Source organism: Alteromonas sp. KS69 (assembly GCF_003989595.1).
GTDB classification, from domain to species: domain Bacteria; phylum Pseudomonadota; class Gammaproteobacteria; order Enterobacterales; family Alteromonadaceae; genus Alteromonas; species Alteromonas naphthalenivorans.
This window is the reverse complement of sequence record NZ_PYHU01000048.1, coordinates 61,465-119,135: the sequence shown is the minus strand read 5'-3', so window position 1 is coordinate 119,135 and position 57,671 is coordinate 61,465. Positions and strand designations below refer to the sequence as shown.

At 43.8% G+C, this 57,671-nt stretch carries 44 protein-coding genes (1 of these 44 running past the window's edge); 25 read left to right on the top strand and 19 right to left on the bottom strand.

Features of this window, described 5'->3' with window-relative positions; translation table 11 throughout:
- A protein-coding gene (rluB, locus tag C7Y69_RS19810) for a 23S rRNA pseudouridine(2605) synthase RluB (RefSeq protein WP_013784776.1) crosses the window boundary here: on the top strand, positions 1 to 689 show its 3' portion. The gene continues 208 nt to the left of window position 1, outside the view; the window shows 689 of its 897 coding nt (coding positions 209-897); its start codon lies off the left edge, out of view; the stop codon is at positions 687 to 689.
- A 113-nt stretch (positions 690 to 802) separates the two neighbouring features.
- On the opposite strand, the gene C7Y69_RS19805 is transcribed toward rluB, so the two are convergent.
- A complete protein-coding gene (locus tag C7Y69_RS19805) occupies positions 803 to 1,471 on the bottom strand; it encodes a hypothetical protein (protein ID WP_126873931.1) in 669 nt (222 codons plus the stop codon).
- Between the two features lie 324 nt (positions 1,472 to 1,795).
- Between C7Y69_RS19805 and dkgB the strand changes: the two genes are divergently transcribed.
- Positions 1,796 to 2,599: a 2,5-didehydrogluconate reductase DkgB gene (dkgB, locus tag C7Y69_RS19800; RefSeq protein WP_126873930.1), complete on the top strand. Its 804-nt coding sequence runs from the start codon at positions 1,796 to 1,798 to the stop codon at positions 2,597 to 2,599.
- Positions 2,600 to 2,847: 248 nt separating this feature from the next.
- Entirely contained in the window at positions 2,848 to 3,609 is a 762-nt protein-coding gene (locus C7Y69_RS19795) for a hypothetical protein (protein ID WP_013784773.1), read from the top strand.
- 62 nt (positions 3,610 to 3,671) lie between these two features.
- Here the strand turns inward: C7Y69_RS19795 and C7Y69_RS19790 are convergent, their stop codons facing one another.
- Both C7Y69_RS19790 and C7Y69_RS19785 read right to left on the bottom strand, forming a co-directional pair.
- A complete protein-coding gene (locus tag C7Y69_RS19790; protein ID WP_126873929.1) occupies positions 3,672 to 4,250 on the bottom strand; it encodes a sugar O-acetyltransferase in 579 nt (192 codons plus the stop codon).
- A 31-nt stretch (positions 4,251 to 4,281) separates the two neighbouring features.
- A complete protein-coding gene (locus tag C7Y69_RS19785) occupies positions 4,282 to 4,953 on the bottom strand; it encodes a hypothetical protein (protein WP_126873928.1) in 672 nt (223 codons plus the stop codon).
- Between the two features lie 436 nt (positions 4,954 to 5,389).
- Between C7Y69_RS19785 and arsC the strand changes: the two genes are divergently transcribed.
- Entirely contained in the window at positions 5,390 to 5,806 is a 417-nt protein-coding gene (gene arsC, locus C7Y69_RS19780; protein WP_013784770.1) for an arsenate reductase (glutaredoxin), read from the top strand.
- 3 nt (positions 5,807 to 5,809) lie between these two features.
- Positions 5,810 to 7,105 (top strand): DUF445 domain-containing protein, encoded by a 1,296-nt coding sequence (locus tag C7Y69_RS19775; RefSeq protein WP_013784769.1) that lies wholly within the window; start codon positions 5,810 to 5,812, stop codon positions 7,103 to 7,105.
- Between the two features lie 83 nt (positions 7,106 to 7,188).
- Here C7Y69_RS19775 and tmpT read toward each other — a convergent pair whose 3' ends face one another.
- From tmpT to C7Y69_RS19735, 8 genes are all read right to left on the bottom strand, one after another.
- On the bottom strand, positions 7,189 to 7,827 hold the full coding sequence (tmpT, locus tag C7Y69_RS19770; RefSeq protein ID WP_126873927.1) for a thiopurine S-methyltransferase: 639 nt from the start codon (positions 7,825 to 7,827) through the stop codon (positions 7,189 to 7,191).
- A 151-nt stretch (positions 7,828 to 7,978) separates the two neighbouring features.
- A complete protein-coding gene (locus C7Y69_RS19765) occupies positions 7,979 to 8,335 on the bottom strand; it encodes an outer membrane protein assembly factor BamE (protein ID WP_013784767.1) in 357 nt (118 codons plus the stop codon).
- Positions 8,336 to 8,454: 119 nt separating this feature from the next.
- Positions 8,455 to 10,140, bottom strand: a complete 1,686-nt coding sequence (gene recN, locus C7Y69_RS19760) for a DNA repair protein RecN (RefSeq protein ID WP_013784766.1) — start codon at positions 10,138 to 10,140, stop codon at positions 8,455 to 8,457.
- A 96-nt stretch (positions 10,141 to 10,236) separates the two neighbouring features.
- A complete protein-coding gene (gene nadK, locus C7Y69_RS19755; RefSeq protein WP_013784764.1) occupies positions 10,237 to 11,112 on the bottom strand; it encodes an NAD(+) kinase in 876 nt (291 codons plus the stop codon).
- A gap of 79 nt (positions 11,113 to 11,191) precedes the next feature.
- Positions 11,192 to 11,959, bottom strand: a complete 768-nt coding sequence (locus C7Y69_RS19750; RefSeq protein WP_126873926.1) for a 3-hydroxybutyrate dehydrogenase — start codon at positions 11,957 to 11,959, stop codon at positions 11,192 to 11,194.
- On the bottom strand, positions 11,952 to 13,010 hold the full coding sequence (locus C7Y69_RS19745; RefSeq protein ID WP_126873925.1) for a PHB depolymerase family esterase: 1,059 nt from the start codon (positions 13,008 to 13,010) through the stop codon (positions 11,952 to 11,954). The genes C7Y69_RS19750 and C7Y69_RS19745 overlap by 8 nt, the downstream gene beginning before the upstream one ends.
- A 72-nt stretch (positions 13,011 to 13,082) precedes the next feature.
- Positions 13,083 to 14,408 carry a homoserine O-acetyltransferase gene (locus C7Y69_RS19740; protein WP_126873924.1) on the bottom strand — a complete coding sequence of 442 codons (1,326 nt, stop codon included), beginning with the start codon at positions 14,406 to 14,408 and terminating at the stop codon, positions 13,083 to 13,085.
- A 12-nt stretch (positions 14,409 to 14,420) separates the two neighbouring features.
- Positions 14,421 to 15,716: a GntP family permease gene (locus C7Y69_RS19735; RefSeq protein ID WP_126873990.1), complete on the bottom strand. Its 1,296-nt coding sequence runs from the start codon at positions 15,714 to 15,716 to the stop codon at positions 14,421 to 14,423.
- 273 nt (positions 15,717 to 15,989) lie between these two features.
- Between C7Y69_RS19735 and C7Y69_RS19730 the strand changes: the two genes are divergently transcribed.
- Together C7Y69_RS19730 and C7Y69_RS19725 are read left to right on the top strand one after the other, a co-directional pair.
- Positions 15,990 to 18,284 (top strand): TonB-dependent receptor, encoded by a 2,295-nt coding sequence (locus C7Y69_RS19730; RefSeq protein WP_126873923.1) that lies wholly within the window; start codon positions 15,990 to 15,992, stop codon positions 18,282 to 18,284.
- Between the two features lie 227 nt (positions 18,285 to 18,511).
- Positions 18,512 to 19,156, top strand: a complete 645-nt coding sequence (locus C7Y69_RS19725; RefSeq protein WP_126873922.1) for a response regulator — start codon at positions 18,512 to 18,514, stop codon at positions 19,154 to 19,156.
- 150 nt (positions 19,157 to 19,306) lie between these two features.
- Here C7Y69_RS19725 and C7Y69_RS19720 read toward each other — a convergent pair whose 3' ends face one another.
- Positions 19,307 to 22,786 (bottom strand): sodium:solute symporter family transporter, encoded by a 3,480-nt coding sequence (locus C7Y69_RS19720; RefSeq protein WP_126873921.1) that lies wholly within the window; start codon positions 22,784 to 22,786, stop codon positions 19,307 to 19,309.
- Positions 22,787 to 23,025: 239 nt separating this feature from the next.
- Here C7Y69_RS19720 and grpE point away from each other — a divergent pair, with 239 nt between their 5' ends.
- The 6 genes from grpE to C7Y69_RS19690 all read left to right on the top strand — a co-directional run bounded on the left by grpE (position 23,026) and on the right by C7Y69_RS19690 (position 32,629).
- Positions 23,026 to 23,646 carry a nucleotide exchange factor GrpE gene (grpE, locus tag C7Y69_RS19715; RefSeq protein WP_126873920.1) on the top strand — a complete coding sequence of 207 codons (621 nt, stop codon included), beginning with the start codon at positions 23,026 to 23,028 and terminating at the stop codon, positions 23,644 to 23,646.
- Between the two features lie 117 nt (positions 23,647 to 23,763).
- A complete protein-coding gene (gene dnaK / locus C7Y69_RS19710; protein WP_126873919.1) occupies positions 23,764 to 25,698 on the top strand; it encodes a molecular chaperone DnaK in 1,935 nt (644 codons plus the stop codon).
- A gap of 177 nt (positions 25,699 to 25,875) precedes the next feature.
- Positions 25,876 to 27,012 carry a molecular chaperone DnaJ gene (gene dnaJ, locus C7Y69_RS19705; protein WP_126873918.1) on the top strand — a complete coding sequence of 379 codons (1,137 nt, stop codon included), beginning with the start codon at positions 25,876 to 25,878 and terminating at the stop codon, positions 27,010 to 27,012.
- 155 nt (positions 27,013 to 27,167) lie between these two features.
- Positions 27,168 to 27,668: a c-type cytochrome gene (locus tag C7Y69_RS19700; RefSeq protein ID WP_082604943.1), complete on the top strand. Its 501-nt coding sequence runs from the start codon at positions 27,168 to 27,170 to the stop codon at positions 27,666 to 27,668.
- 312 nt (positions 27,669 to 27,980) lie between these two features.
- Positions 27,981 to 30,536, top strand: coding sequence for a bifunctional diguanylate cyclase/phosphodiesterase (locus C7Y69_RS19695; protein ID WP_185864209.1), 2,556 nt, complete (start codon positions 27,981 to 27,983; stop codon positions 30,534 to 30,536).
- A gap of 200 nt (positions 30,537 to 30,736) precedes the next feature.
- Positions 30,737 to 32,629, top strand: a complete 1,893-nt coding sequence (locus tag C7Y69_RS19690; RefSeq protein WP_126873916.1) for a propionyl-CoA synthetase — start codon at positions 30,737 to 30,739, stop codon at positions 32,627 to 32,629.
- 27 nt (positions 32,630 to 32,656) lie between these two features.
- Here the strand turns inward: C7Y69_RS19690 and C7Y69_RS19685 are convergent, their stop codons facing one another.
- The gene (locus tag C7Y69_RS19685; RefSeq protein ID WP_126873915.1) at positions 32,657 to 33,337 is read right to left on the bottom strand and encodes a cytochrome b/b6 domain-containing protein; all 681 of its coding nucleotides are present in this window, start codon (positions 33,335 to 33,337) and stop codon (positions 32,657 to 32,659) included.
- 243 nt (positions 33,338 to 33,580) lie between these two features.
- Here C7Y69_RS19685 and dapB point away from each other — a divergent pair, with 243 nt between their 5' ends.
- The 8 genes from dapB (at position 33,581) to C7Y69_RS19645 (ending at position 45,545) form a co-directional block, all read left to right on the top strand.
- On the top strand, positions 33,581 to 34,381 hold the full coding sequence (gene dapB / locus C7Y69_RS19680; protein WP_126873914.1) for a 4-hydroxy-tetrahydrodipicolinate reductase: 801 nt from the start codon (positions 33,581 to 33,583) through the stop codon (positions 34,379 to 34,381).
- Positions 34,382 to 34,723: 342 nt separating this feature from the next.
- Positions 34,724 to 35,854, top strand: a complete 1,131-nt coding sequence (gene carA / locus C7Y69_RS19675; protein WP_126873913.1) for a glutamine-hydrolyzing carbamoyl-phosphate synthase small subunit — start codon at positions 34,724 to 34,726, stop codon at positions 35,852 to 35,854.
- 13 nt (positions 35,855 to 35,867) lie between these two features.
- Entirely contained in the window at positions 35,868 to 39,083 is a 3,216-nt protein-coding gene (gene carB / locus C7Y69_RS19670; protein ID WP_013784746.1) for a carbamoyl-phosphate synthase large subunit, read from the top strand.
- Positions 39,084 to 39,209: 126 nt separating this feature from the next.
- Positions 39,210 to 39,686 carry a transcription elongation factor GreA gene (greA, locus tag C7Y69_RS19665; RefSeq protein WP_013784745.1) on the top strand — a complete coding sequence of 159 codons (477 nt, stop codon included), beginning with the start codon at positions 39,210 to 39,212 and terminating at the stop codon, positions 39,684 to 39,686.
- A 300-nt stretch (positions 39,687 to 39,986) separates the two neighbouring features.
- Positions 39,987 to 41,975: a methyl-accepting chemotaxis protein gene (locus C7Y69_RS19660; RefSeq protein WP_126873912.1), complete on the top strand. Its 1,989-nt coding sequence runs from the start codon at positions 39,987 to 39,989 to the stop codon at positions 41,973 to 41,975.
- Positions 41,976 to 42,223: 248 nt separating this feature from the next.
- Positions 42,224 to 44,089: a hypothetical protein gene (locus C7Y69_RS19655; RefSeq protein ID WP_126873911.1), complete on the top strand. Its 1,866-nt coding sequence runs from the start codon at positions 42,224 to 42,226 to the stop codon at positions 44,087 to 44,089.
- 417 nt (positions 44,090 to 44,506) lie between these two features.
- The gene (locus C7Y69_RS19650) at positions 44,507 to 45,052 is read left to right on the top strand and encodes an NUDIX domain-containing protein (protein ID WP_013784741.1); all 546 of its coding nucleotides are present in this window, start codon (positions 44,507 to 44,509) and stop codon (positions 45,050 to 45,052) included.
- Between the two features lie 103 nt (positions 45,053 to 45,155).
- Positions 45,156 to 45,545: a DUF3224 domain-containing protein gene (locus tag C7Y69_RS19645; protein WP_013784740.1), complete on the top strand. Its 390-nt coding sequence runs from the start codon at positions 45,156 to 45,158 to the stop codon at positions 45,543 to 45,545.
- Between the two features lie 99 nt (positions 45,546 to 45,644).
- Here C7Y69_RS19645 and C7Y69_RS19640 read toward each other — a convergent pair whose 3' ends face one another.
- Positions 45,645 to 46,088, bottom strand: coding sequence for an Hsp20 family protein (locus C7Y69_RS19640; RefSeq protein WP_013784739.1), 444 nt, complete (start codon positions 46,086 to 46,088; stop codon positions 45,645 to 45,647).
- A gap of 520 nt (positions 46,089 to 46,608) precedes the next feature.
- On the opposite strand from C7Y69_RS19640, the gene C7Y69_RS19635 reads away from it, so the two are divergent.
- Positions 46,609 to 47,790, top strand: coding sequence for an acetate kinase (locus tag C7Y69_RS19635; protein WP_126873910.1), 1,182 nt, complete (start codon positions 46,609 to 46,611; stop codon positions 47,788 to 47,790).
- Between the two features lie 38 nt (positions 47,791 to 47,828).
- On the top strand, positions 47,829 to 49,964 hold the full coding sequence (pta, locus tag C7Y69_RS19630) for a phosphate acetyltransferase (RefSeq protein ID WP_126873909.1): 2,136 nt from the start codon (positions 47,829 to 47,831) through the stop codon (positions 49,962 to 49,964).
- Positions 49,965 to 50,195: 231 nt separating this feature from the next.
- Here the strand turns inward: pta and lnt are convergent, their stop codons facing one another.
- The 5 genes from lnt to miaB all read right to left on the bottom strand — a co-directional run bounded on the left by lnt (position 50,196) and on the right by miaB (position 55,731).
- Positions 50,196 to 51,704, bottom strand: coding sequence for an apolipoprotein N-acyltransferase (gene lnt, locus C7Y69_RS19625; RefSeq protein ID WP_260563882.1), 1,509 nt, complete (start codon positions 51,702 to 51,704; stop codon positions 50,196 to 50,198).
- A 5-nt stretch (positions 51,705 to 51,709) separates the two neighbouring features.
- A complete protein-coding gene (locus C7Y69_RS19620; RefSeq protein WP_013784735.1) occupies positions 51,710 to 52,567 on the bottom strand; it encodes an HlyC/CorC family transporter in 858 nt (285 codons plus the stop codon).
- Between the two features lie 127 nt (positions 52,568 to 52,694).
- Positions 52,695 to 53,162 (bottom strand): rRNA maturation RNase YbeY, encoded by a 468-nt coding sequence (gene ybeY, locus C7Y69_RS19615; RefSeq protein WP_126873908.1) that lies wholly within the window; start codon positions 53,160 to 53,162, stop codon positions 52,695 to 52,697.
- Entirely contained in the window at positions 53,159 to 54,271 is a 1,113-nt protein-coding gene (locus C7Y69_RS19610) for a PhoH family protein (protein ID WP_126873907.1), read from the bottom strand. Before C7Y69_RS19610 ends, ybeY begins: the two co-directional genes overlap by 4 nt.
- Before the next feature lie 26 nt (positions 54,272 to 54,297).
- Positions 54,298 to 55,731, bottom strand: coding sequence for a tRNA (N6-isopentenyl adenosine(37)-C2)-methylthiotransferase MiaB (gene miaB, locus C7Y69_RS19605; RefSeq protein ID WP_126873906.1), 1,434 nt, complete (start codon positions 55,729 to 55,731; stop codon positions 54,298 to 54,300).
- A 352-nt stretch (positions 55,732 to 56,083) separates the two neighbouring features.
- On the opposite strand from miaB, the gene C7Y69_RS19600 reads away from it, so the two are divergent.
- Both C7Y69_RS19600 and C7Y69_RS21650 read left to right on the top strand, forming a co-directional pair.
- Positions 56,084 to 57,340, top strand: coding sequence for an FAD-dependent monooxygenase (locus tag C7Y69_RS19600; protein WP_126873905.1), 1,257 nt, complete (start codon positions 56,084 to 56,086; stop codon positions 57,338 to 57,340).
- Positions 57,328 to 57,504: a hypothetical protein gene (locus C7Y69_RS21650; RefSeq protein ID WP_013784730.1), complete on the top strand. Its 177-nt coding sequence runs from the start codon at positions 57,328 to 57,330 to the stop codon at positions 57,502 to 57,504. The genes C7Y69_RS19600 and C7Y69_RS21650 overlap by 13 nt, the downstream gene beginning before the upstream one ends.
- Positions 57,505 to 57,671 lie beyond the last annotated feature (167 nt).

Genomic DNA, 57,671 nt, shown 5'->3' with positions numbered 1-57,671 from the left:
ACAAGCCTGAGGGCGAATTATGTAGCCGCCACGATCCTGAAGGGCGTGATACGGTGTTTGACCGTTTACCTGCTATTCGCATGGGCCGCTGGATTGCGGTAGGGCGTTTAGATATGAACACAAGCGGCCTATTGTTGTTTACCAACGATGGTGAGCTTGCAAACCGTTTGATGCACCCTAAGTGTGAAGTAGAGCGCGAATATGCTGTTCGTGTATTTGGTGATGTAACGCATCAAACGTTAAATACCTTGAAAAAAGGTGTTCAACTTGAAGATGGCGAAGCTAAGTTTTTAAGTATCTCTGGTAAAGTCGCTCCTCCAGGCTCAGAAGAAGAGAGCATGAACCGTTGGTTCAACGTTACGCTTAAAGAAGGGCGCAACCGAGAAGTACGTCGTTTGTGGGAATCACAAGGTGTACAGGTAAGCCGATTAATCCGTGTTAAATACGGTCCAATGGACTTACAAAAGCGTTTACCTCAGGGAGCTTGGGTAGAGCTGGGTTTAGAAGACGTAAACTCACTACGGGACATTGTGCAACTACCTGAAGAAACGCAAACCATGGTGGATGTACGCCAAGGCAAGTTAGATCATGCACGTTTAAGCCGTATGCGTCGCTCTGTGAAAAAACACAAGGTACGTAAAGAGAATGGCGGTGTTAAAAAGCGGGTAGCAAGAACGCCTAAGCGTTAATAATAGTGTGAAATAGCAGATTCGAAAAAAACGGGCATTGCCCGTTTTTTTTTGCAGAATTATTTTGTATACACCTGTCTTAGCAATCGAACTTGCGCTCAACAGACATTACTTTAATGCAATGAGTCGCAATTAGTCCCGGCAGCAATACCATACTTTTGCGCTTTAGCATCTATTGATTCGCGGTTTTCAATAACATAGCGATTAAGTTTAGCGAGTACTTCTGGCTGTGACTGAGTAGAGATACGATACTTTACGCCGTCAGCAGGGACATTTTTTGCTACTGCTACTAATTCTTCAGACAGGCCCTGCGATACCAATTCACTTTTAATCGTCGCAATATTTAAATCAATAGCATCCACTAACCCTTTCAAAAGCATGCGAGTAAGAATACGAACCGAACGCTCATTGGCGATAGTCAGCGTGCCGTCTGAACGCTTTTCTTGCCATTTTTCGGCAGGGGTAAAGCCGTATAACAATCCAAGTTTAGTAACCTCATCCATTGGCATGTCACTGTTTTCAGTTAGCACAACCGAGGTATCACATACGGTTATTAGCGCTTCACCGTAAATCAGGCCTGGGGTACCACTTTGGGTCCATCTAGGGTTATCAGGTAAGCGAAAATCAATGGCATTGTCTTCAAACCAGTGATTGAAACGTTGTAAGGGAAGGGGAATGAATTCAAACGAGATATTATGGCTATTGCCAAAGTCCGTCATGATATCGCTTAATAATCCGCGATGTTGCGGTGTGGTAAAGTCCATTACGGGGTAATAATTCATAGCTTCAACACCAACTCGTAGGTGCTTAATTTCAGAGGATATAGCTAAGTTGCTGATAGGAAATAATAAAAGTATCAGCAAAATAAAACGGTTAAGCATGAGGACTACAAGGCATATATTTAATGCTGAGCAGGATACGATTAAGTGGCGTCATTTTCCACTTATTTTGTCATTTTCGATGCAGATGGGCGAATTTTTGTGAAGATACAAACGGTCCAAAAATATAGATTAACTTTTTGCAGTGAATTCGATCTCCTCAAGGTTTGAGTGCGTAGGAACAACACATCAATGATTTGATAAACGTGCACACAAAAGGAGACTGATATGAAAGATATGCCTCAGTTAGGAATGGGAACATTCCGCTTGGAAGGTGATACTGCACTCAATGCCGTAACCGATGCACTAGATGTAGGTTTCAGGCATGTAGATACCGCACAAATATACAAAAATGAGGAGCTCGTTGGCGATGCGATTAAAACCAGCGGCATTACACGCTCCGATTTATTCATTACCACCAAGGTGTGGTACGAGTCTTTAAGTGAAGATAAGTTTATTCCTAGTGTTCACGAGAGCTTGTCGAAGCTAAAAGTTGAGTATGTTGATTTACTGCTTATTCACTGGCCTTACCCAGGTAATGACATTTCTTTAGAAGATTACTTGATGCGCTTGAAACAAGCTAAAGAGCTTGGTCTTACGCGCCATATAGGGGTGTCTAACTTCACGATAGATCAGATTAAACAGGCTGAGAAAATTTTAGGTAAGGGAGAGATTTACACCAACCAAATAGAGCTGCACCCGTTTATGCAGAACCGTCAAGTTGTACAAGCCTGTAAAGAGCGCGGTATCGGCGTAACGGCTTATATGCCATTTGCCGTCGGTGATGTAATGAAGGATGACACATTAAACGCTATAGCCGATGCGCATGACTCCAGTCCTGCTCAGGTGGTATTGGCATGGTTAGATAAAAAAGGGATTAACACCATTCCTTCTTCAACCAGCAAAGAGCACTTGGCGCAAAACTTCTCTTACACCGATATCTCACTCACAGATGATGATATTACCCGCATCGATGAACTAGATAACGGAGAGCGTATTGTTAATCCAGACTTTGCGCCTAAGTGGGATTAATGGTTAGGTGGAATAAGCCAAACCTAAATTTTAAGAGTAATTAAAAAGCGCGATAAAACGATTTCCCTTACTTCAAAAGATAGAGGGAAGTCGTTGTTTTTAATTTTTTATGGGCGTTGACGTTAAAAAAGCGTAAAAAGCCGGCATCTGTAAGAAGCTATCTTCTTCAGAAAGTAAAGTGAAAATTTACTAAGACTCACTACCAATAGTTTGATACCTTGGCTTGTAATAAAGCACGAGGAAACACAATGACTTTATATAAATTATCATGGATGATTTTTCTACTACTCGCAAACCATTCTGTATTAGCTCAAGAAACCTATTTCAAACATCAGTCCCTAGTAAATACAGAGCAAACGCCATCAATTGTTTCTTCTTCTCACGTAGCCACCGACTCATTTGTCGGTTGTATTGATTACAAAATAACTTATAGCGGCGTGAATGCACTTGATGAAGAAGCTCAAAGCAAAATCGCATTTTTAATAGAAAACAATACCGAAAATTTGGGCGTTAATAAGTCCTACTGCTTCAATGAGTTCGGGGATAAGTTGGAAATAAATTACAATGCCAACGTCGCGGATAAAACATGGTACTTTGCTGACACTAACGAGGAATACACATTATTTAAAAGCGGTATCATGAAATTTGGCGTAAATAATGTGGCAGAACCTGAGGGCTTTGAAGGTCTAGCGATTAAAAAACTTGAGGTTTTAGGACCTCAAAAAGAAATCTTGGGTTATCAAACTAATCAGGTATTGCTGGTAAGAGAGTCAGGAATAAAAACGGAATTCTGGGTTAGCGATAAGCTACTCCGTCATCCACTATCATACCAAAACAATAAATTTGGTTACGCCGACGAAATCTATGACGCAATAAAGGGAGTCCATCTTTATCAACGCAAAGTGATAGGCGATTTATTCATAATAGAAGAAGAGGCTACTGCCATCCACGCTGGTTCGCCGGATAAAGAGCTATTCATATTACCCAATGTGGATCTGTATCATTGGTAGGGTAATAAATACCTTATATCAGGGGCGGCTATTGTGTTTACTAACTACAATAATGAAGGGCTTCAACTGAGCCCATCGTCATTTGTAACCACAGTATGCTTGATGATTTTCGCCGGATTACCGCCAATAACAACGTTGTCACCAAAGCTTTTGGTGACAACGGCCCCTGAAGCTACCACCACATTATTGCCTAAGGTAACACCTGGATTTATTACCGCCATACCGCCAATCCAACAATTGTGACCGAGAGTAATTGGCTTTGCGAACTCGATACCGGTTTGTCTAGATGTTGGATCGATAGGGTGTGTGGCAGTGTAAATACCTACTTGCGGTGCAATCATACAATTGTCACCAATAGTGACTTTAGCGGCATCCAATATGACGCAATTAAAATTAGCGTAAAAGTTTTCACCCACATGGATGTTTTCGCCATAGTCACACTTGAAAGACGACTCTATGTATAGGCGTTTGCCCGTAGTGCCAAAAAGCGCCTTTAATTGACGAGTGCGGGCTTTGTGTTCTGTTTGACAGGTAGCATTAAGCTCGTCCAATTTTATCCTGCAGGCCTTGCGTAATCCGGTTAACTCACGATCGCTAGGGTAGTAGAGTTCACCGGATAACATTTTCTGTTTTTCGTTCATGCCAATCTACATTTGGAATAATACCAAGACCTTACTTGCTAGATGAATAACTGACAATCACTTTTTCTTGTAGAGCGGCGTTAGCAATATCCATATTTACAGGGCGTTCAAGAATTATTGAGCCGCCGATAGAAACATCATCGTCGATGGTGAGCTTAGGTTTTGTGCTATTTCTTTCCAGCCAGCCTTCATCACGCATCTTATATATAATGTCGCCCTTAACTAAGGTATCGCCTTTAAGGGTGATGTCTCCATTCATACTTTCAATATTGTTCTCAACTACGCTGTCTACAATTTTAATATCACCATTAACCGTTTCTACGCTGCCTTGAATTGTACTTTGCTTTTCAATGTTTATATCACCGTTAACGGTTTCAATACTGTTAGTTACATGCAGATTCGATCCCGCATCAAGGTCGCCATTCACGATGTTGATGTCGTCAATGCGTACATGAGAACCTATCTCTACACCGCCGTTCACAACGCTAATATCTTCCGCTTGTGCATAATCTTCAATCGATACATTGCCATTGACCGAAGAAAGATCGCCTACCGAGCGATGTTCTGCTACATCTACACTACCAAACACGCTACTTATATCCTCTCCCTCTTGGGCACTGGCATTACCAACATGAATTACGCAGCCCGAAAGCATTGTTGTCGCTGCAAAGCATAAAGTGCTGGCAATAAGTGTTTTTTTCATCGTGAAGCCTTCTCAGTGTTGTTTAACGTTCTAAATTACTCATTAATGTACGCTTATCTATCACAGAGCATGCCAAGATAAAAATAGTATAATTATCAATGTTTTAATGGTTTCTGTGTCATTTCTCAATCATAGTTTTTTATGACTTCACTAGATAATAGCGAAATACACCAATTGTTCGGCATTCAAGTTATTTCTATATGAACAGCCAAGCGCCTTAAAAGGTTGTTAATAAAGGTAGATTTGGTAACTAATCAAAAACTATGAGAATTGGACACACACTCGGATATGTAGGACAGAATATGTAGGACACACACTTAAATGAGCAGCAATTGAGTTGGACACACACTCAAATGATAATAAATATGAAATATCATATGTGTTAAGCTGTTATTATCTTAATTCAGTAAGTCACTTTTCCTACAAGGTCTAAATTATGATTGTTATTCACCACAACCCCGCCTGCGGCACATCTCGTAACGTGCTTAAAATTATTGAAGATGCTGGGTACTCGCCAATTGTTGTAGATTATTTGAACGAAGGTTGGACCCGTTCTCAGTTACTTGGTTTATTTGCAGCTGCGAACTTAACCCCTAGGCAAGCACTCAGGACAACAAAGTCACCGGCAGAAGAGTTAGGGTTACTGGATGAGTCTGTATCAGACGATGCTTTGCTTGATGCTATGTTGGTACACCCAGTTTTGGTAAATAGGCCTATAGTTTGCACAGAAAAAGGCGTAGGGCTTTGTCGGCCTAGTGAAAAAGTACTCGACTTGCTACCTTCATGGCCATCAGGCCCTTATTTTAAAGAAGATGGTGAGCAAATATTAGATGAACTTGGTAAAAGGATGTAATTTATGCACGACAAACATTCGCAGTTAAAGCGAGCGAAGCAAAATGCATTAATTTGCTTATTGATAGCCGCGGGTGTTTTCGTGATTGCCATTGTCACACAGGTGTATGTTCCCAGCTTGGCTAGTGCTAAATGGTTGGGGCTGATAAAAATGGCTAGTGAAGCTGCATTAGTCGGAGGGCTCGCCGACTGGTTTGCGGTAACAGCGCTTTTTAAACCGATACCTGCTCGGTATCCCATTCCTCATACCAATATTGTCGCGAGCAATAAAAGAGTGATAGCGCAAAACTTGTCACTATTTGTTAAAGAAAAATTCTTTCATGCTAGTGCCATTGAAAGCTTAATTGCATCTAGTCAACCTGCCAAAGGGGCAGGGCGATGGTTAGAAGACCCTCAACATGCGAAAAAATTAAGCCGATTTTTATGTGATGCACTTGCCGGCATTCTTCGTTTAGTGGATGACAAGCCAGTTAAAGCCTTTATCGGTAAAACAGCTGAAAAAGGAATTAATCAACTCGACTTACAACAGCTTATAGCCACTGTGTTGAGCAGTATTACCCGAGAGCGGCATCATCAGCTTGTATTAGATAAGCTGCTCGGAAACGTTGCTAAATTGATGGGTGAGCCTGAAACGCAAGAATATATTGCTGCCACACTCATAGATTGGCTTAAAACAGAGCATAACCGATTAGAAAAACTACTTCCTTCAACTTGGTTGAGTGAGCGGGGAGCACTTATTGCGGTAAAAGCGGTTTCTCGCGTACTTGATGACGTGTACGCCGATGATAATCACCCTTTGAGGCATGCGTTTGACGAGCAGGTAAATGACTTTTTACATGAAGTGCAAACCAGTGACTCGATGGCTCAACGTATCAACAATTATAAAGAGCAACTGGTTCATGATCCCGCCCTTAAAGCTTTTTTAAATAAAAGCTGGGTAGCGTTACATGGCCGGATGCTTGAATCTTTGAGTACTGAAAGCGGTAAAGCAGAAACGAAAGTGACACATTGGCTAAATGAATTAGGCCGTTCTTTAACCACCGATGAGCGCTTATCGAGCGCATTCGACCGGCATATTGGTGAAGCTGGAAAGTACATGGCACCAGAGTTGGCAGACTTTTTAACCAAGCATATTGAAGATACCATAAATAGCTGGGATGAAAATGAGATGGCTGAGCAAATTGAGCTAAATATTGGGCGCGATCTTCAAAAGGTACGAATTAACGGCACCTTGGTGGGAGGCTTAATTGGCGCATTGTTATTTGGTTTAGAGCAAGTTATCGCACTTACGTCGCAATAGAGAATGTTGGGTTATGCGATGTTTTAGGCAATTACTGAAGAGGGAGCGCGTTCTAAAGCCTGTGCTACTGCGCTTTAAACTTACTATTTATGCTTCAGATTGAAGACTAGTGAGTCTGCCGCTACTTTACCCTTAAGGCCACCTTCCAGTGGTTCACGTTCAAGCAGAGTAATAGAATAACTAGCGTTGTATAGCCGAGCTACCTCTGTTTCGTCAACGCAAAATGGAGGGCCAGGAATAACGCTTTGGTCATAATTGAAGCTTATCAAAAGGATGGGGGCGCATTCGGTGATATCACAAATATGCGCTGCATATTTCTCGCGAAGCTCGGTAGGCAACGCAACTAATGCGGCTCTATCGTAAATACCGGTTATGCCACCCAGTGTTTCGTTGGTTAGCTCAAAAATATCACCAACAAAAATACTTAGTGGTCCATTTTTAAATAGTTTAAGACTACCTAAGGTCGTGATCTCTGGCTCAATGTCCAACTCGGCAAATAGCTGCGTGATCGCAATTTCACTTAATTCCGCACCTACTACTTCGCAGCCGTTAGCAAGCAACCAATGAATATCCTTAGTTTTACCGCACAAGGGTACGAATACTCGCGGTGAGGTAGAAGCTAATAAGGTATCAGCATACTTAACTAAAAGTGCATTGCCCTCAGGTTCATGGAAGCCAATTTCATTTTTATGCCACTTGCTGTGCCAAAAATCATGTTCCATCAATATATTCCTTAACGTGTGAGGGCTACAGATAAATCGAGGGGATAAACTTGTTTAAAGCAACTTGTGTAAACCTCTAACAAGCAAGGAGCAATCTGTTAATAAACAAACGCTCCTTCGCCATATATGTGTTAGTACTTACGGTTGCTATTTAACTGTCTAGCGGCGTATTGAATTCTTCAGACAGCTCAAAGTCACCTTCTACTGACGTTACTTTGCCGTCTTCAAATGTAATAACCATTTGCTTTTGGAAATCTTCACCGCGTTTTTTCATGCCGCGTTTCATATCGTAAACGTAGTACCAGGTATCATCATCGAAAGAATCTTGTACTACTGGGTTACCAAGTACGTAGATAACCTGTTCTTTAGTCATGCCGATGCGTAGTTTAGAAACGTCTCTTTGATCGAGAAAGTTACCTTGAGGCACATCAATACGATAAATCCAATTAGAACAAGCGCTTGATGTAAGGGTAAAACCTAAAATTATTAATAAATGTTGCAACTTCATGCGTAAATCAGTCCAGTATTGCTTTTTCTTCGTTACCCAACAGCATACAAGCGGGTGGGGTGCGTTAATGTAAGCACGAAGGCATGCTACATCGACAAGTATGACCAATCAACTGCATTTTAGTTCGATTGCGCGCTTTTCAATAACTCTTTTGCGTTAGCAAGGGCCGACTTGGTTACTTTGTCGCCAGCTAACAAGCGTGCTAATTCATCCACTCTATCTTGTTTCGTTAACGCCAACATTTGTGTTTCAGTACTTTCACCGTCGGTAAGCTTAGTAACAAAGAGTTGGTTATGCGCTTGCGCAGCAACCTGAGGTAAATGGGTAACGCACATGACTTGTACCTGTTTGCCTAAACGGCGAAGCAACCCACCCACAATCGACGCGGTAGGCCCGCTAATGCCCGTATCTACTTCATCAAAAATCATAGTAGGCGTGGCATGGTTATCGCTGGCAATAACTTGAATGGCTAAGCCAATTCTTGAAAGTTCACCACCAGATACAACTTTATCTAGTTTGTCAGCTGCTTGGCCGGGGTTAGTAGAAACTTTAATTTCTACCGAGTCTTGGCCTAAAGCTGATGGCTTTTTAAACTCATCGTAATTAACTTCAATGGCTACCTTAGCGTGAGGCATGTTCATTTGATGAATTTGGGTTTCAATTTCACTAGCCAAATAATTTGCCGCTTTTAATCTACATTCAGACAATACTTTCGTTTCACTTAGATATTGGGCTTTAAGTACATCGACTTCATCTTCTAGTGTGGTTAACAAAGACTCTTGATCGCCTAGCGAAGCAAACTCAGTCGCTAGGGTTTGGTGATGCGCAAATAAATCTTCGGGCATAACGCTGTGCTTGCGTGCTAATTCCATCGCTTTTGCGTACCGAGCTTCTACCTGCTGTAAACGAAGAGGGTCTATTTCTAGGTCATCGCAATAATGGCGCAATTCCCCGGCCGCTTCTTCAACCTGAATGGCCGCTTCATTTAACAACACAAGAATAGGGCTTAAACTGGCATCGTGAGATTCAAGTTCGCCCAAACGGTCTATGCTATTTTGTAATATAGACAGTGCATTGCCTTCGTCACTTTCGTACAAGTGATAAAAACTAGTTTGTGCTTGCTCTAGCAAACTTTGCCCATTGCTTAAACGCTTATGTTCAGTTTCGAGTTCTAAAAACTCACCGTCTTCTAAGGCAAATTCGTCTAGCTCTCTAACTTGATAAGTAAGCAATTGCAATCTGTCTTCACGCTGCTGAGCTTGCGCTTGTAGCTCGCTAAGCATTTTTTGCTTTTCACGCCATAGGGCAAAGTGTTGTTTTACATTTGAAAGGCTGTCTTTGTGGTTGCCCACAGTATCAACAAGCTGGCGTTGATAATCTTCTTTCAAAAGTTGAAGGTGAGTATTCTGACCATGTATAGCAAGCAAGTGTTGGCCTAAGCCTTTCAATTGCTGAAGTGAAGCGGGAATACCGTTAATAAAAGCTTTTGAGCGGCCTTCTTTCGATATAACTCTGCGGATAAAACAGCTGTTTTCATCCTCGTCTGAGGTGAGTTCATGCTCATCGAGATAACGCTTTGCATTCGCATTTGTGGCCAATGCAAAATGAGCAATAATTTCTGCTTTAGACGCGGTGCTTCTTACGGCGTTGGCATCAGCTCGCTCGCCTAAGCACAAGCTTAAAGCGTCAATGGCAATAGACTTACCGGCACCGGTTTCCCCAGTGATGGCAGTAAGCCCTTTTTCAAGATTAACTGACAGTTGCTTAACCACTGCAAAGTTACTAATAGAAAGATGCGCTAACATAACTATACTCGATGTTTATACAGTATGTGTAAATATATACAGTATTTTGCGCATGTAAAGAGGCGGGCTAAAATTAATTTATTTCTTCCGCTTTACTTAATAAAGCTTGCTACCCCAGCCTAACTTTTTACGAAGCACATTAAAGTAGCTGTAACCCTTTGGATGCACTAAATAAAGTTTATCTTCACTTTTGTTAATGCGTATTTCATCGCCTGGAAGTACAGGGAGTACAATGTGGCTGTCACAACTTATTTGCAGTGAGTCGCTGTTTACCTTCGATACTTTCATCGACACTTGGCTATCGGCGTCTACCACAATCGGTCTGCTGCTTAATGTATGCGGAAACATAGGCACTAAGGTTAACGCATCGAGCTTAGGCATGATGATAGGGCCACCTGCCGATAATGAGTAGGCGGTAGAACCGGTAGGCGTAGCAACAATTAGTCCATCGGAGCGTTGGCTGAATACAAATTGGTCATCTATATAAATTTCAAATTCCATCATGTGCGCCACTTTTCCGTGGTGAAGCACCACTTCGTTCACTGCGGAATTGCTACTTTTTAGTTTCTCATGACGATACACACCCACATCTAATAAAAAGCGTTTTTCAACTACGCATTCACCTTCAAAAATAAGATCAAGTTGCTGAACAATTTCATCAGGGTGGATATCGGTTAAAAAACCCAAGTTGCCTCGGTTTACGCCTACTACATGGATATCAAAGCGTGCCAATACCCTTGCTGCACCTAGCATACTGCCATCACCGCCTACTACTACGGCAAGGTCGGCTTCTTTACCAATAGTCACTAAGTTGCATGCGCGATGGTTATCACTTTCTAATTCTTTTGAGATGCTCTCTTCAACCAATAATTCACAGCCTTTTGCGGTGAGGTATTGAGCCAATAGATTTAAGCTGTCGTGCGTAGCAGCGTGTTGAGGTTTGCCAATTAAAGCAACGGTTTGATAGGGCATGTGGTGCTAATGTGTTTTCCTTACTGATGTCAGGACATTAGCACAGATATTTTACGAATGGAAAGGCTTAGCGTAACGTTTATCGGGCTGTCCAGCCGCCATCCAGTACCATGGTTTGGCCGGTAATATTGCGTGCACTATCCGACATTAAAAATGCCGCTGTGTCGGACAACTCATCTACGCGAATAAACTGCTTTTTAGGCATGGGCTCAAGCATTATTTTGTTGATCACTTCTTCTTCTGTAAGGTTGTTTTCTTTAGCCTGAGAGGCAATCTGCTTTTCGACCAACGGTGTTTTTACATAAGCAGGGCATAGGGTGTTGATGGTTACATCACAGTCGCCGGTTTCAAGAGCGATAGTTTTAGCAAACCCCAGCAGGCCATGTTTCGCTGCCACATAAGCTGATTTATAAGGGGATGCCACCAGTGAGTGAATTGAACCGACGTTGATAATTCGCCCAAAGTTTTGCTCGCGCATGTTAGGTAAAAACGCTTGGGTCAAAAGCGCGGGGCCAACCAGCATAATATTAATTAGTTGCTGCCATTTTTCAGGCGGGAAGTCTTCAATGCGCGAGACGTGCTGAATACCGGCATTGTTAATTAACACATCTACTTTTTGTCCTTTGAGCAAGTCAGGTAAAGCGGCTACTTGCTGTGCATTGCAAACATCAACTTCAATAGCGCTGGCACTGCCACCTTCTTTCAGAATATCGTTCGCAGCGCTTTGTGCTGCTTGTTCGTTAATATCGGCAATAATCACATGATGTCCCGCTTTCGACATTGCTTGTGCTATACCAAAGCCAATACCGCTTGCGCCACCAGTTATAAATACGGTTCGCTTAGTCATTATTTACAGCTCCTGTATTGGTCGTTGCTTTATTGATAGTGCCTGTGTTAATGCCTTTAATCATATTGGCCACAGCAGAAATTTGAGCGCCTTTTCGATTTGCATAATCATCTGAAGTGTATCCCCACCAATCCCAGCAACCTTGGGGGTTTAATGGCATAAATAACGATTTTTTAGTTTGCGGGTACAACACAACGATATTGTTATCATCGGCCCATCGGTTGATACCTGTTTTGGTTACATAGCTATTGCCAACTACTTCGGCATATTGATTACAGCCATGAAAACTAATATGTAAGCTGCACGATTCACCTGATGCACAGTTTTCGGGTACAAAAACAAACCCTTTTTCCGCCAAGGTTTCGCCATCGCTGCCCGCAAGTTTTTGCTGAGAAATAGTGTAAACCTTGCCTGAAACCGAATCATCGGGTGCGGTTAAGTAGGGCAACAGGTGGTTCAACATATTACCCGCAGTGTCGTAATTACAGTTACCAATAAAAGGGCTTTCTGAAACGCTGCAATTACTGCCTTCATTCAAGGTAGGGAAGTGGTGTGCTGCGCTTTGGTCATTCACGTATACAATATTTTGAGTGTCTGTCCAACTTTGGTATTGGCGGTACAGTAAATCGCTGGCTTGCGCCGTTACACGCACGTCGTTTGTGCCGTGAAATAACCATACTTTGGCATCTTTAAGGCCCGCTAAAGGCGCAATACTGCCTTCGTTTGCATAATCTATGGCAACGCTTGAAAGTGCATCTAGATTAATTGGTGTATCTACCTTATTCACGCACTGGTTTAATGCAGTGGTGATATCATTTTGCGCACAATAATAAGGCCCCGCAGCAATGATGCCTGCGCCTTTTACCCAATCACTGTGTGCAATATGAAATTGCGTCGCCATATATCCGCCAGAAGAAAGGCCAGATACCGTAACTTGCTCTACATCAAGACTTAGCGGGGGTAGTCCATTGCCTGAATTAGCAGCGTTAGATAACGCTACGCCACTGTATAACGCACAAAAGCTGGCCAATATTTTATAAGTTGTTTTCATATCAGGTTCCTACAGTTAAATGCTTAGTTTGCCGCTAAGCATTGCACTTATTTAAACGGTTCTTTTTAGTCTTTATAAAGCGCTGGAAAGAAACGCGGCAATCCGCTCGCCTTCGGCTTTTACATTCACTATGCCTTCAAGGTGTCCGAAGGGGCCATTCAGTGTTTCCAGTTCGCTGTTTTTTCCCAAGTGGTTGAGTTGATAGTCTGCCGATTCGGCTAAATAAGGCATGAGTAACAAGTCGGTGGATGCCGGCAAGAACAAGGTTTTGGCTTGAATGTGCTTAAGTCCTTCTTCTAAGTTATTCCCATGGCCTGCTACAAATAATTGGCAGGCGCGAACTAAATAAAGAAGATGATTTGCATCCATTTTTTTAGCGCGCTGACGAGCACGGCTTTCTAACCATTTCACAATAGAGTGCTGAGCATTAATGTTCTCTAATGGCGCTTGCTCCACCGCTTGATAGCCTAGCGTTTTACCTTGCTGGTTAAAGTACGTAGGGTACAAGGCATCTTGGGTGATCAACATCAAAGAAGCCACTAACCCTTCAGTGGGTTGGTTATGTCGAGCGTAACTACCTTGTTTCCAGTTAGCATCTAATCGAATAGGCGTTGCCCAGTGCGAAAGGGCAGCGGTTGTCCACGCATCGCTTTCACCCGTGCCAATAACCGATATCATTCTTGGCACCCAGTCGGGGTAAGCACTAGCCCAGTCGATAGCCTGCATCGACCCCATAGAAGGGCCAACCACAGCATGCAGTCTCTGTATGCCTAAGCTTTCAAGTAACGCCTTTTGCACATTCACGAAGTCACGGATTGTCACCACGGGGAAATCTAGCCCCCACGGTTTATTGGTTTCTGGGTTGATAGTAGCAGGGCCGGTAGTAATAACGTGCTCATCGTAGGCGTTTAAATTCACTAAACTGTCTACACTTATAACATAATAGATATCGGTATCGATGGCTTTGCCAGGGCCAATTAACGCATCCCAGTAGCCTATATTAGGGCTTGCAATACCCTGAGAGCTTTCATATACACCAGCGGCATGCGATGTGCCCGAAAAGTGGTGTGTAACAAGAATAACGTTGCTTTTGTCTGCATTTAATTGCCCGTAGGCTTCCCAACCCACTCTTACGTTATTAATGGTTTTGCCACCAAATGTGGTGAAGCTTTCTATTGAGAACGCTTCTTTCTTCGTAATAAGCGTTGGCTTATTGTTTTCTGGAGCATTTGCATCAGCAGTATTGGCGGTGTTGACAGACTTCGCGGTGAGATCTGAAGCTGAATTAGCCACATTAGCCACATTAGCCACATTAGCCACATTAGCACTGCGCGCTGTTGTAGTAACTAATGAAAAAGCCAGCAAAGCACAATATAAAAAAGCTATTTTTAGTTTCATGGAAATCCTTGTCTAAAACACGCTGAATAGGCCAATGGCAAGGGCGAGGCCTATAACCGGTACGACTACCGTCAATGCTGCAACGGCACCATAGGCTGCCTTATGGGTTTCATGACATATGGCGCGAATTGTGGTGACAACATACCCGTTATGAGGCAGTGAATCTAGCGCACCTGAAGAGATAGAAACAATACGATGTAATTGTTCTGGCTGTACGCCTTGGTCAAGATAATGCGGTGCAAGTAGTGGCAGTGCGATAGCTTGGCCTCCTGAAGCCGAGCCGGTTAAGCCTGCTATTACGCTAATCGCTATTGCTGCGCCAATTAACTCGTTACCAGGGATTTGCGTCATTAAAGCTACCGTTTGCTGAAATGCCTCGGTGTTTTTAGCTATAGCGCCAAACCCTACGACTGCCGCAGTATTGCCAATAGCGACCAGTGCCCCTGTGGTGCCGGTGTTTATCGCCGCTTGTAAATTGTGAAAGTGGGCGCGGTTTATAATAAGCAAAGTAAGTACGCCTCCCCCTAAGGCTACAATAAGCGCAAGTTGCGCTAGTGCTTCGTGTAAAAAGAAGGAAATACACAGCACTACTAGCAATGGAATAATACCGGTGAGCGGGTGAGGGTAATCTCGTTCGCGTATTTCAGGGTCGGTAATACGCGCTTCAAACTCCTCGCCATTAGCTATCGCTTTGCGGATCATTTTCGCTAGCCACCAGTAACCAAGCACTGCCATGAAAATAGCAACCACTAAGCTTACTTCCCATGCAGCAAAAGGTGAGGTGCCCAAATACTTAATAGGGATCCAGTTTTGGATTTCTGGTGAGCCGGCAGAGGTCATCGTAAAGGTGACTGAACCAAATGCCATGGCTGCGGGAATAAAACGGCGAGGCAAGTTCGCATCTTTAAATAAGCTTACCGCCATAGGGTAAACCGAGAAGGCGACAACAAAAACGCTCACGCCCCCGTAAGTTAAAATAGCGCAAGCAAGCACCACTGCTAACACGGCCTGTTTGTAACCAATGCGTTGTATTATCCAACGAGAGACTGAATCAGCAGCGCCACTGTCTTCCATGAATTTGCCAAATAAAGCACCAAGCAAAAACATAAAAAACCATGCGGCGATAAAACCTGAAAACCCACTCATGTAGGTTTCCACAAAATTTATTTCACCAATAAAAACAGACATACCGTTGGTTAACGCCACCACCAGTGCACACAAGGGGGCTGCAATGAAAAGATTCATTCCCCGAATGGTTAACACAATTAATAACACTAGTCCGCCTACCAGACCCATCATACTTAACATCATTGTTTTTCCTTAAAAATCTGTGACCGCAGATTCTCCAGAACAGTTAAGTTTATGTTTATATTGCGTTTATATAGATTTTAGTCATGGCTTTTCACTTCAATAAACAATTGGTGAAGTCATGTCCTAGGGCTAAAGTGTGGCGGTAGTGGCGCTAAATTCCCATAGTACGATGGTACTACATACGGCGAGGGCAAAATTACCTAGAGTAAAGTTCGACCGCAGGCATTACATCCGACAGTAACGATAATTTAGAACTAAAAAGGACACATTATGTCACTCACTTCACACATGCAGCGTTACCCTCGCTCTATCTGTGCAGCTGCTGTTGCGAGCGCACTGTTAATTTCACCCACTACGTTCGCTCAAGACGCAGATGCTGACGATAAAGGTAAACTGGAGCGTATTGAAGTTACCGCACGAAAAACCGTTGAGTCATTGCAGGAAACCCCCGTGGCCATCACCTCAATTGGTGCGGTTGAATTAGCCGAAAAGGGCATTAGCGTACTTACTGAAGTACAGCAGTTTTCGCCGAACACTACATTGCAAACCAGCCGTGGCACTAACTCTACGTTAACCGCTTTTATTCGTGGTTTAGGTCAACAAGACCCGCTTTGGGGATACGAGCCTGGCGTAGGTATTTACGTTGATGATGTGTACATTGCTCGCCCACAAGGTGCGGTGCTCGATTTGTTAGATGTACAGCGCATTGAAGTACTACGTGGGCCGCAGGGTACGCTTTATGGTAAGAACACTATTGGTGGGGCTGTAAAATATGTCACCAAAGAAATGTCAGGGGAAACCCAATTAAACGTGCAAGCTACCCTTGGTAGTTATAGCCAGCGGGATCTCAAGGTCACAGGGCAAATCCCATTAATAGAAGATACGGTGTATTTGGGTGTAGGTTACGCTAATTTAAACCGCGACGGCTTTGGCGAATACTTAGTCAGCGCATTAGACGGCCAAGATAAAGAAAACTATAACAAAGATTTATGGGCTGCCCGTCTTACCTTAGAAGTACACGCTAGTGATGATTTGTTTTTCCGTTTCGGCTGGGATAAAACCGAAGATACCTCAAACGCAAAAGGTGGCTATCGTCTTATCCCCAGTATTCTAACCGACGCACCCGTGCCTGATTCAAAGTTCGATTCGTACACCAGCCTACCTACTTGGAATAAAGTAGAACTTGAAGGGTATAACTGGCTAGCCCGATACAACGTAAGCGATAATTTAGAGCTTAAATACATAGGCTCTCATCGCGAGAGCTATTCTCCTACAAATATTGATTTTGATAATACGGCATTGCCAATTTTCGATGTGCCTGCCGAGTATGACGACAGCAATGACACCCATGAATTGCAGCTAAATTATACGGGAAATAGCTACTCGCTCGTATCTGGCTTATATCTTTATGATGGTGAGTCATGCGGAAACTTCGACGCAGTATTAGGTGTGTTAGGTGTGGCGCTAGGCGCACCGGGTTTGACCCGAGAAGTGAGCGGCTGTAACAACTCAGAAAGCTGGGCTGCTTATGCGCAATTCAATTACGACATCAACGACAAACTTTCTCTCTCACTCGGCGCCCGCTTCACTGATGAAGAAAAATCGGCAACGGTAAATAACGGCTTAATCTTCGCCAACGTATACCCTTATACCGATTGGATTGATGGCTATGTGCGTCCTGATGGTGACTTAGTGCCTCAAGTGCTGGGTACTGACAGCAACGGTGATGGGGTTTTTGAAGGACCTGCGGTAGAAAGCTGGTCACGCTTTACGCCGCGAGTTGGCGTGGAATACCAAATGAGCCGAGATACCCTATTTTTTGCGAGTTATTCGCAAGGCTTTAAATCGGGCACCTTTAATCCACGCGCTACGGTAAACGAGCCAGGGGTTGAACCTGAAGTCGTTGATAGCTACGAAGTGGGCATGAAAAGTGACGTAAACGATGCATTGCGATTAAATGTAACCTTGTTTTCGTATGACCATTCAGACCGACAATACATAGGAATCGAAGGTGATTTAAGCGACCCAACTGCACTTGATCAAAGGTTACGCAACGCGGCAGAAACGGCTGCAAAAGGTGCAGAAGTAGAAATGACATGGGTAGCCTCTGATAACTTACAATTTGACGTGGCTTACGGGTATATCGACTTTGAAATTAAGAAAAACAATGCGATACCCCCTCTCATTGGTTTGGCTAGCACACCTGAAAATACACTGAATATTGGTGCAAATTATCTGCTAGAAACAGGTTTTGGTGATATTTCATTTAATGCTAACTATTACTATCGTGGTGATTATTTATTGTTTGAAACCAGCGATCTAATTGAACAAGATGCCTATGGTATGGTGAATTTAAGTGCGCGTTGGGAGAGTGTAGAAGGCGATTGGTATGCAGGCCTTCATGTGAAAAACCTAACCGACGAAGAATACTTGGTGGGTGGATATGACTTTGTTACTCGAGACGAAGACGGTAACTTTGGGCCAGGCTTAGGCGGGGATACTACGTTAATTGGCTATTATGGTGACCCACGTACAGTTCACGTTACGCTAGGGTATCGTTTTTAAACGCGGTGAGTCGCACAATTGTTAATGCAATAGTTAAATGTACAAATAATATAAAATAGCGATACAAAGAAAGCCGGAATGTGAGTTCCGGCTTTCTTATTTGTTTTTAACTTCTTCTTGCAACTGTATTTACACACATCAAAAGTGACTATTAATACTGGGCATTTGTAACTATCATGTTATTATTGATTTAACAATTTTGTTACAACGTTGCGGCAGATAATAAGATGAAAATACGCGTACTTATTGCAGATGATCACCCCTTATTTCGAGCGGCAATGTGCCAAGCCCTTGGTGACATTGTAGGGCCTCATATACTGCAAGCATCTACACTGGATGAAACCCTAAGTCAGCTTGAAGCAAACCCAGATATCGATTTGGTATTTTTGGATGTGAAAATGCCGGGTAACGAGGGTTTGATAGGGTTGTCTGAAGTGCGGGCACGGTTCCCTGACGTATTGGTGGTCATGGTGACAGCCTTAGAAGAGGCTAACCTTATTCGCAAGGCGCTTGCTTTAGGTGCGTGCGGTTTTATTCCTAAATCGGCATCTATAGAGTGTATAGCCGAGGCGGTTGAACGTGTGTTAGATGGCGAGCAGTGGCTTCCTGAATCGGTAGCGAATCTTACTGATGAAGCGTCTGAGACCGAAACTGACGATTTTAGCGTTAAACTAGCCATGTTAACGCCTCACCAATTGAAAGTACTTCGGATGGTGGCAGACGGGCTGTTAAATAAGCAAATAGCTTACGAACTGGATATTTCCGAATCTACAGTAAAGCAGCACGTTTCAGCAGTATTGAGAAAGTTGAAGGTTATTAATCGCACGAAAGCAGGTATTGCGTTTAAACATGCTATGGCTGTGCATGAGTAGGCCTAAGCGATTATCTAACCAAGTCGATTTGAACTAACGCATTAAGCAAAATAACCTATCGAGCAAATTGACGGGTTAATAAGCTATCCCTGATAACAACATTTAACCACTTATATTGTTCATCTGCCAACCACTAATTTGAACACTAAGCTAGTCAGCAAGTTTCAATTCATTTTTGAGCAAGCGCTTAAGGGCTAAAGGTTTAACAGGTTTGGGTAAGTAGTACAGCCCTAAGTCACTAGCAGCGTCCCTAATACCCTCCCTTCTGTTTGCCGTAATTAGCACCCCGGGTACCTTGCGTCCCCACTTTTCCTGTAATTGAGAGGCCGCTTGCGTTCCTGTTTCACTGGCATCTAAATGATAGTCAACAAGAAGCAAATCTGGCGGGTTAGGGCACGCTTGCATCGATTCAGCAATATTTGTGGCAACTAGCACTACCGCGCCCCAATCTGAGAGCAATACTTCCATGGCTTGGGCTATTTGTGCATCATTTTCTATCAGTAGTATTCGTCTGCCAGATAAAAATGGCTTACTTGGCATTGCGCGTGGTGTCTGTGCACTCGGCGCTATTGCGCCATTGGTTGTTTTAGTTCTAGTTTCTGCCGTTTCTGTATGTGCAAGGTCGGCGCTTTTTATGTTTGAGTTGCTGTTGCTATAGGAAGTTTCAACGCAAGGCACAGACACACTAAACTTGCTGCCCTTGTTTACTGTGGATACCAGCGAAATAGGGTGGTGTAGTAATCGGCCCATACGCTCTACAATGGTTAACCCTAACCCCAAACCTTGAGCGTTTTGTGTTTCATCTAATTGGTGAAATTCGTTAAAGATTTCACTTTGCTGGTGGTTGGGAATACCAGCCCCTGTATCGTACACACAAATATCAATTAGCGGTGTGGTTGATTTTAATGGGCGCTGGTGGCCTGATTTTGAGTACTTGCGCCTTATACCAACCAGTACCTTGCCTACTGTGGTATAGCGTATCGCATTCGATAATAAGTTTTGCACGATACGGCGTAACAAATTTTTATCGGAATGAATAACAAGTTGGGTGGGGACATAACGCAAGGTTAAGCCTTTAGATGCTGCTATTACACTGAACTCTTGAACGAGTGGCGCTAACATATCATCTAATGCAAAACTGCTTGTTTGAGGAGCCAACTTGCCCGACTCCAACTTGGTCATATCTAGTAGCATGGTTAGCAGGCTTTCTGCACTATTAAGTGAGCTAACCACCCCTTCTGAAAGCGTGGCCAGTTCACCGCCTTTGGTTTTTTGGGCCAGCATGGCGGCAAATAAGGTAGCGGCATTAAAGGGTTGCATGAGATCGTGTCCCGCTGCAGCTAAAAACTTCGTTTTACTTTCGTTTGCCTTGTCGGCTTCAAGTTTTGCATGCTGCAGCTCTTCAGTGCGAGCAACTACGCGGCCTTCTAATTCAGATTTGGCGCGCTCAAGGGCTTCTTGAATGGCAATGTATTCAGTTATGTCACTGTAGGTCGTTACATATCCACCCCCAGGTAATGGCGAGCCATTTAGCTCAATCACTTTTCCATCGGGCTGTTTTCGTACATATTTGTACCGGCTGCCTTCTTTCATATAAACAATACGTTTATTAATTTCATCGTTGGTTAGCGTGGCGTTGCCGAATAGCCCTCTTTCGGCGTTGTAAGCAAGAATACTTTCAATCGACATACCGGTTTTAAGGAATGACCGTGGGTAGTTAAACATTTCAATATAGCGCTCATTCCACGCTAATAACTGCAGCTTTTCATCTAATACGCTAATACCTTGCTCAATATTTTGTACCGAGGATTGCAGTACTTCATGATTAAACTGAAAAGATTGCGACGCTTCTTCTACCCAATCTACCAATTCAGGCAAGGTATCATTTTTAGTTTCAGTAATAGCGCCTAGCAAAATGCGCGCACTTGGGGTGCCTACTTGAGCGCTGAGCAATTTTTCTGTGCGCTGCAAAAGTGTGTGGTTTGCGTAACCCGAATTAGCATCGGAAATATTAACTGATAACTGATTTACTAGGGCTTCATGAACTGCTGGGTCGAGAACTCGCTGTGTTAGTGCAGTTAAATCTTTAATACGAATGGCAAAGGTTGGTGAAGCTAGCGTTTCGCTTTCAATGCCATGAAGCGGGCGCTTAAACGTAATATAAGAAACCACAATGAAGGTGACGCAGTTCGCAAACAATGAATAAGCGAACCCTATTCCTAGCTCGGCATCAGAAGGTGGGCTATTAAAGTAGTAGCTCGACATTATGCTGGGGTACAGCAAGTACACTACCCAAAAACTAAAGCCGGCGAACAGCGCACATACGGCAGCCGCTTTGGTACTTCGTTGCCAATAAATGCCGAACATAAGCACAGGAAAGCACTGGCCTAGTAAGGCAATGGCAATAATACCGCTTTTTACTAGGGGAGCCGATTGGCTAACATTTAAGTGATACCAAAGGGCTACCGACAACACTACTAATACGGTAAGGCGACGGATAGTCAAAATTTTACTGGGCTGCATAGTGTGATTAGGTTCAGCGCGCAAACGTAGTTTCAACCACAACGGAGTAACTAAGTTGTTGGCTATCATGATGCCAAGGGCAAGTGTTGCCACAATCACCATGCTGGTGGTAGCCGATAGGCCACCAACAAAAGCAACGATAGAAACAGACATATTTTCTGCGTACAGAGGAAGGGCTAAAACATACGCATCAGAATTGACGCTTTGCGGCAGCAACACTTTACCTGCCAATGCCAAGGGAATAAGAAACACCGTCATACCCAAAAGATAAAGAGGAAACAACCAGCGAGCGGTGCGCAGCTCACCTTCGCCGTTTAGCTCAACGAAGTTCATGTGAAATTGGCGCGGTAATACAAACATAGAGCACACACCTAAAAGCACGTGGGATAAATACACCCATGGTGCCCTATCGGCATAAATGACACTGCGCGCAGCGTCGCTACTGGCGGCTTGCGTAACTAAATCAAGCACGCCATCAAACAAGTAAAAACAAACAAATATGCCCACCACCCAAAGTGCAACAAGCTTCACCACGGACTCAAAGGCAATACTAAGCAATAAACCTGGATGCTTGTCAGTAAGGTTGAGCGTACGTGTACCAAATACAATGGCAAAAATAGCCATTAGCCCCGCTACATATAAACTTACGTTTTGGGTTGAATGCTGGGTATCGGGCGTAATGAGATTAATGCTTTTTGTGATGGCATCAAGCTGCAAGGCAATGTAAGGAATTACACCAATAAAGCACAATATAGTGATTAATGCGGCGATAAGGTGAGAGTGCTGATATTTTAGGCCAATTAAATCAGCTAGTGAGCTGATATTGTGCTGCTGACACAATCGGCTTATGTGTAATACCACAGGAAAGGCGAATGCCATGGTAAGAATAATACCCATATAGGTAGGTATCACCGCCCAGCCATATTCAGCGGCTTGCGATGTCGTGCCAAAGAACGCCCAGGAGGTGCAGTGAACCCCTAACCCCAAGCTATATAAAATTGGGTGTTGTTGATTATCACGTAGCCGTTTATCGCCCCAGAAGGCAATGGCAAATAATGCGAGCAAATAAAGGGCTACTACCGTTCCTACGGTCCAAATACTGAGCATCAAGATTCCCTTATACAATACCTGTCAAAGTTAACATGTTTTTTACAATGAGTGGGTGTGTAGCTCGCATTTATTGATCTATTAAAAAAAACTTAAAAACAAACCATAAAAATAGTGTGGTTACCCTTGAAGGCGGTTAAAGCAGCCCCATAATTAATCCCAACATAGACATTGCCTATGATTGAGTACGAGTCACTCATGGGTTTATGCAGTATAGACATTAACGTTTGGAGGAAAGCATGAGCGATAACCGCGACGTGCAGGCAGAGCAAGAAGTTTCTGGCGTAGACGAAACCGTACAAGATGCTGAAGTGATACAAGAAGAGCAATCTTCACCAGAAGCTGAATCAGATGCAACACAGCGCATCTATGAGCTAGAAACAGCACTTTCAGAAGCACAGGCAACCATTAAAGAACAGCAAGACAGCGTATTACGTGCCCGTGCTGATGTGGAAAACGCCCGTCGCCGCGCTGAAATGGAAGTAGAAAAAGCACGTAAGTTCGCATTAGAGCGTTTTGCGGGTGAGCTTCTTCCTGTTGTTGACAACCTAGAGCGCGCTATCGAATTAACTGATGGCGAAAACGAAACGGTTAAGCCGTTGCTTGAAGGTGTGGAAATGACACACAAAAGTTTCTTAAGCACTATTGAGAAATTTGGATTGAGCCTTATTGATCCGCAGGGTGAAACCTTTAACCCTGACTTGCACCAAGCTATGTCTATGCAAGAAAGTGCAGACCACGCACCGAATACGGTTATGGCGGTTATGCAAAAAGGGTATCAAATTAATGGCCGTTTGTTGCGCCCAGCCATGGTTATGGTTTCGAGAGCGCCTAGCGGTGGTGTAGATACGCAAGCGTAAATACGTATTGCGGCTTAAATTACACAAAAATGTCAGTTTTTTTACTGACAACTATTGAAAATAGTGCGGAATAACCCCACTAAAATTGTAGATTAAATAAATTTTTGGAGACACGTAATGGGTAGAATCATTGGTATCGATTTAGGTACAACGAATTCATGTGTCGCAGTGCTAGACGGCGACAAACCTCGCGTACTTGAAAACGCGGAAGGCGATCGTACAACGCCATCAATCATTGCTTACACAAACGACGGCGAAACTTTAGTGGGTCAATCTGCTAAGCGCCAAGCGGTAACAAATCCTGAAAACACGCTTTTCGCGATTAAACGCTTAATTGGTCGTCGTTTTCAAGATAAAGAAGTACAACGCGACATCGACATCATGCCTTACAAAATTGTAGGTGCAGACAACGGTGATGCATGGGTAGAAGCGAAAGGCGAGAAAATGGCGCCTCCTCAAGTTTCTGCTGAAGTACTTAAGAAAATGAAGAAAACCGCTGAAGATTATCTTGGCGAAGAAGTAACTGGCGCAGTAATTACTGTTCCTGCTTACTTTAACGACTCACAGCGTCAAGCAACGAAAGATGCGGGTCGTATTGCTGGTCTAGAAGTTAAACGTATTATCAACGAGCCAACTGCGGCTGCGTTAGCGTACGGTATGGACAAAAAGCAAGGCGATAACGTAGTTGCGGTATACGACCTTGGTGGTGGTACGTTCGATATCTCTATCATCGAAATTGATGAAGTAGACGGCGAGCACACGTTTGAAGTACTAGCAACTAATGGTGATACTCACCTTGGTGGTGAAGATTTCGATAACCGTGTAATTAACTACCTTGTTGACGAATTCAAGAAAGATCAAGGCATCGACTTACGTAAAGATCCGCTTGCTATGCAGCGTCTTAAAGAAGCCGGTGAGAAAGCGAAAATTGAGCTTTCTTCTTCACAGCAAACTGAAGTTAACTTGCCGTACATCACAGCAGACGGTTCAGGTCCTAAGCACTTAGCGATTAAGCTAACCCGTGCAAAACTTGAGTCATTGGTTGAAGAGCTTGTTAAAAACACGCTTAACCCGCTTAAGCAAGCATTGGCAGACTCTGACCTATCAGTAGGTGATATCCAAGATATTATCTTGGTAGGTGGTCAAACACGTATGCCATTGGTACAGAAGCTAGTTACTGAATTCTTCGGTAAAGAGCCACGTAAAGACGTTAACCCTGATGAAGCCGTAGCCGTTGGTGCAGCAATTCAAGGTGGTGTACTTTCTGGTGACGTTAAAGACGTACTACTTCTTGACGTAACGCCTCTGTCTCTTGGTATCGAAACCATGGGCGGCGTGATGACAGCACTAATTGAGAAGAACACGACTATTCCAACGAAGAAGTCGCAAACTTTCTCTACTGCTGAAGACAACCAGTCTGCGGTAACAGTACACGTACTACAGGGTGAGCGTAAGCAATCTAGTGGTAACAAATCACTAGGTCAGTTCAACCTTGAAGGTATTCGTCCAGCTTCACGTGGTACCCCTCAAATCGAAGTAACGTTCGACTTGGATGCGGATGGTATCTTACATGTGTCTGCGAAAGACAAAGACACAGGTAAAGAGCAGAAGATCACAATTAAAGCATCTTCTGGCTTAAGCGATGAAGAAGTCGAGAAAATGGTTGCTGATGCAGAAGCGAACAAAGAAGCGGACGCTAAGTTTGAAGAACTCATTCAAGCACGTAACCAAGCTGATGGCATGATTCACGCTACTCGCAAGCAACTTGAAGAAGTTGGTGATGCGCTAAGTGCAGAAGACAAAGCACCAATCGAAGAAGCTGTTAGCGCGCTAGAAACAGCGGTTAAAGGCGAAGATAAAGCAGACATCGAAGCGAAAACGCAAGAACTCATTCAAGCGTCTAGCAAGTTGATGGAAGCGGCTCAAGCACAGCAAGCAGGCGCGGCCGGTGAAGCTGGCGCTGAAGGCGCAGAGCAACAAGCATCTGGCCAAGCTGATGACGACGTTGTTGACGCTGAGTTTGAAGAAGTCAAAGACGAAGATAAAAAGTAAGCAAACTGTTGCGATATGCCCGGTAAGCCGGGCAAACTTTAGCAGTTAAGGCGCATCAGGTTCACTTGTTGCGCCTTTGTCGTGTAATAAAACACGATAATAAATGTAGTTTCACAAGGGCGACAATGTGCTCGAACAACGTGCTTGTGATAATAATAGGTAGGATAAGTAAACACTATGTCGAAACGTGACTACTACGAAGTGCTTGAGGTAGATAAAGGCGCTAGCGAACGCGAAATCAAAAAAGCGTATAAAAAGCTAGCGATGAAATATCACCCAGACCGCACGCAGGGCGATAAAGCCCTTGAAGTTAAATTCAAGGAAATCCAGGAAGCCTACGAAGTATTAAACGATGCGCAAAAGCGTGCCGCTTACGATCAATATGGTCACGCTGGTGTAGATCCTAATCGCGGTGGCGCTGGCTTTGGTGGTGGTGGCGACTTCGGTGATATCTTCGGCGATGTATTTGGTGATATTTTCGGTGGCGGCGGTGCTCGTGGCGGTCGTCAATCACGTGCTCGTCAGGGCTCAGACCTTCGTTACAATCTAGAATTATCGCTTGAAGAAGCGGTACGTGGCAAAAGCGTTGATATTCGCGTGCCTACATTGGTTGAATGTGAAGTGTGTGACGGTTCTGGTGCGAAGAAAGGCTCTACGCCAAAAACGTGTCCAACCTGTCATGGAAACGGTCAGGTGCAAATGCGCCAAGGCTTCTTTGCGGTTCAACAAACTTGCCCAACCTGTTCAGGTAAAGGCAAGATTATTGAAGATCCATGTAACAGCTGTCATGGCCATGGTCGTAAAGAAAAAACCAAAACCCTTAATGTCAAGATTCCATCAGGTGTTGATACCGGCGATCGTATTCGTTTATCTGGCGAAGGCGAAGCGGGAGAGAATGGTGCACCGGCAGGTGACTTGTATGTTCAAGTACATGTGCGTGATCATAAAATCTTCCAGCGTGACGGTAACAACTTGTACTGTGAAGTGCCATTAAGTTTCACTACAGCAGCCCTAGGTGGTGAGTTAGAAGTACCTACGCTAGATGGCAAAGTGAAACTTAAGATTAGCCCTGAAACCCAAACAGGACGTATGTTCCGTTTACGCGGTAAAGGCGTTAAATCGGTTCGAAGCGGCGCAGTTGGCGATTTGATGTGTAAAGTTGTGGTGGAAACACCGGTTAGCTTGTCATCACGTCAAAAAGAATTGCTACAAGAGCTAGAAGAATCGATGGGTAAAGCATCAAGTAAACACAGTCCAAAAGCACAAGGCTTCTTTGACGGTGTGAAAAAGTTTTTCGATGATTTAACTAACTAAATCGTATCAAAATTATAAAGCCCTCATATGAGGGCTTTTTTTTGCCTAAAATAAAGAAAAAACACAAAATTTACAGGTTAAAACCTTGCGCAAAAGGTGGGTATTCGTCAGGATAGAAAACAGACCAACACAATCGAACAGGCATGGCGATAACTATGAAAAATATTCTAGGAAAGACAATCAAGACCACATTAGCTACCGCAGCTTTAGCAACGTGTTTAGCTGGTGGAGCAATTGCGGCGACGGAAACATCAGAAGCCTCGTCAGAAAAGCATGCGAAAGCGGCGACCCAATACCGTCAAGCGATATTCCAATTGGTACGCAGCAACATGGGGCCGTTGGGCGGCATGGCAAAAGGAGCGCTACCTTTTGATGAGTCTGTGATGATGACCAATGGGGTGCGATTAGAGCAACTTGCAGATATGATGAGTGATTACTTATCTGTTGATACCCGTAAGTTTGATGTAGACACAGGCGCAAAAGACGCAATGTGGGAAAATTTCTCCGATGTAGAATCTAAAATTGCAGCATTAAAAGAAGCGTCAATGGGCTTACAAGCTGCAGTGAAAGCAGGCGATGAAAGTGCTTATCGCGGCGCGATTGGCAAAGTGGGAGCAAGCTGTAAGTCTTGTCATGATGACTACAAAAAAGACTAACCGTTTTAGTTATTCACAGCGCATGTAGTTCGTGCGCTGTTATTTCCTTACCTCCTTACCTCCTTACCTCCTTACCTCCATGCCTCTAGCTGCATACATACATATCATTCATGCTCGCTCATAAATCCTCTTTATATACTAAACGATTGCTCACTTCTTAGTGCAAATGTGCTGGAAAAAAGAGTAAAAATTCTCTATTGTTGACTAAATAATGATCATGATTTTTGCTTGAGCAGTGAAGTTGATAAGCAAATAATTAACGACAAATGATCGCACTATAACCATCTTAAGATGGATTGGAGTTCACCTAAAATGCAGCTTCACGACGGATTGTTGGGCTCTTTACAAGATAGTAGTTTGCCAGAGGTTACCTCGCGGTTGAGTGAAGCCAGGGTAAATACAGAAGCTACCGCTGTCTTGCTTGTTTCGTTATCTCCTACTGCCACTTACGTGGATATACTGTGCTGCGATGACAATAATTCCGATTCTGAGAAACAGTCACTGGTCATGCCCAAACATGCTCAGCTTCTGTTATCGATGACAGAAATGAGTGCCACATTACCAGGCTGTGATTTTGAATGGCCAGAGGCGCTAACCATTTGTAGCAGCCAAAACGTGATTGTAGGTGGAATAAAAGATTTTCAAGGTAATATTATCGGGGCCGTTCTGATTGTGTTGCGTTGTCATCAATTAACGAGTCATCAAAAGCACTACGCTAGTATAGCCCGTCAGCAAATAGAACTCAGTCTTCAATATAAACTTATTCAACATCCTTTTACCGACAAACTCGCCGAAAAAATTCAGTTGCTTAATGAAATTGGGCGCATCTCTCATGTTGGTGGCTGGGAATTAGATATACATGCAGGCCTTGTCTCGTGGACACGAGAAACCTACTTATTGTTTGGTGTTACGCCGGGAAGAGATATCACGGTAGAGCGAGCTTTAGCCAACTTCCCACAAGTGAGCCGCGAAAAAATTACCAAAGCAATGAAAGCAGCAATAAAGTCACTGTCCACTTTTGCATTAGAGGTAGAGTACATCAATGCAGAGGGTTATCGGCGCTGGTTGAAAATGACGGGCACACCTCAGTCAGAGGTTACTAGCTCGCACCAAGATAAGGTGTATAGGATTTATGGCTCTGTGCAGGATATAACGGAACATAAACGTTTATCCGATACACAACATAACTACACGGAATACCTTTCTACAATTTTAGACAGTATTTCTGATGCGCTTGTGACCATTGATGAAGAGGGCACTGTGATCACAGCCAACAATACGGTTGAGCACGTGTTAGGTTACGATGCTGATGAACTTATAGGGCAAGATATCTTTATTTTGGTGCCCAAAGTTGAATCACAAAATACCAAAGAATATCTGAAAACGTTTATGAAAGGAGGCAGGAAAACCGCTAAAGCTTCCCCAGAAAATCATTTGGTTAGCCATAAAAATGGCGGCCTGATACCCGTTGATATTTCATTATCTTCTTTTCATTTTGATATGCAAAAGCGGATAGTATTGGTATTTCGGGATATGAGTGTTCGAAAACAATTAGCAGACCAAGTTTATCAAGCCGCTTACTATGACAACATCACCCAATTGCCAAACGCTAAATTGTTCGAAAAAGGCTTGAAGTGTGTTATTCGAAAAGCGGGGGTAACCTACGCAGATATTTACTGCGCGCAAATAGTTATCGACAATATAAGTCAGTATAAGCAGGCGTTTGGCCAGCCTACCGCCGATTATGTTATGCGTATTCTTGCTTCTAGGCTAGCCCGAACGTTTTCTAAACCTTTTTCTATTTACAGAGGCGCAGAAAACAACTTTTATTTGTTATACGAAGACATCATTACCGAGGAAGACAAAGAAGCTCTCTACGCTATTGATGCAGTTAAGCAGCAGCTTATCGATGAAGTGTGTAGTGACATCACCTTGCACAATAGTCCTCATAAAATTTATGCCGTAGTGACCATTTGCCAGCTTAAGGGCATGGAGGCAAGCGTGATGAAGGTCAGGCACATGCTTTCCCAAGGGTATCACCAACTGAGCGCAGACCAAGTAAATACACCAGTGATTTTTCATCGTGCCTCTAGTGTGGGTTATGACCGATACAATTTTATTCGCCAATCCCTTGGTGCCGCAGTCAGTAATCACGAACTCTTCATTGAGTTGCAACCCCAATATGAGGGAGATGGCAATATGGTGTGCGCCGAGGCATTAGTTCGCTGGCAGCACCCCCAATTAGGCCTAATCCCCCCCGCTGAGTTTATTCCTATTGCCGAAGAGACTGATGCAATAGTAGAAATTGGCCAATGGGTGATGAATGAATGTGGAAAGCTATTATACGAATGTGATAAAAGTGGTTTGAAAACACGGCTCTCAATTAATATTAGTGCCAAACATATGGCTAGAGCCGACTTTAGCGAAAAAATGCTAGCAGTGATTGCTCATTGGAATATTCCAAAGGGGAGCCTTACCATTGAACTTAGAGAAGCCGTACTCATTGGAAGTTTTGCCTTGGTGCGTAATTCAATGAAAGAGCTAGCAGATAAAGGGGTATCATTCTCCATAGACCATTTTGGCAGTGGTAATTTGAATTTAAGTTACCTTCGCGATCTGTGTATAAAAGAAGTAAAGCTTGATAGGCACTTTATCGATGAAGAAGATAAAATGGGGACCCAGAGCCCGCTGCTGAATAGTATTTTCGATATCGCAAAAATCTTTGAATTAAGAACCGTGGCAGAAGGAATAGAAAATACCACACAATTTAACGACGCTATAAAGCGTGGTTGCCATGTGTTTCAAGGGTATTTTTTAGACAAGCCACTTAATGTGAGAGATTGGCGCGCAAAATTACCCGGGAAATAGCGTGATTATCAATTGAAGCCAACTATATGAAACCCCCGTCTCTATATGTACCAACACCAAATTGACTATGCTGATAGCATAATTGTTAAAGAAATAAGTGATGTAATTACAAAGGTTTAATCAACATAAGCCTGAAGTCTTATACGATAAAATCATGTTTATGCAGTAGGGTAAAGTAATACTCTATTGCGGAAACGGTCATGAATTATCATCAAGAATATCAGGCGTCAATTGATAACCCAGAAGCATTTTGGCAAGATAAAGCACTGCATCTCGACTGGTTTACACCCCCTAAAAAAGCACTAAGCGAAAACACAAACGGCTATCCTCAGTGGTTTAAAGGAGGAAAGCTCAATACCAGTTATTTGGCATTAGATCACCATGTTAATGCAGGGCGGGGCGAAAACGCGGCGCTAATTTACGATTCTCCGGTTACGAATACGCAAGAAACCTGGACCTATAATACCCTGCTTAATGAAGTGGCTACGCTAGCGGGCGCGCTCACAAGCCTTGGTGTCACAAAGGGCGATACGGTTATTATCTACATGCCCATGATCCCTCAAGCTGCGGTAGCAATGTTAGCGGTGGCAAGAATAGGGGCAATTCACTCTGTGGTATTCGGTGGTTTCGCAGCCAGTGAATTAGCGGTTAGGATAGATGATGCTGAACCTGCACTTATTATTACGGCATCGTGCGGTATAGAAGGTAAAAAACTATTGCCTTACAAACCCATGGTTGATGATGCTATCGCCCTTGCTCACCATAAACCTGCAGGTTGTGTTGTTTATCAACGCAAGCAGCTTAATGCGAACCTGGTAGATGACTTTGACCATGATTGGCAAGCATTATGTCAAGCTAGTGAACCAGTAGAATGCACACCCGTAGATGCTACCGATCCCCTTTACATTTTGTATACCTCCGGCACAACGGGCAAGCCCAAAGGGGTTGTTCGTGACAATGGTGGTCATGCGGTAGCACTTAATTATTCTATGCAAGCCATTTACGACATAGATCAAGGCGATGTTTTTTGGGCTGCATCAGATGTGGGCTGGGTAGTAGGGCACTCGTACATTGTTTATGGGCCACTAATAAAGGGCGCTACCACTGTTATGTTCGAAGGCAAGCCTGTAGGTACACCAGATGCTGGCGCATTCTGGCGTATGGTAGAGCAGCATAAAATAAATGTATTGTTCGCAGCGCCAACAGCATTTAGAGCAATTAGGAAAGAAGATCCTGAAGCTAATTGCATCGCGCGATATGACCTAAGTAGTTTACGAACCATATTTATGGCCGGTGAACGATTAGACCCGCCCACATATCATTGGACGGTAGAAAAAACCGGTAAGCCGGTGGTTGATCATTGGTGGCAAACTGAAACCGGTTGGCCCATTTGTTCAAACCCTATTGGCATTGAGCCGCTTAGCACTAAACCAGGTTCATCAAGCGTTCCTACCCCAGGTTTTAATGTGAGAGTATTGGGCGCTAATGGTGAGCCGGTTGCTACTGGTGAAAAGGGAGCCATTGCCATTTCTTTACCGTTACCTCCTGGGTGTTTAACCACTATTTGGCGAGACCATAAGCGTTTCACTCAAGGATATTTACAAGAATTCGACGGTTATTACAGCACCGGTGACAACGGATACATAGATGAAGAAGGTTTTGTGTTCATTATGGGTAGAACCGACGATGTCATCAATGTGGCGGGGCATCGGTTATCAACGGGAGAAATGGAAGAAGTGTTGGCTTCACACCATGCCGTGGCCGAGTGCAGTGTTATTGGAGTGGCTGACGCGCTAAAAGGGCAGATTCCAGTAGGCTTAGTGTTACTTAAAGATGGCGTTAAAGTAGAAGAGGCTGCTTTTGAGCGAGAGCTCATTGCTAAAGTACGAAACACCATAGGGCCGGTGGCTAGTTTTAAGCGTGCCGTGATTGTGAACCGCTTGCCAAAAACACGATCAGGGAAAATATTGCGTAAGCTGCTAAGACAAATCGCCGCAGATGAGCCCATTAATATACCCTCTACCATTGACGATCCAGGCAGTGTGACAGAGATTGCCGATTTAATGAAAAGCAAAGGCTTAGTTGAACGCTAAGCCTTATCGTTTCTTTTGCACAAGGAATTAAAAGTACTCTTCTACTTCAGGTGCGGGCGGGGCAATTTCTATCGCGTAGTAAAGCGCAGCCGCTGTTACTAGCGCAACTGCAAGTGCAAGCCAAAGACGAGACGAGGGAATAGGCTTGTCTTCAGTGTCCTTTTGACCATGAAACATAGGGGGTACAAGTTTTTGCTTTTTATACACGGCATAAAACCCAATAGCAGCAACATGTAAGCCTATTACCCACAGTAAAATGTCGAAGGCAAGGTGGTGCAAAGTGTTCATAAGATCTAACGTGCTATTGCTAACAAGGTGGCGATAGGGGCCATCAAGAAAAATATCGTCAGTCATGAACAGCCCGCTTACCGCTTGAACTAACAAAAGTAGAAGCATTACCACCACAAACCAGCCACCAAGAGGATTGTGGCCTGCCACGGCGGCACTGTTTTTATCGAACAATGTACGTAAATAACCTATTACCGCACTTGGTCCTTTCACAAATTGACTAAAGCGGGCGTAGGTTGGGCCTATGACTCCCCAAATTAACCTAAAGACCAAAAGCCCTAAAGTAAAATAACCAATATAGAAATGCCATTGGGTCGCATCGTCCATCCACTCAGCGGTAACATATTGTGCAGCAATACTGGCAACCAAAAGCCAGTGAAAAAGCCGGGTGGGAAGATCCCATATAAGCTGTTTACGCATATTATTCTGCCTATGTGTTTTGAAGTAATTCAATAACCATTAATTTAAACGTTATTTAGGTCTTGAGGTAAACCCACTTACTTTCATGCTAGCTATTTTTACCGTTAAAAACGATAGGTTGCCCACCTTTTTTGTATTAATGCTGCAATTTTTCAATTATCAGTAATATTTAAGCTTATCTCGTTGCAATAGTAACTGCATTTGGCAAAATGTGTTTACTGTTGAAGGAAAAGAATAACGTAAATGAAAGTAGGTTTATTTGGCGCCAATGGGCGCATGGGTCGGGTGCTTATTGAAGCACTAGATCAAAACGACAATGCAGAGCTGAGTGTTGCTACCGTGCGTGATGATTCTCCTTGGATTGGCATGAATGTGGGCGAGTTGGCTGGCATTGGTAAAAAGCCAATTGATTGTTTAGGCATGTCTGCACTAACTCAACAACACGCTGATGTGATGATTGATTTTACCTTACCTGTGGTGTTTGAAAATAACATTGCATGGTGCGTGGCCAATAAAATGCCAGTCGTCATCGGTACTACTGGGTTAAGTGAAAGCCAATTGGCTGCGTTAGATGAAGCGGCTAAAACCATTCCCATCGTTTTTGCGGCTAACTACAGCGTGGGCGTTAACCTGATGTTGTCATTGGTTCGACAAGCTGCGAAGGCGTTAGGTAATACGGCTGATATAGAAATTACTGAAGCCCACCACAGATTTAAACAAGATGCGCCTTCTGGCACCGCCATGGCCATTGGTGAAGCCATTGCCGATGAGCTAGGTCGTGACCTTAAGACCTGTGCTGTTTATGGTCGTGAAGGCAAAGAGCCTGAGCGTGACCAAGGCACTATTGGGTTTGCTACCGTTCGCGCAGGCGATATTGTCGGTGAACACACTGCATTGTTTGCCGATATTGGTGAGCGTTTGGAAATAACCCATAAAGCATCAAGCCGCTTAACGTTTGCAAAAGGCGCGGTGCATGCGGCCCAATGGCTTCACGGCAAGCCAGCAGGATTATATTCAATGGTTGATGTGCTAGACCTGAAATAATAACTAAAGACCGTGAAGATAGTTTTCATTTTAACAGCGGCTTTAGTCGCATTACTTTGCACTAATAAGTAGTGGTTTTGGCGGTTATACAAGACAAATGAGTTTAAGTGGTTATTTTAATGATTTTTAATATTTAAATTAGACATTTTTAGTCAGTCATGTATACTCGCCGGAATTTGCCCGAATTTCGTATTCTAAAGCTATAAAACTGGCTGTAGAACACGGTTTTATTAGCTGCAAAGATCGTAAAATGAGCGCTGTTAAATCAGTACTCTCATTTTTTGTGGGGTTTGGACAGAAATTCTGTTCAAACACATAGTTATCCTTAATCTGGAGGTTGACTTGGCTAATTCTGCCCTTTTGGTGTTAGAGGATGGTTCTGTCTTTAAAGGAACGGCGATAGGTGCGCAAGGCACTGCCGTTGGTGAAGTTGTTTTTAATACTTCAATGACAGGCTATCAAGAAATCATCACTGACCCATCCTACGCTGAACAAATCATTACCCTTACTTATCCACATATTGGCAATACCGGTATTAACGAAGAAGACGTTGAAGCAGATAAAATCTGGTCTAAAGGTCTTATTATTCGTGACTTACCTCTTGTTGCTAGTAATTTCCGTCAACAACAAACGTTATCAGAGTACCTCAAAGCCAAAGGCGTTGTAGGTATAGCCGATATCGATACTCGTCGTTTAACACGTATTCTACGTGATAAAGGCGCGCAAAACGGCTGCATCGTTTGTACTGATGAGTTAGATGAAGCGAGCGCGTTAGCACAAGCAAAAGATTATCCTGGCTTGAAAGGCATGGATTTGGCAAAAGTAGTAAGCATTACTGAGCCAAAGACGTGGACTGAAGGCAGCTGGAAATTGGGCGAAGGGTATATCACTCCAGCCGATAGTAAATATCATGTAGTCGCTTACGATTACGGGGTTAAGAGCAACATTTTACGTTTGCTTGCAGGCCGTGGTTGTCGCGTTACCTTGGTACCCGCGCAAACACCTGCTGAAGAAGTGTTAGCTATGCAACCTGATGGTGTGTTCTTGTCTAACGGCCCTGGTGACCCTGAGCCGTGTGATTATGCCATTACAGCGATTAAAACTATCGTTGAAACAGGTTTGCCAGTGTTTGGTATCTGTTTAGGTCATCAACTACTTGCGCTTGCCAGTGGTGCTACTACGGTGAAAATGAAGTTTGGTCACCATGGTGCTAACCATCCAGTGAAAGACTTAAAACGCAATGTGGTGATGATCACCAGTCAGAACCATGGCTTCGCTGTAGATGAATCAAGCCTACCTTCTAATTTAGAAGTAACGCATGTTTCGTTGTTCGATAAGTCGTTACAAGGTATTCATCGTACCGATAAGCCAGCGTTTAGTTTCCAAGGGCACCCAGAAGCAAGCCCTGGACCGCACGAAGCTGCGCCGCTATTCGACCACTTCATTGAATTAATCGAACAACACAAGCAGTAGGAACGAGCCCGCTATGCCAAAACGTACCGACATAAAAAGTATTCTCATCATAGGTGCTGGCCCTATTGTTATTGGCCAGGCCTGCGAGTTTGACTATTCAGGCGCTCAAGCATGTAAAGCGCTACGCGAAGAAGGTTATCGCGTTATTCTGGTTAACTCGAACCCCGCTACTATCATGACCGATCCTGAAATGGCCGATGCAACATACATCGAGCCAATTCACTGGGAAGTGGTACGCAAAATTATCGAAAAAGAGCGTCCAGATGCCATCTTGCCCACAATGGGCGGACAAACTGCGCTTAACTGCGCGCTAGATTTAGATCATCACGGTGTATTGAAAGAGTTCAATGTTGAACTTATCGGTGCAACGGCTGATGCTATCGATAAAGCTGAAAACCGTGAGCGCTTCGACAAGGCAATGAAAAACATTGGTCTTGAATGCCCACGCGCCGAAATTGCACAAAGCATGGATCAAGCCCACGACGTACTAACGCGTATTGGCTTTCCATGTATTATTCGTCCGTCATTCACCATGGGTGGAAGCGGCGGCGGTATTGCATACAATATTGACGAATTTAACGAAATTTGTGGCCGGGGTCTCGACCTTTCGCCTACCAAAGAACTCCTTATTGATGAGTCGTTAATTGGTTGGAAAGAATACGAAATGGAAGTAGTTCGCGACCGTGCAGATAACTGTATCATCGTGTGTACTATTGAAAACTTCGATGCCATGGGTGTACATACTGGTGACTCAATCACAGTCGCGCCAGCGCAAACCCTTACTGACAAAGAATTCCAGCTAATGCGTAATGCCGCCATGGCAGTATTACGTGAAATCGGTGTTGAAACCGGTGGCTCTAACGTACAGTTCGGTGTAGATCCAAACACAGGCCGTATGGTGATCATCGAGATGAACCCGCGGGTATCGCGTTCATCTGCATTAGCATCAAAAGCGACAGGTTTCCCAATTGCTAAAGTGGCTGCCAAGTTAGCCATTGGTTACACCCTTGATGAGCTTGCTAACGATATTACCGGTGGTTTAACACCAGCATCTTTTGAGCCTTCAATCGATTACGTAGTCACAAAAATTCCTCGCTTTAACTTTGAAAAATTTGCTGGCGCGAACGATCGCTTAACCACGCAAATGAAATCAGTGGGCGAAGTGATGGCGATTGGTCGTAACCAACAAGAGTCACTACAAAAAGCACTTCGCGGCCTTGAAGTTGGCGCGAACGGCTTGAACTCAATGGTCGATTTAGAAGACCCAGAAGCACGCAACAAAGTGATTTACGAACTACGTGAGCCTGGTGCTGAGCGTATTTGGTACATTGGCGATGCGTTCCGCATGGGCATGACCGTTGATGAAGTATTTACGCTCACTAACGTTGACCGTTGGTACCTCGTTCAGCTTGAAGAACTTATTCAGCTTGAAGCTCAAGTAGCTGAATGTGGATTACACGGCATTGATGAAGACCTTATGCGTAAACTTAAGCGCAAAGGTTTCTCTGACTCTCGCTTAGCCGAGCTTACGAAAGTAGGTGAAGGTGACATTCGTGAAACTCGTCGCGGCTTTGGTGTAACGCCAGTTTATAAGCGTGTTGATACCTGTGCGGCAGAATTTTCTACCAGCACGGCTTACATGTATTCAACCTACGATGAAGAGTGTGAAGCTGACCCCACTGACAACGATAAGATTATGGTGTTAGGTGGTGGTCCAAACCGTATTGGTCAAGGTATCGAGTTTGATTATTGTTGTGTTCACGCGGCGCTTTCAATGCGTGAAGACGGTTACGAAACCATTATGGTTAACTGTAACCCTGAAACGGTTTCTACCGACTATGACACATCTGATCGCTTGTACTTCGAACCGGTAACGCTAGAAGACGTACTTGAGATTGTGGCTAAAGAAAAGCCAAAAGGCGTAATAGTGCAATACGGTGGCCAAACGCCGCTTAAGTTAGCACGTGCCCTTGAAGCTGCTGGCGTACCTATTATTGGCACGTCGCCTGAAGCTATCGATAGAGCAGAAGATCGTGAACGCTTCCAGCAAATGGTGAATAAGCTAGGCCTTAAACAGCCAGCAAATGCTACGGTAACTAACATCGAGCAAGCCCTTGCAATGGCTGACGGTATTGGCTTTCCGCTTGTAGTACGTCCTTCGTACGTACTAGGTGGCCGCGCAATGGAAATTGTTTACGACCTTAAAGACTTAAAACGCTACCTAACGGAAGCGGTGAAGGTTTCTAATGATTCTCCTGTACTGCTAGACCGCTTCTTAGATGATGCCATTGAAGTCGATATCGATGCAATCTGCGACGGTAAAGAAGTCGTTATTGGCGGAATCATGGAGCATATTGAGCAGGCCGGTGTTCACTCTGGTGACTCAGCCTGTTCATTGCCACCTCACTCTCTAAGTAAAGAGATTCAAGATGTTATGCGCGAACAAGTGAAAGCCATGGCGCTTGAACTTGGTGTTGTTGGCCTAATGAATACACAATTTGCGGTAAAAGATGGCGAAGTGTATTTAATCGAGGTTAACCCGCGTGCAGCACGTACAGTACCATTTGTATCGAAAGCCACAGGTGTTCCACTTGCTAAAGTTGCCGCACGTGCAATGGCGGGTGTTAGCTTGGCAGAGCAGGGTGTTACGACAGAAATTATTCCTCCGTTTTACTCTGTGAAAGAAGTGGTATTACCGTTTGCTAAATTCCAAGGTGTTGATCCACTATTAGGCCCAGAAATGCGCTCTACTGGCGAAGTGATGGGTGTAGGTGACACGTTTGAAGAAGCGTATGCTAAAGCTAACTTAGGTGCAGGAGCGCCATTACCTAAATCAGGTAAAGCGTTAATTTCTGTGCGTAATAACGATAAGAATAAAATTATCGAATTAGCCAAAGCATTGAACGGCGCTGGATTTAGCATTGAAGCGACGCGAGGCACGGCAACCACACTTTATGATGCAGGTATTGCCTGTTCTGTAGTGAATAAGCTGTCTGAAGGTCGCCCTAACATTGTGGACTCCATCAAAAATGGAGAGTACGCCTATATCATCAATACTACGGAAGGTCGCCAAGCGATTACCGACTCGGTTTATATTCGCCGTGAAGCGTTGCTGAATAAGGTGACTTACACCACCACAATGAATGCTGCTTTTGCTACTATTCGTGCGAAGTCGGCAGACGATCGTGACAAGGTGGCTTCAGTTCAAGAGCTTCACGCAAGACTCTAACACTGATGACATTACATGGGATACGCGGTATCCTGTGTATATGACACTTATGTGAACCAATCAAAAGTGCGCCGGAAGGCGCACTTTTTTCTGTTTAAAATCAACTAGCTAGTCGAGACTGTATTCATGAGTCAGTATCCAATGACCGCGCACGGCGCACAGCTTCTGCGCGACGAACTAAACGAACTTAAAACAAAAACTCGCCCGCGTATTATTCAGTCTATTGCTGAAGCTCGCGAGCACGGCGACTTAAAAGAAAATGCTGAATATCACGCCGCCCGTGAACAGCAAAGTTTCTGCGAAGGCCGTATTCAAGATATTGAAGGTAAATTGTCAAACGCACAAATTATCGATGTCACCAAAATGGAAAACAAAGGTAAGGTTATTTTCGGCACTACCGTTACCATTTTGAATGTTGATACGGATGAAGAAACCACATATCGCATCGTGGGCGACGACGAAGCAGATATTAAGCAAAACCGTATTTCGGTAAATTCACCTATTGCTCGCGGCCTTATCGGCAAAGAGCTTGATGATATGGTGACTATTCAAACGCCAGCAGGTAGTGTTGAAGTAGAAATTATTGAAGTTCAATATATCTGATACACCGTAAACCAGTGGCTCTGGCCACTGGTTTCAATCAGCGCAAAGCCCCTCTATTTCACCCATTACCATCCCACCATTCTTTAATTCTCAACCTTTCTTTTTTAGGATTGAGCTAGCATACCCTGCAATTCCCAGCACTTTACACTAATTGATAGATACCAAAATCACAGATAATAGCCTACGTTTTAATAGCGCATACATTTTTTGGCAAAAGCTTACTTAAACTTTTTTGTTGCTGACACAACGCTTATTTAATCGTAAACCACCTTATCTATCTAATAGAGGCTGTCATTCGTTATGATGTTGAAAAAACTCTCGGTATTGCAGCTTACTATTTTAGGTACGGCATGCTTGTTTATATCAATCATGTTTCTGGCTTATAAAGATATAAGTACCTCTAGAGAGGTATTATCTTCCGCCGAAAGGGACATTAAGTTGGTGACATTGATAGCAGCCGTAGAGCGCGTGGCTCATCATCATGCGGTCGAAAGGGGGCTAACGGCAGGTTTTTTAGGTAATCCAAGTGATACCTCCAGAAGCAAAGTACTAAACCAAAGAAAGAAAGCCGATGCGGCCATGGACAAGATAACTAGCATAGTGGCTGAAGACTGGAAAGAGGCATCGTCAGTTGAAAAAATTCTGTCTCCTGTTTTTTCTTTAGTGAAAAACAAAAGTGAAATAAGAAAAGAGGTAGACGATTTAAATGGGAAAAATGCTTTTTCCTTCTACAGCAACCTTAATAAACGTGCGTTAAATACCACTAATGCGTTGACCATGCTGGTTAACGCTCCCGAGGCTAAACAGGTATTGTCACAAGCCTTGCTATTTGCACAAGCTAAAGAAAAAATGGGGCAGCGTAGAGGTAAAGTGAATGCTGTTTTAGCGGCAAGCGCAATTTTAGATCCCGTTAGGCAGCAAGTTTTAGCGTATACCAACGAAACCAAGTACATAGAAGAAAAGCTTAAGCTGAATTTAGACGGCGATGCATTAATTGGGTTTCAGGCGTTAATGAAAAGCGTCACTAGCAATCAAGTTAACCAAATTGTGCGTGAAATCACTTCTGATAACCCGGCATTCTCTTCACTACCCACCAATTCAGAATGGTTTTCATTAGCTTCAGAGCAAATAGGCGGAATTGCTGCGTTGTTAAGTGAGCGGTTTGATTACGTGGTTAGTATTGTTAATACAAAAGCGAGTAGCGCGAATACAAACTTAGTGGTTACATTCGTCGTTATTGCGTTGCTAACGTTATTTATTGTTGTCATATATCGCACATTGCTCGGTATCATTACGCAACAGTTAAATAAATTGGTGGCGAACCTAGATAAAATTGCGAAAGAGGGTGACCTCACTATTGATTTATCAATGAGCACTAAGAACGAACTAGGTGATATATCTCGTTCAGTTAATACCACCATTTTAGCATTGCGGGATCTCGTGCGTGGGTTAGGACAATCTATTCTCACAAGTTCCAGGCTTTCCCGTCAGTTAGAAGATTCCAGTGGTGAAATGTTGGATGATGCGGGGAAAACTCAGCAACTTACCGCCAATATCGCGTCAGCAATTGAACAAGTTGCTGCGACGAGCAGAGAAATTGCCAAGGCTGGTGTAGATACGTTACGTGCGAGTAAGCAGTTAGATGGCCTTGCTGAGGCGTCACTACTGGCGAACGACAACATTCGTCATAGTATGGAAGTACTCGCTGATGATATTAAAGGGGTGCAACAAAATGCTGCCGACATGGAACAGCAAGTAACAGAAATTGGCTCTATTTTGGACACCATTAACTCGCTTTCGGATCAAACCAATTTATTGGCGTTAAATGCCGCTATTGAAGCAGCTCGCGCAGGTGAGCATGGCAGAGGTTTTGCTGTTGTTGCTGATGAAGTAAGAAAGCTGGCGCAAAGTAGTCGCGCTTCTTCTGACAAAATATCTAGCTTACTGTCTAACTTAAAAGATGCCAGTGTGGTCGTGGTGACAGATATTAATAAAAATGTGGCCTCGATTACCAATTCAATGGAAGTGACAATCGAAGGAAGAACCACCGCAGAAAAAGTGAAAGAAGCAGCCACTAATGTAGAAGGCATGGCTCACACCATGTCTTCTTCGGCAGAACAACAGTCTGCCACCACCTTAGTCATAGCTCAAGATGTGGTGAATGTTGAAGAGGCTGCGCGGCATGAAGTAAATATAGCTAAACATTTATCCAAATTATCGGGCGACATGAAAGAAAACAACCTGCTTCTTCAGCGCACAATAGATGGATTTAAAGTGGATAAAGATTAACTTTTGAAGCTTATCTCGATGAAAAAGGATAAAAGACAGCTACCACCTGAAAATGGGCTTCAAATAGAGAAGCTCCGTTAGTAATTGGACACACACTTATTTTGCTTTTCTTATATTGAGTGTCTATTTTAAGTTGCTGGCTCACGCCTAACTGCCAACCCTTTACAATCTTACTGAGACTTTTCATTGCCTAACCCCTAGGCAAAGTTTATTCTGCATAAGCTTTTTATTTAACAGGGATTTTTTCAATGGCATATGATTTTGGTTCACAGACGTTAGGCATAGCCAACCCTTTCAAAAAAGAGGGGCTTTTCCGCGCAGTGGGCGGTGGTTTGGTACTCGCTTTAGCCATTTATGCAGTAGCGGGCGTGCCCGATTTGTTTGCCGAGAACAAAGTGCGAGGTTACACGCTACTAGGCGTAGCTTTTGTCCTGATCGTGTCTGGTATTAAACATTGCGCAGTGGGTATTTTGCAGCTCATGCGCTTTTTTGTAGGACGTACTGTGCCTACCTCTCTTGCGTATAACCACTCGGTTTCCGAACAGGATGCAGCGCAAGCAGAGAAAAAATCCCTGCTGTATTCGAAAGAAAGTTTACACGCTATGTTAATGGGGCGTCGTAACACCACGTTTGAAGAGCCTCGAGGTTGGCTAGCCCGACTAGTGCATAGCGTGTTGCCGAAACTTACTTTCCTACCTTTTCCTTTGCGCCATTTATCTCAAGAAATTATTGCCATGGCGGTAACCTTCCTTGTGGCGCTACTTGCATTCGCTATTGTCTACTTTTTAGTAAGTAACGGATTAGCGGGTGAAGTCGCTAAAGTATTAGTAATGCCTTTACTCTCAATATTGCTTCTTGTTTACTTAATCGCGAATTGGGGCTCTACGGCAAAAGGCATTCACAATGAAGGCAACTCTCAACTTGCGAAAGCGAGCAGTTTATCGCTAGGAGTGATTATTGGCTTGGCGATAGTCGTGCCGTTAGGCGCGGGTGTATTCCTAGATGAGTTAGTAGGTCGCGATATCGATAAAGTACAAGCATGGGCAAATACGTTCCCACTATTTAGCGCTTGGGCAAACTTAGCCTTGTTACTAGTTTGCGTAATTGCTGTGATGGCGTTAATCATGCCGTTACTTTACAAACGAATGGGGCAGGTTACCCCTAAAACTGAAGTCAGTGAGTTTCGCGCTAATATGCAAGAGTCGGTTCACCCGAATGAAATCTTCATTAATATTGAAAATATCGTGCTTGCCAACCGAAGATACCGCGAAGTACCGAATCGCATCTATGCCGATTTCGATCCTAGATTAAAAGAGCAAGCAGAAGGTAAAGGCAGTTTTGAGGGGGAGTTATTGATAGAAACTCAGCCTACATTAACTGACGGTGTTACCTTGCCAGAGAAAAAGAAAATGGCCCTAACTGCCGTAGCGCAAGTCGCCTTGGTGGCTGCCGCCATTTTATTTTATGTGGGTGGTTTACAGCTAGCTGAGGTTCTCGATTTAGTTATTCGCCAAGGTGTAAATACCGACGCGCAAGTTAATACCGCAATTACCATGGGTAACAACCTCATATGGTTAATCTTTGCCTGGTTAACGGTTCGTGGTGCTGCCAATGTGATGAATAAAGCGTCCCACATGTTTTGGGGCGAAATGACATTCTCATCGTTACTTATGTTTATGAAAACGGAAGGTACCTATACAGAGTCTCGTGTATCTACAGGCATGGCCATTCACGATTCTACTCGTTCCGAAAACGTTGTGGTGCGTAGCAGTATTACTCCTTGGATTATAACCAGTAGAATCAACACCTCTATTTTTGCTACAAGCGGTATGAACAATTTAGAGTCGCCACGGTTCATTATGGGAATGAATAAGAACGATGCCGAGCTTGGCGAGATTGTCACTGAAATAAAGGCATTCCTGCGCGGGCGTGAAACCATCGCATCTATTACCAACGAGGCCGACTTAGCGAACGCTGGAACCATTCATCAGGTAAATCAGCAAACCCGAAGCCACAATGACGCGCCTCAAAGCAAAATTACCCTTGAGCAGGAAGAAGATGCAGCCGGCTTCTTGCGTAATAATGCCGATAAAGAAGACGAGAATAAAAGCTAAAAGCTAGGCTTTGGTACCATTTACTTTATTTAGATATCGAATGTATTTATAGAAAACGTTTATTGGACACACACTTAAATTTTGATACATATGAGTGTGTGTCCAATTTTTTGCTACAATTTTTTGCATCTCGTCTTCCAGCCTCACTCACTACTTTATTTGCTTCGTTAAAGCGGCTTAGTCAGCTTAAAATCACGCATGTTTGTGTGACTGTCCTATCTGCTATTTGTGTGACTGTCCTATCTGCTACTATCCGCTAACTATCTGTTTGTACTCGTTCTGCCATCTGAACACCTCATCTCTTAAGTCTATTTTGAGTGACTGTCCAACATATAGTTGATTCGTGGGTGGACGGAGTTGCTCCTTGCTATATGCACTTGTACACTAACTTTTTAAGGCTTACTGAAAGGCGCTGTTATGTCGGATAAGGATATTGAAACGCTCTCGTCGAAAGTGGTTTATGAAAATAAGTGGCTTAAAGTACGTGAAGATAAAATTCGTCGTGCTAGTGGGAACGAAGGACTTTATGGTGTTGTTGAAAAACCAGACTTTGCGATTATTCTTCCCATCGACGGTGATATTGTCTATCTGGTCGAGCAATACCGATACACGGTACAGCAACGATTGCTAGAGTTTCCGCAAGGTGCTTGGGAAGATAACCCAGATGCCGATCCGAAAGTGTTAGCTGCCGGCGAATTGAAAGAAGAAACGGGGTTTACAGCCACAGAAATGCATTATGTTGGTTTTCAATATCTTGCTTATGGCTTTTGTAATCAGGGTTATCATATATTCGTTGCGAAAGGGCTAACGCAGGGCGAGCAAAAGTTAGATGTAGAGGAAGAGGATTTAAAAATTGTACCTGTGCATATTAAAGAATTGGAATCTATGATAACTGAAGGCACGATTAAAGATGCTTCTACCTGCAATGCTTACGGACTTGCCCGTTTAAAAGGATTTATTTAGTTAACAGTCTGACTATTGACTGTAACAGAGTGTAACAATTTTATGTTGAACGGTATCGCACTCACTTGTATTGTGTGACCACACTTTTTCTTTGGAGCAAACAATGGACTGCAATGGGCAATTTTCCATTACGGGGTGGGATGAAAATATACTAAGTGAAAAACGAGAAGGTGTTAAGCAAACCCATGCTAGCATAACGCAAGCTTATGAAGGCAGCATGGCGGGGCAAAGCGACGTTGAATTTCTCATGTCATATCAGACATCAATGTTGGCGCTATTCGTTGGATTCGAGAGTTTTGTAGGAGTTATAGACGGACGTCGTGGCACAGTTTCATTTAAGCACGATGGAAAATTTGTAAATGGCATTGCCAGTAGCAACTTTTCATCGATTGATGGCAGCGCTACGGGTGAACTCTCTAATTGCACTATTTCAGGAACATTCGAGTCTGCTGAAGGCGGTAAAGCAAACTACACAATAAATCTTACCGAATAAATCTTACCGATTACCTGTTTAAACACATTATGTGTAAACGAAAAAACGGCGCTTCTCAGCGCCGTCCAAAACCAGGGAAACGATTTTTAAAAACTTTGTTTAACTCTCTATTAATCGAGAACCAATCTCAATTTGACGAGGTTTTTTAGCTTCGGGTATGACACGCTCCATATCGATGTGTAATAACCCATTTTCCATATCAGCAGCTAACACCTTCACATGGTCGCCAAGCTGAAATTTTCTTTCGAAATTCCGCTCAGATATCCCTTTGTGAAGAAACTTACGCTCAGCGGTTTCTTTTTCTTCCGGCTTGCGTGTACCCGTTATTACTAGGGTGTTTTCTTGAACTTCTATGGATACGTCATCTTTACTGAAACCCGCTATTGCCATAGTCACGCGATATTTATCATCGCCAAGCAATTCAATATTGTAAGGGGGGTAAGTACTTTGTTTTTCAGCACGAGATGCAGCATCAACAAGTGAAGCTAAGTGGTCAGAACCAATGAATGAACGGTAAAGTGGAGATAGATCGATAGTACGCATAGTCATATCCTATTAATTTAGCAATATGTTAAAAATAATTCGCCCCGACTATTCGGCGGCGGTGTTGTCAACCTGAGCTTTCAGCGTCGACATAATAGATATAGGGTGGCTCAAAATCTTTTCAAGGGCTTTTTTTCAAAAAATTTTAAATTTTATTTTGAAACGTAAAACACCTTAATTTTTTCCGGCTTCTAACATGTCACCGTTGTCGTTACCGGAAATATTAAGGTGCGACCGAATTTTTATTATTCAAGTCTATTATTTTAGGTTTCGATATTTACTTTTGTCACCTTAATTTGCCTCTTATATGCAGCGCTCTATCAAATCAAACTCAAGCATTTATATGCAAACAAAAAGGGGCGAGTAAAATAAGCACTGAACTAAATGATAATTAATTGTATTTGGGTTTTGTGGGATAGTACTATAACAATCTACTTGAAAGAGTATTAAGTAAGCATTTATGTACATAAATGCTACACTTAGCGTTCTTTTTGTTACTTAATCAAACTCAAGAAATCGAATGAAAAAAGAAGTTATTGTTTTAAATTGCGGTAGTTCGTCAGTTAAATTCGCTATTATCGATGCTGACACAGGTGAAGCCGGGCTAAGTGGTATTGCAGAAAGCTTAGGGAATGATGACGCAAGCATATCGTTTAAATTAAACGGTCGAAAAGAACAGCAAACCCTACCTTCTAACGCCTCTCATGCAGAAGCGTTAGCAGCAATTCAAAACATAATTGCCAGTACAGGTGTTGAGCCAATAGCCTTGGGCCATCGAGTTGTTCACGGTGGTGAACGCTTCAAAGAAGCAGCGTTAGTCGACGATAGTGTACTAGCCTCTGTAGAAGAGTATGCCAGCATGGCACCGCTACATAACTTAGCTAATCTGAAAGGAATTACCACTGCCCAAGCCGCCTATCCAGATTTACCGCATGTCATCGTGTTCGATACTTCTTTTTTCCAACAAATGCCAAAACGGGCCTATATGTATGCACTCCCCAAGGCCTTGTACGAACAGCACGGCGTGCGTAAATATGGTTTCCATGGCACTAGCCACAAGTTCATTTTAGATAGCACTGCACAATTGCTTAATAAGCCTGTTGAACAAACCAGTATTATTAGTGCTCATTTAGGCAATGGTTGTAGTGTTACCGCTATTGAAAAAGGTGTAGCGGTAGATACCAGCATGGGGTTTACGCCCCTTGAAGGGTTAATGATGGGCACGCGCTGCGGCGATATCGACCCCAGCTTGCCAGGCACTTTGCAAGAAAAGCTTGGCAAATCTGCTGCTGAAATCAATTCACTGATTAACAAAGAATCTGGCCTTGCGGGTATTTCCGGTTTAAGCAACGATTGTCGTACGCTAGAAGAAGCGGCAGAAGCGGGGCACGAAGGCGCATTGTTAGCCCTTGAAATGTTCTGTTATCGCTTAGCCAAGTATATATCTAGCTATATGATAGCAGCGCCATCATTAGATGCCGTGGTGTTTACCGGTGGTATTGGTGAAAATTCATCGTATATTCGTGCAACTACCATGGGGTATTTTTCCCATCTTGGTTTTACCATTGATGAGCAAAGCAACCAAGCTATGCGCTTTGGTGCAAAAGGAAACATTGCATCTTCGTCATCCACCAAGCCTGTTTTAATCGTACCCACTAATGAAGAGTGGGTTATCGCCGCCGAAGCTGCGAAATTCGCTTAAATTTTTTCGCTTAAATTGTTTTTGCTTTAGGAGCAATTATGTCACGCCGTATTATGCTGATCCCTGTTGGCACTAGCGTAGGGTTAACTACTGTCAGCATTGGGCTAGTTCGAGCATTAGAAGAACAAGCCATTAAACTGAATTTTTTTAAACCTGTAGCACAGCCTCGAAGAGGCGACACCGGTGAAGAACGCTCAACCGCTATTATTAGTCACCACTGCAGTGTTAAGCCTATCGCTCCGTTCGATTTAAACATGGTAGAGCGAATGATCAGTACCGATAATACTGATGAATTACTTGAAGAAATTATAGAGCGCTTTGAAGCGCATCAAGAACCCGATGCAGTGGCAGTTATCGAAGGTCTGGTAACAACCCGCCACCACCCTTACGCAGAGCGATTAAATCTTGAAATTAGTCGGGCGTTAGATGCCGACATTGTGTTTGTTTGTGTGCCTGGAAATGATGATCCTGTTGATATTAATCATCGCCTTGAAATTGTGGTAGACGCTTACGGCGGCCACAAAAGTAAAAAAGTAGTGGGCTGTATATTTAACAAAGTAAACGCGCCTTATGATGAACATGGTCAACTACGTACCGATTTAAGTGTGCTAGAAGCGCCAGAGCACGATGAAACACGCAGCAAAGCATTGCGTGAGCTGCCTATATTTGCAAAAGGCTTGAACCTGCTTGGAAATATTGATTGGAATGCGGAGCTGATGTCTCCTCGTGCTATCGATATTGCTAAGCACTTAAATGCCACATTAATAAATGAAGGCAATATTGCTTCACGTCGATTAAGCAGCGTTACGTTCGCTGCACGTGAAATTCATAATATGACACACACCTTAAAGCCTGGTGCACTGCAAGTAATGTCTGGTGACAGAGGCGATGTGTTTGTTTCGTGTTGCTTAGCAGCGTTAAATGGCACCAAGTTAGGCGCATTGTTATTAACTGGCGGCTACCAGCCAGATGAAAATATAAAGCAGCTTTGTAACCAAGCGCTAGAAACCGGCTTGCCTGTTATGTTGGTCAACACGAATACGTGGCAAACCGCACAGAATCTTCATGCGTTCAATCAAGAAGTGCCGGTAGATGATAGTCAGCGTATCGAAAAAGTGATGGTACATGCGGCTGAAAGTTTAGATGCTAAATGGGTCTCTTCGCTTACTGAAAAAGTATCGCGTCAAAAGAAACTTTCTCCGTCTGCATTTCGCTATTATCTAACCAATCGTGCGCGCCAAGTTAACAAGCGTGTGGTATTACCTGAAGGTAATGAACCGCGCACTGTAGCCGCAGCTGCCATTTGTGCTAAACGTGGGCTAGCGCGACCTGTGCTGATTGGTGATGAAAGTGAAATTCAACGTGTGGCACAGCAACAAGGCGTGGTGCTGGGCGATGGCGTTGAAATTGTTTCACCTGCTGCCATACAAGAAGATTATGTGGCAGGGTTAGTGAAGCTTCGTGGTCACAAGGGGGTTACCGATGTGGTTGCCCGTGAGTTGCTACAAGACAATGTCACCCTTGGTACTATGATGTTGCAGCAAGGTGATGTTGATGGCTTGGTATCTGGCGCCGTTCACACTACAGCAAATACCATTCGCCCCGCATTGCAGTTAATTAAAACAGCAGAAAATGCATCGTTAGTTTCGTCGGTATTTTTCATGTTATTGCCAGACCAAGTCTTGGTTTATGGTGACTGTGCTATAAATCCAGATCCTAACGCCCAACAGCTGGCGGATATTGCGATTCAGTCTGCTACGTCGGCGCAGATGTTTGGTATCGAGCCAAGAGTCGCTATGATCAGTTACTCTACTGGTACATCGGGTGCTGGAAGCGATGTTGAGAAAGTGCGTGAAGCTACCGAAATTGCACAAAAACTTCGCCCGGACTTACTCATTGATGGGCCGCTTCAATACGATGCCGCTGCCATTGAAAGTGTAGGGCGCAGTAAAGCACCAAACAGTCCTGTTGCGGGTAAAGCTAATGTATTTGTGTTCCCAGATTTAAACACCGGAAATACCACTTACAAAGCAGTACAGCGTAGTTTTGATTTGGTATGTATTGGGCCAATGCTGCAAGGCATGCGCAAGCCAGTCAATGACTTAAGCCGTGGAGCATTAGTAGATGATATTGTGTTTACTATTGCGTTAACTGCTATTCAGGCCGCTAATTAGTTGAGTGCGTTTAAGCTAGCTCAAGGCTGTTAAAACTAGCTCAAGGCTGTTTACCTAGCTCAAGGCTGTTTACCTAGCTCAAGCTGTATTAGTTTTTGACTATGGAAATTCGATAGTGACACGAACAAAAACGGCGCATAATGCGCCGTTTTTTATGTTTACATTTTAGTTAGTTCGTTAAACCTAACTCGTCGACTAAATAAAAATTTTGCGATTAAGGCGCCACTTTTTTTAATAAGCTTTAGCACGCTTCCTTAACCAAATCGCAATGCCGAAAAACACCAGTACCAGCACCCATACGCCTATATCTTGAATCAGGTAATAGGGCGTGAAACCAGAGGTTGCCAACACTGGGGCAGTTAAACTTGCCGCTTCAAATTGAGGTAACCGTGCAGTTATATTGCCTTTGTGATCAATAAAGGCAGTAATGCCATTATTGGTAGCACGCACCACAGGGCGGCCAAATTCTACCGCACGCATTCGAGCAATGTCTAAATGCTGCGCTGGGCCGTGAGAATGGCCAAACCACGCATCGTTACTTACCGTAATAATCATGTCAGTAGTTTTGTAGATATTCGCGGCAACTTGCCTTGGAAAGGCAATTTCAAAGCAGATTGCTGGTGCTAAGTGAATACCGTTAGCAACAAGATTAGCTTGCTGAAAATCACCTCTGGCAAAAGAAGACATGGGTAAATCAAACAAAGGCGCTAAGGGGCGCAACCAATCTTCAAAAGGCACGAATTCACCAATGGGTAACAAATGGTGTTTAGCGAAACGATTGTTGTGGAAGTACTGATAATCTGGCGTTTTAGAATTGGGTGTTCTTTTGCCCAGCACTATCAAATTGTTCCAGGCCTCATCGGTTTCCCAATTATAATTCACAATGCCTGTGATAAGTGCGGTGTTCTCAGTAAAGGCGCGCGCATTGACTTGAGTCAAATAATCTAGCGCCAGTGGCTCTAGTTTTGGTACGGCTGCTTCGGGCCAAATTATCAAGTCGTTATCCCACAGCGGTTCCGTAAGGCTTAAATAACGGTTCATGGTAGGGGCGTCTTGTTCAGGTACCCATCGCAAAGACTGCGCAATATTACCCTGAGCCATCGCGACGTTATACTGCTGTTTAGGCGCAACCCATGTATGCTGACTGGCAATAAAACCGCTAATATACAAAGCTAAGCTAACCAAAACTGCGCCGGTGAAATGCCGTTTAGTACGGGACACGGCAAACAAGCTTGCACCGATAACTAGCAAGGCTGTTATGCCGGTTTCACCTATTATGGGTGCCCAACCCACTAGGGAACTATCGATTTGGCTATAGCCTAACGACAACCACGGAAAACCGCTTAACAACCAACTGCGTAACCATTCTGCGAATACCCAGAAAAAAGGTAAAGCCAGTGGCCAAAGACGATGTGGGAAATAGCGAGCGGTAAGCTTAAACGCAACTGCTGGAAACAACGCAAGGTAACTACATAATAAAACCATGAGGCCTATAGATGCAATTAGGGGTAAGCCACCGAAATCGGCAATGCTTACGTGTACCCAACTAATGCCCGAACCAAACCAGCCTAGCCCAAATACCCAGCCGGCTAAAAAAGGGCGATGTGGAAGTTTAATAACTTGCCTAATTCCTAACGCAAAAGCGGGGATAACAAGTGGCCAGATACCAAAGGGCGCAAACGCCAGCGTTAAGCTAGCGCCGCTTAGCAAAAGCAGTAAATAAGGAATGAACCGTTTCAACGGAGTTACTCCAGAGAGGCCACCGACACTTTAAGGTGTATAAGACGGCGTTTATCAGAGTTGGTTACCTTAAAGTGAATATCACCAATGGTAACTTCATCGTTCGTTTCAGGCATGTGCCCGAACGCTTTAAGCACTATACCGCCAATGGTATCGGCTTCTTCTTCGCTGAATTTGGTTTCAAAGAAGGCGTTAAATTCGTCAACAGGCGTTAACGCTTTAACTGAATAGGTCGATTTGTTCAGTGGGCGAATATCATCGGTACCGTCTTCTTCGGTATCGTATTCGTCTTCAATTTCACCAACAATAATCTCTAGTATATCTTCAATGGTAACAAGCCCAGACACACCGCCGTATTCATCCACAACAATGGCCATGTGATAGCGTTGTTGGCGAAACTCTTTCAGCAGTACATCTACACGCTTACTTTCCGGCACAATAACAGCAGGACGTAAAATATCACGTAAGTTTAGACTTTTTTCTGGATTAAACGCATAGCTTAGCAAGTCTTTTGCAAGCAGAATGCCTTCAATATGATCTTTATCTTCACTAATAACGGGGAAGCGGGAGTGGGCTGATTCCAACACGACAGGTAGGAATTCATCTACGTTTTTTTCAACGTCTATGGTGGTCATCTGCGCGCGTGGGATCATAATATCCCTAACTCGCATTTCGTTGACACCTATAACGCCTTCAATCATCTCCCGGGTTTGGGGATCGATGATTTCGTTCTGCTCGGCTTCAGTAATAACTTCAACCAGTTCTTGTTTGCTTCTCGGCTCGCCAGAGATAGAAAGTTTAAGTTTGTCTAACCAACTTTTTCCTTGGGAGCCGTTGGTAGAGTGAGGATTATCGTCGCTCATAATGTCCGCTAATTTATTGATACAACGTCAACGTTAAATGTCTTGGGGAGGGGCGTCAATGCTTTATTGTTTATTTGCACGTAAAATACGCAACTGCCCAAGTGTAACTTGTTGGCGCTATTGGGTTTTATTGATAAGGATTACCAATATTTAAAGATGCCAATATACGAATTTCTTTTGCTTCCATTATGTCAGCATCTGCATCGTCTATGTGATCGTACCCCAGAAGATGTAATATTCCGTGAACGACCATATGGGCATAGTGATTGGTGGGGGTTTTGTCTTGCTCTTCAGCTTCACGCATGATCACAGGTACACAAATAACTAAATCACCAAGTAAGTTCATTTCTATGCCTGGCGGCACTTCAAAAGGAAAAGACAGCACATTGGTAGGCTTATCTTTACCTCTGTATTCATGATTTAGCGTTTGCGACTCTTCGTCATCGGTGAAGCGTACGGTAATTTCTTGTTCACCGGTATTTTCGGCAACCAGTGCAGCATTCGCCCATGTTTCAATTTGCTCTAAAGAGGGAATGGCCTTAGCCATCACCTCGTCAGCTTCATAAGCTTGCTGGTAATCTACAATGGCTATCACTGGTTATCGCTATTTTGTTGTGCAGATGAGCTATTTGATGAACTATTGGATGAAGCATTGGCATCAGCTTGTTCACGTTGAAGGCGAAGGGCTTCCTCTTTCTTCTCTTTGCGAACGCGCTCTTGCTGGGCGTCATAATGTTCGTATGCGCGAACGATTCTGGCTACTACAGGGTGTCTTACCACATCTTCAGCGTTGAAGAAGTTAAACGAAATATCGTCAACATTATCTAACACTTCAATAGCGTGACGTAATCCAGAGCGGGCGCCGCGAGGTAAATCAACTTGGGTGATATCACCGGTGATAACCGCTTTTGAATTAAAGCCAATACGGGTTAAGAACATTTTCATTTGTTCAACCGTGGTATTTTGACTCTCATCCAAAATAATAAAGGCATCGTTTAACGTACGGCCACGCATATAGGCTAATGGTGCAACTTCAATCACGTTACGTTCCATTAACTTTTCTACTTTTTCGAAACCTAGCATTTCAAATAAAGCATCGTAAAGCGGGCGCAGGTAAGGGTCTACTTTCTGTGAAAGGTCACCTGGCAAAAAGCCTAGCTTCTCACCCGCTTCTACAGCAGGGCGAGTGAGTAGAATTCTGCGAATCTCTTGGCGTTCTAGCGCATCAACTGCTGCAGCAACGGCTAAATACGTTTTACCTGTACCTGCAGGGCCTACACCAAAGGTAATATCATAATTGAGAACATTAGCTACATACTGAGCTTGATTCGGGTTACGGGGCTTAATAACGCCACGTTTCGTGCGAATGTGTACTTCTTTACCGAAATCGCCAGTGCCTGACTCTGTATCTTGCTCTAAAGCCGCGGCCTGTTGAATGGCTAAGTGTACTTGCTCAGGTTCAAGTTCAGGTAAGCGGCCTTTTACTGGCTGAGTTTCTACATACAATTGCTTAAGCAATTCAGTGGCGTTCTGAATTTGACGTGGCTCACCTAGCACCTTGAACGCATTATTCCGGTAAGTAATTTCTACTCCCAACCTGCGCTCTATTTGCTTAATGTTGTCGTTAAACGGCCCACATAAGTTAGACAAACGTTTTGTGTCTGCCGGCTCTAAATCAAATTCGTTACTTACCAATGTACTCAAACTACTGTATTCCTCACTTTTACTATTTATGCTGGGTTGAACTGGCCTACGCCTATCGCGTCAGGTAAATCAGCCTCGTGCTTGGCCATAATAGATTGGGGCGAAACAGCAACACGCAAGCCCATTTCATCTTCACGGCGAATAACATCACCACGTAATGAATTAGAGAAAACGTCTGTCACTTTCACGTCTACGAATTCACCAATCATATCCGGCGTACCTTCGAAGTTAACCACGCGGTTATTTTCAGTACGGCCAGAAAGCTCCATAGGATTTTTCTTTGACGGGCCTTCTACCAAAATACGTTGTTCAGTACCTACCATGTTACGCGCAATACGCAATGCTTGTTGGTTGATACGTTGCTGTAAAAGGTATAAACGCTGCTTCTTGGCGTCTTCGGTTACATCATCTACTGCATCTGCCGCGGGTGTACCAGGGCGAGCACTGTAAATGAAGCTAAAGCTTAGGTCGTAATCAATGGCTTTTATAAGATCCATTGTGGCTTCAAAATCAGCATCGGTTTCACCTGGAAAACCAATAATGAAGTCGCTCGACATACTAATATTTGGGCGAACTTTACGAAGCTTACGAATCTTAGACTTATACTCAATGGCGGTATGACCACGCTTCATTAAGTTAAGAATACGGTCTGAACCACTTTGCACAGGCAAATGGAGGTGATCAACAAGCTCAGGAATAGTGGCGTACACGTCGATAATATCATCGGTAAATTCAACCGGATGCGACGTGGTATAACGAATTCTGTCTATACCATCGATAGCTGCAACAAGTTCTAATAACTCGGCAAAGCGACATACGGTTCCATCGTGGTTCTCACCGCGAAACGCGTTTACGTTCTGGCCTAACAAGTTAACTTCGCGTACGCCTTGACCGGCTAGCTGGGCAATTTCAAGTAATACGTCATCTACCGGACGGCTTACTTCTTCACCACGGGTATAAGGTACTACGCAGAATGTGCAGTACTTAGAACAGCCTTCCATGATAGAAACGAACGCCGTTGGACCTTCAGCACGAGGCTCAGGTAAACGGTCGAATTTTTCAATTTCAGGGAAGCTTACGTCGATAACCGACTTTTCGCCGCCTTTAAGTTGGTTAATCATTTCGGGCAAACGATGTAAGGTTTGCGGGCCGAAAACTAAATCAACATAAGGCGCGCGCTGTCGAATAACGTTACCTTCTTGAGAAGCTACGCAACCGCCTACTCCAATGATAAGCTCGGGGTTATCTTGTTTAAGGTTCTTCCAACGACCAAGTTGGTGGAACACCTTTTCTTGTGCTTTTTCACGAATAGAGCACGTATTAAGCAAGATAACATCGGCTTCTTCCGCAGTTTCTGCTGCAGTGTAGCCATGAGTAGAGTCGAGTAAGTCTGCCATTTTCTCCGAGTCGTACTCGTTCATTTGGCAGCCCCAGGTTTTGATATACAGCTTTTTAGTCATAACAACTAGTCGATAACCTGATAGAGTTCCCGTAAGCAATTGACTGGCGGTTGAAAATGCCACACGCTAACTAAGTTAGGTGTAATTTCTGGCAAAGCCTGCCACTGCAGTTTTGGGAAGATGTTCAAAATAGCCGCGTATTTTACCTGTTATAACGTCGAATGCCCAGTGTATTCACGCACATTCGCCGGAATTTAATGCACTGCCATCTTGCAAGGGCGGTGTGGCTGATATAAAGCATGAAGCAGAAAATATTAGTAAATTAAAATGGCGAACGTATTTGGGCTCACATTCGTATTATTTATTAGTGCAAAGCGAGTAAGCCATTGGGTAAGTAGAAGAGATTTGTAGTATGTATGATTTTTGTATAAATGGTGGTGGCATGGTTGGGGCTGCGCTTGCATTGGGCTTAGCGAAGCAGCAATACCGGGTAGCTATAATTGAGCCCCACTTGCCCAAAGCTTTTGACGAGGCCAGTAAGCCAGACTTAAGAGTATCTGCCATTAGTGATGCGTCTGTATCCTTGTTAACGTCGCTAGGCGCGTGGGAATACATTGAAACAATGCGCGTTAAACCCTATACGGGGCTAAGTGTGTGGGACGATCCCGCGCATCGAACAGACTTTACTGCAAAAAGCATTGATGTGCCTCAGCTAGGCTTTTTTGTTGAAAACCGTTTATTGCAATTAGGGTGTCATCAAGCACTAAAGGCGTTTGACAACGTAACATGGTTTACTGGCTGTAAGGTGACTGGTATCACACTTGGCAATAGCTCAGTTAGTAACTCAGTTGATAGCTCAGTCAATAGCTCGGCTGATTCTTCAGCGTCGTTGGCCCACGTCGCTACCCTCAGTCTTGATAGCGGCGAAACTATTCACGCTAAGTGGTTGATAGGTGCCGATGGTGCGGCCTCGCAAGTTAGGCAATCTGCAAATATTGGTGTATCGGGTTGGCAATACAGCCAACAAGCCATGGGTATAACCATTGAAATGGCAAACCCGGTTGACGCCATTACATGGCAAGAATTTACCCCTGAAGGCCCTAAAGCCTTTTTGCCAATGTTCGACAATTACGCCTCGTTAGTATGGTACGACTCGCCCGATGAACTTAAGCGGTTATCAACCCTCAATGCCGCACAATTAAAGCAAGCCATTATAGAAGCCTTTCCCAGTGAGCTAATTAAAGACGGCAACGACTTTACAGTACTAGATAAAGCTACATTCCCGTTAACCCGTGCACATGCTAGCCGCTATGTTACCGATAGGGTTATTTTGGTGGGCGATGCGGCCCATACCATTAATCCATTGGCAGGGCAGGGAGTTAACTTAGGGTTTAGAGATGTTGAAACCTTATTAGCGGTGACCGGCGATGGTATCGATTTAACGTCGCTAGCGTTTAAAAGCAGCTTAATAACAAGCTACGAAAAGCCACGCCAGCGTGATAATGCGTTGATGATGTCTGCCATGGATGGTTTCTATGGCTTGTTTAGTAACGATATCGGCCCCATTAAATGGTTCAGAAACCAATTACTTTCTGTGGCACAACACTTTGAGCCAGCTAAACGGGAAGTACTTAAATATGCGATAGGGATGCGAGAATGGAAGTTTTAATCATACTTGCCGTACTGTTCGGCGCACTTTTTATAGTAATACCACTTATCGAGCGCTCGAAAATGCGCATCAGTGACGAAGACACTGCCAAATGGGCGAAGTGGATTTGGCCGCTAATGGGCATCTTACTTGTTGCACAACTTCTGCGAATGCTGTTTAGTTAGTCTTTACTTGGCCCTTGGGAAAGCTTGCATTAGAAACGCGCGGTAAACCCATCCATGGGCGCTCTGCCACAGCATCCATGCTGTGGAAGGTTTCTAATGCAAGCTCTCCCAATGCCCCAGATACACCGAGTGAAAAGCTAACATTGAGAAGTACGTGGTAAGCCCAC

Excerpts from the sequence above, each read along its gene's own strand:
- C7Y69_RS19765 (WP_013784767.1), bottom strand. The coding sequence starts at position 8,335 with ATGAAGTTGCAACATTTATTAATAATTTTAGGTTTTACCCTTACATCA.
- C7Y69_RS19740 (WP_126873924.1), bottom strand. The coding sequence starts at position 14,408 with ATGAAACTAAAAATAGCTTTTTTATATTGTGCTTTGCTGGCTTTTTCA.
- dkgB (WP_126873930.1), top strand. The coding sequence starts at position 1,796 with ATGAAAGATATGCCTCAGTTAGGAATGGGAACATTCCGCTTGGAAGGT.
- C7Y69_RS19650 (WP_013784741.1), top strand. The coding sequence starts at position 44,507 with ATGTCGGATAAGGATATTGAAACGCTCTCGTCGAAAGTGGTTTATGAA.
- C7Y69_RS19645 (WP_013784740.1), top strand. The coding sequence starts at position 45,156 with ATGGACTGCAATGGGCAATTTTCCATTACGGGGTGGGATGAAAATATA.
- C7Y69_RS19725 (WP_126873922.1), top strand. The coding sequence starts at position 18,512 with ATGAAAATACGCGTACTTATTGCAGATGATCACCCCTTATTTCGAGCG.
- C7Y69_RS19695 (WP_185864209.1), top strand. The coding sequence starts at position 27,981 with ATGCAGCTTCACGACGGATTGTTGGGCTCTTTACAAGATAGTAGTTTG.
- C7Y69_RS19600 (WP_126873905.1), top strand. The coding sequence starts at position 56,084 with ATGTATGATTTTTGTATAAATGGTGGTGGCATGGTTGGGGCTGCGCTT.
- C7Y69_RS19700 (WP_082604943.1), top strand. The coding sequence starts at position 27,168 with ATGAAAAATATTCTAGGAAAGACAATCAAGACCACATTAGCTACCGCA.
- C7Y69_RS19750 (WP_126873926.1), bottom strand. The coding sequence starts at position 11,959 with ATGACTAAGCGAACCGTATTTATAACTGGTGGCGCAAGCGGTATTGGC.
- C7Y69_RS19685 (WP_126873915.1), bottom strand. The coding sequence starts at position 33,337 with ATGCGTAAACAGCTTATATGGGATCTTCCCACCCGGCTTTTTCACTGG.
- C7Y69_RS19735 (WP_126873990.1), bottom strand. The coding sequence starts at position 15,716 with ATGTTAAGTATGATGGGTCTGGTAGGCGGACTAGTGTTATTAATTGTG.
- C7Y69_RS19805 (WP_126873931.1), bottom strand. The coding sequence starts at position 1,471 with ATGAATTATTACCCCGTAATGGACTTTACCACACCGCAACATCGCGGA.
- C7Y69_RS19775 (WP_013784769.1), top strand. The coding sequence starts at position 5,810 with ATGCACGACAAACATTCGCAGTTAAAGCGAGCGAAGCAAAATGCATTA.
- C7Y69_RS19785 (WP_126873928.1), bottom strand. The coding sequence starts at position 4,953 with ATGAAAAAAACACTTATTGCCAGCACTTTATGCTTTGCAGCGACAACA.
- carB (WP_013784746.1), top strand. The coding sequence starts at position 35,868 with ATGCCAAAACGTACCGACATAAAAAGTATTCTCATCATAGGTGCTGGC.
- dapB (WP_126873914.1), top strand. The coding sequence starts at position 33,581 with ATGAAAGTAGGTTTATTTGGCGCCAATGGGCGCATGGGTCGGGTGCTT.
- grpE (WP_126873920.1), top strand. The coding sequence starts at position 23,026 with ATGAGCGATAACCGCGACGTGCAGGCAGAGCAAGAAGTTTCTGGCGTA.
- greA (WP_013784745.1), top strand. The coding sequence starts at position 39,210 with ATGAGTCAGTATCCAATGACCGCGCACGGCGCACAGCTTCTGCGCGAC.
- dnaK (WP_126873919.1), top strand. The coding sequence starts at position 23,764 with ATGGGTAGAATCATTGGTATCGATTTAGGTACAACGAATTCATGTGTC.
- C7Y69_RS19655 (WP_126873911.1), top strand. The coding sequence starts at position 42,224 with ATGGCATATGATTTTGGTTCACAGACGTTAGGCATAGCCAACCCTTTC.
- tmpT (WP_126873927.1), bottom strand. The coding sequence starts at position 7,827 with ATGGAACATGATTTTTGGCACAGCAAGTGGCATAAAAATGAAATTGGC.
- miaB (WP_126873906.1), bottom strand. The coding sequence starts at position 55,731 with ATGACTAAAAAGCTGTATATCAAAACCTGGGGCTGCCAAATGAACGAG.
- C7Y69_RS19635 (WP_126873910.1), top strand. The coding sequence starts at position 46,609 with ATGAAAAAAGAAGTTATTGTTTTAAATTGCGGTAGTTCGTCAGTTAAA.
- C7Y69_RS21650 (WP_013784730.1), top strand. The coding sequence starts at position 57,328 with ATGGAAGTTTTAATCATACTTGCCGTACTGTTCGGCGCACTTTTTATA.
- dnaJ (WP_126873918.1), top strand. The coding sequence starts at position 25,876 with ATGTCGAAACGTGACTACTACGAAGTGCTTGAGGTAGATAAAGGCGCT.
- C7Y69_RS19720 (WP_126873921.1), bottom strand. The coding sequence starts at position 22,786 with ATGCTCAGTATTTGGACCGTAGGAACGGTAGTAGCCCTTTATTTGCTC.
- C7Y69_RS19640 (WP_013784739.1), bottom strand. The coding sequence starts at position 46,088 with ATGCGTACTATCGATCTATCTCCACTTTACCGTTCATTCATTGGTTCT.
- arsC (WP_013784770.1), top strand. The coding sequence starts at position 5,390 with ATGATTGTTATTCACCACAACCCCGCCTGCGGCACATCTCGTAACGTG.
- C7Y69_RS19795 (WP_013784773.1), top strand. The coding sequence starts at position 2,848 with ATGACTTTATATAAATTATCATGGATGATTTTTCTACTACTCGCAAAC.
- C7Y69_RS19790 (WP_126873929.1), bottom strand. The coding sequence starts at position 4,250 with ATGAACGAAAAACAGAAAATGTTATCCGGTGAACTCTACTACCCTAGC.
- C7Y69_RS19690 (WP_126873916.1), top strand. The coding sequence starts at position 30,737 with ATGAATTATCATCAAGAATATCAGGCGTCAATTGATAACCCAGAAGCA.
- C7Y69_RS19660 (WP_126873912.1), top strand. The coding sequence starts at position 39,987 with ATGATGTTGAAAAAACTCTCGGTATTGCAGCTTACTATTTTAGGTACG.
- C7Y69_RS19745 (WP_126873925.1), bottom strand. The coding sequence starts at position 13,010 with ATGAAAACAACTTATAAAATATTGGCCAGCTTTTGTGCGTTATACAGT.
- recN (WP_013784766.1), bottom strand. The coding sequence starts at position 10,140 with ATGTTAGCGCATCTTTCTATTAGTAACTTTGCAGTGGTTAAGCAACTG.
- C7Y69_RS19620 (WP_013784735.1), bottom strand. The coding sequence starts at position 52,567 with ATGAGCGACGATAATCCTCACTCTACCAACGGCTCCCAAGGAAAAAGT.
- C7Y69_RS19730 (WP_126873923.1), top strand. The coding sequence starts at position 15,990 with ATGTCACTCACTTCACACATGCAGCGTTACCCTCGCTCTATCTGTGCA.
- nadK (WP_013784764.1), bottom strand. The coding sequence starts at position 11,112 with ATGCCCTATCAAACCGTTGCTTTAATTGGCAAACCTCAACACGCTGCT.
- pta (WP_126873909.1), top strand. The coding sequence starts at position 47,829 with ATGTCACGCCGTATTATGCTGATCCCTGTTGGCACTAGCGTAGGGTTA.